The organism is Pectobacterium artocarpous, from assembly GCF_046159765.1.
Taxonomy (GTDB): Bacteria; Pseudomonadota; Gammaproteobacteria; order Enterobacterales; family Enterobacteriaceae; genus Pectobacterium.
This window is the reverse complement of the sequence record NZ_JBJXVK010000021.1, coordinates 1-56,386: the sequence shown is the minus strand read 5'-3', so window position 1 is coordinate 56,386 and position 56,386 is coordinate 1. Positions and strand designations below refer to the sequence as shown.

57 protein-coding genes, 2 tRNA genes and 3 pseudogenes (1 of these 62 cut by a window edge) are annotated in these 56,386 nt (G+C 47.8%); 26 read left to right on the top strand and 36 right to left on the bottom strand.

What is annotated here, in order from left to right:
• Together flgK and flgL are read left to right on the top strand one after the other, a co-directional pair.
• A protein-coding gene (gene flgK, locus ACKQAD_RS14465; RefSeq protein WP_409160797.1) for a flagellar hook-associated protein FlgK crosses the window boundary here: on the top strand, window positions 1-622 show its end. 1,073 nt of this gene lie to the left of the window's left edge; 622 of the gene's 1,695 nt are visible here — the last part of the coding sequence; its start codon lies beyond the left edge, outside the window; its stop codon occupies window positions 620-622.
• A 31-nt stretch (window positions 623-653) separates the two neighbouring features.
• A complete protein-coding gene (flgL, locus tag ACKQAD_RS14460) occupies window positions 654-1,607 on the top strand; it encodes a flagellar hook-associated protein FlgL (protein WP_409160796.1) in 954 nt (317 codons plus the stop codon).
• A 319-nt stretch (window positions 1,608-1,926) separates the two neighbouring features.
• Here the strand turns inward: flgL and fliR are convergent, their stop codons facing one another.
• From fliR to fliF, 13 genes are all read right to left on the bottom strand, one after another.
• On the bottom strand, window positions 1,927-2,712 hold the full coding sequence (gene fliR / locus ACKQAD_RS14455) for a flagellar biosynthetic protein FliR (protein ID WP_409160795.1): 786 nt from the start codon (window positions 2,710-2,712) through the stop codon (window positions 1,927-1,929).
• 2 nt (window positions 2,713-2,714) lie between these two features.
• Window positions 2,715-2,984 carry a flagellar biosynthesis protein FliQ gene (gene fliQ / locus ACKQAD_RS14450; protein WP_409160794.1) on the bottom strand — a complete coding sequence of 90 codons (270 nt, stop codon included), beginning with the start codon at window positions 2,982-2,984 and terminating at the stop codon, window positions 2,715-2,717.
• Window positions 2,985-3,004: 20 nt separating this feature from the next.
• Window positions 3,005-3,700 (bottom strand): flagellar type III secretion system pore protein FliP, encoded by a 696-nt coding sequence (gene fliP, locus ACKQAD_RS14445; RefSeq protein ID WP_409160826.1) that lies wholly within the window; start codon window positions 3,698-3,700, stop codon window positions 3,005-3,007.
• Window positions 3,701-3,777: 77 nt separating this feature from the next.
• The gene (fliO, locus tag ACKQAD_RS14440) at window positions 3,778-4,200 is read right to left on the bottom strand and encodes a flagellar biosynthetic protein FliO (RefSeq protein WP_409160793.1); all 423 of its coding nucleotides are present in this window, start codon (window positions 4,198-4,200) and stop codon (window positions 3,778-3,780) included.
• Window positions 4,200-4,613, bottom strand: coding sequence for a flagellar motor switch protein FliN (fliN, locus tag ACKQAD_RS14435; RefSeq protein WP_010279616.1), 414 nt, complete (start codon window positions 4,611-4,613; stop codon window positions 4,200-4,202). The genes fliO and fliN overlap by 1 nt, the downstream gene beginning before the upstream one ends.
• Window positions 4,606-5,619 (bottom strand): flagellar motor switch protein FliM, encoded by a 1,014-nt coding sequence (gene fliM / locus ACKQAD_RS14430; protein WP_409160792.1) that lies wholly within the window; start codon window positions 5,617-5,619, stop codon window positions 4,606-4,608. Before fliM ends, fliN begins: the two co-directional genes overlap by 8 nt.
• Window positions 5,620-5,624: 5 nt before the next feature.
• Window positions 5,625-6,104 (bottom strand): flagellar basal body-associated protein FliL, encoded by a 480-nt coding sequence (gene fliL, locus ACKQAD_RS14425; RefSeq protein WP_409160791.1) that lies wholly within the window; start codon window positions 6,102-6,104, stop codon window positions 5,625-5,627.
• 154 nt (window positions 6,105-6,258) lie between these two features.
• Window positions 6,259-7,533, bottom strand: a complete 1,275-nt coding sequence (locus ACKQAD_RS14420; protein ID WP_409160790.1) for a flagellar hook-length control protein FliK — start codon at window positions 7,531-7,533, stop codon at window positions 6,259-6,261.
• Window positions 7,530-7,976, bottom strand: a complete 447-nt coding sequence (fliJ, locus tag ACKQAD_RS14415) for a flagellar export protein FliJ (protein WP_409160789.1) — start codon at window positions 7,974-7,976, stop codon at window positions 7,530-7,532. Before fliJ ends, ACKQAD_RS14420 begins: the two co-directional genes overlap by 4 nt.
• An 8-nt stretch (window positions 7,977-7,984) precedes the next feature.
• The gene (gene fliI / locus ACKQAD_RS14410; protein WP_409160825.1) at window positions 7,985-9,355 is read right to left on the bottom strand and encodes a flagellar protein export ATPase FliI; all 1,371 of its coding nucleotides are present in this window, start codon (window positions 9,353-9,355) and stop codon (window positions 7,985-7,987) included.
• The gene (gene fliH, locus ACKQAD_RS14405; RefSeq protein WP_409160788.1) at window positions 9,355-10,080 is read right to left on the bottom strand and encodes a flagellar assembly protein FliH; all 726 of its coding nucleotides are present in this window, start codon (window positions 10,078-10,080) and stop codon (window positions 9,355-9,357) included. Before fliH ends, fliI begins: the two co-directional genes overlap by 1 nt.
• Entirely contained in the window at window positions 10,073-11,065 is a 993-nt protein-coding gene (gene fliG, locus ACKQAD_RS14400; protein WP_180777802.1) for a flagellar motor switch protein FliG, read from the bottom strand. The genes fliH and fliG overlap by 8 nt, the downstream gene beginning before the upstream one ends.
• On the bottom strand, window positions 11,062-12,780 hold the full coding sequence (gene fliF / locus ACKQAD_RS14395) for a flagellar basal-body MS-ring/collar protein FliF (RefSeq protein WP_409160787.1): 1,719 nt from the start codon (window positions 12,778-12,780) through the stop codon (window positions 11,062-11,064). Before fliF ends, fliG begins: the two co-directional genes overlap by 4 nt.
• Before the next feature lie 260 nt (window positions 12,781-13,040).
• Here fliF and fliE point away from each other — a divergent pair, with 260 nt between their 5' ends.
• Window positions 13,041-13,355 (top strand): flagellar hook-basal body complex protein FliE, encoded by a 315-nt coding sequence (gene fliE, locus ACKQAD_RS14390; protein ID WP_409160786.1) that lies wholly within the window; start codon window positions 13,041-13,043, stop codon window positions 13,353-13,355.
• A gap of 283 nt (window positions 13,356-13,638) precedes the next feature.
• Here the strand turns inward: fliE and fliT are convergent, their stop codons facing one another.
• The 3 genes from fliT to fliD are packed head-to-tail and all read right to left on the bottom strand — an operon-like array spanning window position 13,639 to window position 15,843.
• Window positions 13,639-14,019 carry a flagella biosynthesis regulatory protein FliT gene (gene fliT / locus ACKQAD_RS14385; protein WP_409160785.1) on the bottom strand — a complete coding sequence of 127 codons (381 nt, stop codon included), beginning with the start codon at window positions 14,017-14,019 and terminating at the stop codon, window positions 13,639-13,641.
• Window positions 14,019-14,429, bottom strand: a complete 411-nt coding sequence (gene fliS, locus ACKQAD_RS14380; RefSeq protein ID WP_409160784.1) for a flagellar export chaperone FliS — start codon at window positions 14,427-14,429, stop codon at window positions 14,019-14,021. Before fliS ends, fliT begins: the two co-directional genes overlap by 1 nt.
• 25 nt (window positions 14,430-14,454) lie before the next feature.
• A complete protein-coding gene (gene fliD / locus ACKQAD_RS14375; RefSeq protein WP_409160783.1) occupies window positions 14,455-15,843 on the bottom strand; it encodes a flagellar filament capping protein FliD in 1,389 nt (462 codons plus the stop codon).
• Window positions 15,844-16,115: 272 nt separating this feature from the next.
• Between fliD and ACKQAD_RS14370 the strand changes: the two genes are divergently transcribed.
• From ACKQAD_RS14370 to ACKQAD_RS14355, 4 genes are all read left to right on the top strand, one after another.
• On the top strand, window positions 16,116-16,991 hold the full coding sequence (locus tag ACKQAD_RS14370; protein ID WP_409160782.1) for a flagellin N-terminal helical domain-containing protein: 876 nt from the start codon (window positions 16,116-16,118) through the stop codon (window positions 16,989-16,991).
• A 167-nt stretch (window positions 16,992-17,158) separates the two neighbouring features.
• Window positions 17,159-20,842 carry a glycosyltransferase gene (locus ACKQAD_RS14365; RefSeq protein ID WP_409160781.1) on the top strand — a complete coding sequence of 1,228 codons (3,684 nt, stop codon included), beginning with the start codon at window positions 17,159-17,161 and terminating at the stop codon, window positions 20,840-20,842.
• 22 nt (window positions 20,843-20,864) lie between these two features.
• The gene (locus tag ACKQAD_RS14360) at window positions 20,865-21,260 is read left to right on the top strand and encodes a glycosyltransferase family 2 protein (protein ID WP_409160780.1); all 396 of its coding nucleotides are present in this window, start codon (window positions 20,865-20,867) and stop codon (window positions 21,258-21,260) included.
• Window positions 21,257-21,682, top strand: coding sequence for a glycosyltransferase family 2 protein (locus ACKQAD_RS14355; RefSeq protein WP_409160779.1), 426 nt, complete (start codon window positions 21,257-21,259; stop codon window positions 21,680-21,682). Before ACKQAD_RS14360 ends, ACKQAD_RS14355 begins: the two co-directional genes overlap by 4 nt.
• Window positions 21,683-22,079: 397 nt before the next feature.
• Here the strand turns inward: ACKQAD_RS14355 and ACKQAD_RS14350 are convergent, their stop codons facing one another.
• Window positions 22,080-23,135, bottom strand: coding sequence for a tetratricopeptide repeat-containing glycosyltransferase family 2 protein (locus ACKQAD_RS14350; protein WP_409160778.1), 1,056 nt, complete (start codon window positions 23,133-23,135; stop codon window positions 22,080-22,082).
• A gap of 755 nt (window positions 23,136-23,890) precedes the next feature.
• On the opposite strand from ACKQAD_RS14350, the gene ACKQAD_RS14345 reads away from it, so the two are divergent.
• From ACKQAD_RS14345 to phoH, 3 genes are all read left to right on the top strand, one after another.
• Entirely contained in the window at window positions 23,891-24,613 is a 723-nt protein-coding gene (locus ACKQAD_RS14345; RefSeq protein ID WP_409160777.1) for an RNA polymerase sigma factor FliA, read from the top strand.
• A gap of 200 nt (window positions 24,614-24,813) precedes the next feature.
• The gene (gene fliZ / locus ACKQAD_RS14340; protein ID WP_409160776.1) at window positions 24,814-25,329 is read left to right on the top strand and encodes a flagella biosynthesis regulatory protein FliZ; all 516 of its coding nucleotides are present in this window, start codon (window positions 24,814-24,816) and stop codon (window positions 25,327-25,329) included.
• Window positions 25,330-25,861: 532 nt separating this feature from the next.
• Window positions 25,862-26,650, top strand: a complete 789-nt coding sequence (gene phoH / locus ACKQAD_RS14335; protein WP_409160775.1) for a phosphate starvation-inducible protein PhoH — start codon at window positions 25,862-25,864, stop codon at window positions 26,648-26,650.
• Window positions 26,651-26,738: 88 nt separating this feature from the next.
• Here the strand turns inward: phoH and ACKQAD_RS14330 are convergent.
• The 3 genes from ACKQAD_RS14330 to ACKQAD_RS14320 form a co-directional block, all read right to left on the bottom strand.
• Window positions 26,739-26,828 (bottom strand) — tRNA-Ser (locus ACKQAD_RS14330).
• 221 nt (window positions 26,829-27,049) lie between these two features.
• Window positions 27,050-27,688, bottom strand: a complete 639-nt coding sequence (locus ACKQAD_RS14325; RefSeq protein WP_271877441.1) for an RpiB/LacA/LacB family sugar-phosphate isomerase — start codon at window positions 27,686-27,688, stop codon at window positions 27,050-27,052.
• Between the two features lie 215 nt (window positions 27,689-27,903).
• On the bottom strand, window positions 27,904-29,937 hold the full coding sequence (locus ACKQAD_RS14320; RefSeq protein ID WP_409160774.1) for a choline transporter: 2,034 nt from the start codon (window positions 29,935-29,937) through the stop codon (window positions 27,904-27,906).
• A gap of 352 nt (window positions 29,938-30,289) precedes the next feature.
• Between ACKQAD_RS14320 and betI the strand changes: the two genes are divergently transcribed.
• The 4 genes from betI to ACKQAD_RS14300 all read left to right on the top strand — a co-directional run bounded on the left by betI (window position 30,290) and on the right by ACKQAD_RS14300 (window position 34,929).
• Window positions 30,290-30,877 carry a transcriptional regulator BetI gene (betI, locus tag ACKQAD_RS14315; RefSeq protein ID WP_409160773.1) on the top strand — a complete coding sequence of 196 codons (588 nt, stop codon included), beginning with the start codon at window positions 30,290-30,292 and terminating at the stop codon, window positions 30,875-30,877.
• Window positions 30,878-30,945: 68 nt separating this feature from the next.
• Complete coding sequence (betB, locus tag ACKQAD_RS14310; RefSeq protein WP_409160772.1) at window positions 30,946-32,418, top strand: betaine-aldehyde dehydrogenase; 1,473 nt, start codon at window positions 30,946-30,948, stop codon at window positions 32,416-32,418.
• A 19-nt stretch (window positions 32,419-32,437) separates the two neighbouring features.
• A complete protein-coding gene (gene betA / locus ACKQAD_RS14305; protein WP_409160771.1) occupies window positions 32,438-34,117 on the top strand; it encodes a choline dehydrogenase in 1,680 nt (559 codons plus the stop codon).
• 158 nt (window positions 34,118-34,275) lie between these two features.
• Window positions 34,276-34,929, top strand: coding sequence for a tellurite resistance TerB family protein (locus ACKQAD_RS14300; protein WP_409160770.1), 654 nt, complete (start codon window positions 34,276-34,278; stop codon window positions 34,927-34,929).
• A gap of 93 nt (window positions 34,930-35,022) precedes the next feature.
• Here the strand turns inward: ACKQAD_RS14300 and fabA are convergent, their stop codons facing one another.
• Both fabA and ACKQAD_RS14290 read right to left on the bottom strand, forming a co-directional pair.
• Window positions 35,023-35,541 carry a bifunctional 3-hydroxydecanoyl-ACP dehydratase/trans-2-decenoyl-ACP isomerase gene (gene fabA, locus ACKQAD_RS14295; RefSeq protein ID WP_039353100.1) on the bottom strand — a complete coding sequence of 173 codons (519 nt, stop codon included), beginning with the start codon at window positions 35,539-35,541 and terminating at the stop codon, window positions 35,023-35,025.
• A 91-nt stretch (window positions 35,542-35,632) separates the two neighbouring features.
• The gene (locus ACKQAD_RS14290; RefSeq protein ID WP_409160769.1) at window positions 35,633-37,402 is read right to left on the bottom strand and encodes an AAA family ATPase; all 1,770 of its coding nucleotides are present in this window, start codon (window positions 37,400-37,402) and stop codon (window positions 35,633-35,635) included.
• Window positions 37,403-37,579: 177 nt separating this feature from the next.
• Between ACKQAD_RS14290 and matP the strand changes: the two genes are divergently transcribed.
• The gene (gene matP / locus ACKQAD_RS14285; RefSeq protein ID WP_409160768.1) at window positions 37,580-38,038 is read left to right on the top strand and encodes a macrodomain Ter protein MatP; all 459 of its coding nucleotides are present in this window, start codon (window positions 37,580-37,582) and stop codon (window positions 38,036-38,038) included.
• A 124-nt stretch (window positions 38,039-38,162) separates the two neighbouring features.
• Here the strand turns inward: matP and ompA are convergent, their stop codons facing one another.
• Together ompA and sulA are read right to left on the bottom strand one after the other, a co-directional pair.
• The gene (gene ompA, locus ACKQAD_RS14280) at window positions 38,163-39,257 is read right to left on the bottom strand and encodes a porin OmpA (RefSeq protein WP_409160767.1); all 1,095 of its coding nucleotides are present in this window, start codon (window positions 39,255-39,257) and stop codon (window positions 38,163-38,165) included.
• Window positions 39,258-39,619: 362 nt separating this feature from the next.
• Complete coding sequence (gene sulA, locus ACKQAD_RS14275) at window positions 39,620-40,126, bottom strand: SOS-induced cell division inhibitor SulA (RefSeq protein ID WP_409160766.1); 507 nt, start codon at window positions 40,124-40,126, stop codon at window positions 39,620-39,622.
• Window positions 40,127-40,350: 224 nt separating this feature from the next.
• Here sulA and ACKQAD_RS14270 point away from each other — a divergent pair, with 224 nt between their 5' ends.
• Window positions 40,351-40,971, top strand: a complete 621-nt coding sequence (locus ACKQAD_RS14270; RefSeq protein ID WP_409160765.1) for a TfoX/Sxy family DNA transformation protein — start codon at window positions 40,351-40,353, stop codon at window positions 40,969-40,971.
• Between the two features lie 16 nt (window positions 40,972-40,987).
• On the opposite strand, the gene yccS is transcribed toward ACKQAD_RS14270, so the two are convergent.
• The gene (gene yccS, locus ACKQAD_RS14265; RefSeq protein WP_409160824.1) at window positions 40,988-43,123 is read right to left on the bottom strand and encodes a YccS family putative transporter; all 2,136 of its coding nucleotides are present in this window, start codon (window positions 43,121-43,123) and stop codon (window positions 40,988-40,990) included.
• A gap of 19 nt (window positions 43,124-43,142) precedes the next feature.
• On the bottom strand, window positions 43,143-43,589 hold the full coding sequence (locus tag ACKQAD_RS14260; RefSeq protein ID WP_409160764.1) for a YccF domain-containing protein: 447 nt from the start codon (window positions 43,587-43,589) through the stop codon (window positions 43,143-43,145).
• A 198-nt stretch (window positions 43,590-43,787) separates the two neighbouring features.
• Here ACKQAD_RS14260 and helD point away from each other — a divergent pair, with 198 nt between their 5' ends.
• Window positions 43,788-45,845 carry a DNA helicase IV gene (gene helD / locus ACKQAD_RS14255; RefSeq protein WP_409160763.1) on the top strand — a complete coding sequence of 686 codons (2,058 nt, stop codon included), beginning with the start codon at window positions 43,788-43,790 and terminating at the stop codon, window positions 45,843-45,845.
• A 76-nt stretch (window positions 45,846-45,921) separates the two neighbouring features.
• Here helD and ACKQAD_RS14250 read toward each other — a convergent pair whose 3' ends face one another.
• Both ACKQAD_RS14250 and ACKQAD_RS14245 read right to left on the bottom strand, forming a co-directional pair.
• Window positions 45,922-46,380: a methylglyoxal synthase gene (locus tag ACKQAD_RS14250; protein WP_409160762.1), complete on the bottom strand. Its 459-nt coding sequence runs from the start codon at window positions 46,378-46,380 to the stop codon at window positions 45,922-45,924.
• Between the two features lie 137 nt (window positions 46,381-46,517).
• The gene (locus tag ACKQAD_RS14245) at window positions 46,518-47,042 is read right to left on the bottom strand and encodes a DUF2057 family protein (protein ID WP_409160761.1); all 525 of its coding nucleotides are present in this window, start codon (window positions 47,040-47,042) and stop codon (window positions 46,518-46,520) included.
• A 194-nt stretch (window positions 47,043-47,236) separates the two neighbouring features.
• On the opposite strand from ACKQAD_RS14245, the gene ACKQAD_RS14240 reads away from it, so the two are divergent.
• Entirely contained in the window at window positions 47,237-47,650 is a 414-nt protein-coding gene (locus tag ACKQAD_RS14240; protein ID WP_409160760.1) for a CoA-binding protein, read from the top strand.
• Between the two features lie 139 nt (window positions 47,651-47,789).
• Here ACKQAD_RS14240 and ACKQAD_RS14235 read toward each other — a convergent pair.
• The 3 genes and pseudogenes from ACKQAD_RS14235 to hspQ all read right to left on the bottom strand — a co-directional run.
• A pseudogene (locus ACKQAD_RS14235) lies at window positions 47,790-48,627 on the bottom strand (Tn3 family transposase); the annotation flags it as partial.
• Window positions 48,613-48,858 (bottom strand): annotated as a pseudogene (locus ACKQAD_RS14230) (transposase); the annotation flags it as partial. The pseudogenes ACKQAD_RS14230 and ACKQAD_RS14235, both read right to left, overlap by 15 nt.
• 272 nt (window positions 48,859-49,130) lie before the next feature.
• A complete protein-coding gene (hspQ, locus tag ACKQAD_RS14225; RefSeq protein WP_409160759.1) occupies window positions 49,131-49,439 on the bottom strand; it encodes a heat shock protein HspQ in 309 nt (102 codons plus the stop codon).
• 225 nt (window positions 49,440-49,664) lie between these two features.
• Here hspQ and yccX point away from each other — a divergent pair, with 225 nt between their 5' ends.
• Window positions 49,665-49,943: an acylphosphatase gene (gene yccX / locus ACKQAD_RS14220; RefSeq protein WP_409160758.1), complete on the top strand. Its 279-nt coding sequence runs from the start codon at window positions 49,665-49,667 to the stop codon at window positions 49,941-49,943.
• A gap of 12 nt (window positions 49,944-49,955) precedes the next feature.
• Here yccX and tusE read toward each other — a convergent pair whose 3' ends face one another.
• Both tusE and yccA read right to left on the bottom strand, forming a co-directional pair.
• Window positions 49,956-50,285, bottom strand: a complete 330-nt coding sequence (tusE, locus tag ACKQAD_RS14215) for a sulfurtransferase TusE (protein WP_409160757.1) — start codon at window positions 50,283-50,285, stop codon at window positions 49,956-49,958.
• Between the two features lie 109 nt (window positions 50,286-50,394).
• The gene (gene yccA, locus ACKQAD_RS14210) at window positions 50,395-51,054 is read right to left on the bottom strand and encodes an FtsH protease modulator YccA (protein ID WP_409160756.1); all 660 of its coding nucleotides are present in this window, start codon (window positions 51,052-51,054) and stop codon (window positions 50,395-50,397) included.
• A 287-nt stretch (window positions 51,055-51,341) separates the two neighbouring features.
• Here yccA and ACKQAD_RS14205 point away from each other — a divergent pair.
• Window positions 51,342-51,429 (top strand) — tRNA-Ser (locus ACKQAD_RS14205).
• 390 nt (window positions 51,430-51,819) lie between these two features.
• Here the strand turns inward: ACKQAD_RS14205 and ACKQAD_RS14200 are convergent.
• Window positions 51,820-52,074, bottom strand: coding sequence for a biofilm/acid-resistance regulator YmgB/AriR (locus ACKQAD_RS14200; protein ID WP_409160755.1), 255 nt, complete (start codon window positions 52,072-52,074; stop codon window positions 51,820-51,822).
• A gap of 509 nt (window positions 52,075-52,583) precedes the next feature.
• On the opposite strand from ACKQAD_RS14200, the gene ACKQAD_RS14195 reads away from it, so the two are divergent.
• The 4 genes from ACKQAD_RS14195 to ACKQAD_RS14180 all read left to right on the top strand — a co-directional run bounded on the left by ACKQAD_RS14195 (window position 52,584) and on the right by ACKQAD_RS14180 (window position 54,687).
• Window positions 52,584-53,006 carry an NUDIX hydrolase gene (locus ACKQAD_RS14195; RefSeq protein ID WP_409160754.1) on the top strand — a complete coding sequence of 141 codons (423 nt, stop codon included), beginning with the start codon at window positions 52,584-52,586 and terminating at the stop codon, window positions 53,004-53,006.
• Window positions 53,007-53,095: 89 nt separating this feature from the next.
• Window positions 53,096-53,620: an isochorismatase family protein gene (locus ACKQAD_RS14190; RefSeq protein WP_409160753.1), complete on the top strand. Its 525-nt coding sequence runs from the start codon at window positions 53,096-53,098 to the stop codon at window positions 53,618-53,620.
• 4 nt (window positions 53,621-53,624) lie between these two features.
• Window positions 53,625-54,080 (top strand): GNAT family N-acetyltransferase, encoded by a 456-nt coding sequence (locus tag ACKQAD_RS14185; protein ID WP_409160752.1) that lies wholly within the window; start codon window positions 53,625-53,627, stop codon window positions 54,078-54,080.
• A 178-nt stretch (window positions 54,081-54,258) separates the two neighbouring features.
• Window positions 54,259-54,687, top strand: a complete 429-nt coding sequence (locus ACKQAD_RS14180) for a universal stress protein (protein WP_409160751.1) — start codon at window positions 54,259-54,261, stop codon at window positions 54,685-54,687.
• A 32-nt stretch (window positions 54,688-54,719) separates the two neighbouring features.
• On the opposite strand, the pseudogene ACKQAD_RS14175 reads toward ACKQAD_RS14180, so the two are convergent.
• Together ACKQAD_RS14175 and ACKQAD_RS14170 are read right to left on the bottom strand one after the other, a co-directional pair.
• Window positions 54,720-55,075, bottom strand: a pseudogene (locus ACKQAD_RS14175) (2-thiouracil desulfurase family protein); the annotation flags it as partial.
• Between the two features lie 82 nt (window positions 55,076-55,157).
• On the bottom strand, window positions 55,158-55,343 hold the full coding sequence (locus ACKQAD_RS14170) for a GhoT/OrtT family toxin (protein WP_409160750.1): 186 nt from the start codon (window positions 55,341-55,343) through the stop codon (window positions 55,158-55,160).
• A gap of 207 nt (window positions 55,344-55,550) precedes the next feature.
• Between ACKQAD_RS14170 and ACKQAD_RS14165 the strand changes: the two genes are divergently transcribed.
• On the top strand, window positions 55,551-55,778 hold the full coding sequence (locus ACKQAD_RS14165) for a hypothetical protein (RefSeq protein WP_409160823.1): 228 nt from the start codon (window positions 55,551-55,553) through the stop codon (window positions 55,776-55,778).
• A gap of 157 nt (window positions 55,779-55,935) precedes the next feature.
• Window positions 55,936-56,217, top strand: a complete 282-nt coding sequence (locus ACKQAD_RS14160; protein WP_409160749.1) for a hypothetical protein — start codon at window positions 55,936-55,938, stop codon at window positions 56,215-56,217.
• Window positions 56,218-56,386 lie beyond the last annotated feature (169 nt).

The following is a 56,386-nucleotide window of genomic DNA, read 5'->3' as shown; positions in this document are numbered from 1 at the left end:
GGCAACTAACTATTCCATTAAATATGATGGGGCTAGCTGGCAGGTTACCCGTTTGTCTGACAATTCGAAGTTTACGGCGGCAGTCAACACTTCCGATAACAGCTTGAATTTTGATGGCATCAAAATGACCATCTCTGGTACTCCGGCAACGAACGACAGTTTTCTGCTAAAACCAGTTAATGATGTTATCACTGATATGTCAGTAGCTATCTCCGATCCTAGTAAGATCGCTGCGGCGTCAGTCAAGCTCGACGATGCTGGAAACCCTGTTGTAGATACAAGCGGTAACCCTGTATTTGGCGGTGTAGGTGATAATACTAACGCCAAGGCATTGCTTGCTCTGCAAAATGAAAAAATTGTAGGTGGTAAAGCAAGTTTTTCCGGCGCATACGCTAGTTTGGTCGGAGAAATTGGTAATCAGACAAGTACGCTGGAGATAAACAACACATCGCAACAGAATGTTGTGAAGCAGCTCACAGCGGAACAGCAGTCCGTATCTGGCGTAAATCTGGATGAGGAATACGGCGATCTGATGCGTTACCAGCAATACTATATGGCGAATGCGCAGGTCATTAAGACAGCACAATCCATATTTGACGCTCTGTTAGCTGCTCGCGGCTAGTTTGACCATTTGATTGAGAGGAATTAATACCATGCGTTTAAGCACCAGCATGATATATCAGCAAAATATGCAAGGCATTCTGAATGGTCAGACCGCGTGGCAGAAAACCGGCGAGCAGCTTTCAACTGGAAAGCGGGTTGTTAACCCCTCTGACGATCCGATCGCCGCAACGAGTGTCATCATGCTTGACCAGGCTCAGTCGGAAAATGGTCAGTACACGCTAGCGCGTACTTTTGCCAAACAAAGTATGTCTCTGGAAGAGTCCATTTTAGAAAAAAGCACGAGCACGATTAGCAGCGCAATGAGTGAGGTCATTCAAGGCGGTGGTGTTTTGAGTGATGACGATCGTAAATCGGTTGCCACCTCCCTGCGAGGCATAAAAGCTGAATTACTGAATATGGCTAACAGCACCGACGGTAACGGCAATTATATTTTCGCCGGTTATAACACGGACAAAGCGCCTTATGTTGAGGGGGCTAATGGTGTGACTTATGTGGGCGGAAATCAGGCGATTTCTCAACGCGTAGATGCAGCGCGAAATATGACGGTTAACCATATTGGTTCTGCTGTGTTCAATGGGGTAACTGGCGATGCCCAAAAAGAGCCAGATGGTAGTATTCAGTCGGATCTATTTGAAACGCTCGATATTGCAATTAATGCGCTTGAGACTCCACTCGCTGATGCTGATGCTGCAACAAAAGCCGATGTGGCTGCGGCCTTAGAAACGGCAAACCGTGGTTTAAAGAATTCATTTAATAATATCTCAGCGGTTCGAGCCGAACTGGGTATTCAACTCAATGAGATTGATAACCTTGATGCGATTGGTAAAGATCGTGATGTGGCGAATAAAACAGCGTTGTCACAATTGCAGGATACTGACTGGTATGACGCAATTTCATCCTACATCATGCAGCAATCTTCTCTGCAAGCTTCCTATACGGCTTTCCAGAGCATGCAGGGGATGTCATTATTTCAGACAAAATAGTAGGTAGAAGACATTTATCTATTCTACTTTACAGTTTGAATACGCTTAAACCGGGCGTATTTTTTAGGCGTGTCATTCTCTTGATTACATTGAATGACATGCCATTTTTTATTTTTTCGTCACCCCTTCTTCAGTCTTCTCTTTTATTGAATTCTACCGCTTCAGCACATTGATATTCGATGTATTTTCTAATGCCGAGCTTCTCTGAGGGGCAGCATTTGCCGTCATAGAAGGATAGGGCAGGCTTGAATTGAAATCAGTATGTTTCTGCACACCCGTCATGACTATCTATCACGACGAATTTACGTTTGTCAGGTATTTAAGAACTGGGAAGTTGGTTAAGAATGTCTGCGAGCAAGTCGAAGACTTCGCTAAATAAATGCTCTGCGAAAGGCGGAATTAGCGGAATTAATAAACCTAACGTCATGATGCCTACGGTGAGGGTGATCGGGAACCCTACGACGAATATTGAGAGCTGCGGCGCGACGCGGTTAAGCATGCCTAAGGCCAGGTTGATAGTTAGTAGAAGGGTTATAATAGGCAGCGCTAGCATCAATCCATTAATAAAAATCAGCCCCCCGGCACGTGCCAGAGCGAGAAAGGCATTGCTGTTAACCGGATCGGCACTGATGGGCAGAGTATAAAAGCTATCTGCTAATAACGAAATCATCCAGAGATGTCCGTCAAAGGTTAAGAACAATAAAATTGCGAGAATATTCAGGAAGCGAGCAATGACCTGCATATTTGGGCCGCCAGTGGGATCAAAGAAGGTCGCGAAGGCGAGTCCCATTTGTAAACCAATGAGTTCTCCAGCATGACGAATTGCAGCAAATGCCAACTGCATTGACAGGCCAAGTGTGATGCCGATGAGAACTTGCTGTATCAACAGCCATATGCCCGCGACAGAAAAAATAGGCGTGGTGTTTAACGGCAAATAAGGTGCGACGAGTAGGGTAATTAGTACACCTAAGCCTATTTTCACCCGATTGCCAATGGCTCTTTCGTTAAAGACTGGAGCGGTGCTGATCAAGGCAAGAATTCTGACAAAGGGCCAGAAAAACTGGCTGACCCAATTCACCATGTCCCAACTGTTAAACGTCAGCATACTTACCCAATAATATTCGGTAACTGGCCGAATAGCGTACGCATATAGTCCAGCATGAGATTTAACATCCAGGGGCCGGCGATCACCAGGGTGACGAATACGGTTAGAATTTTAGGGATAAACGACAGTGTCATTTCGTTTATCTGCGTCGCCGCTTGCAAGAGGCTAATGAGCAGCCCGCTGAGCAGAGCCGCTATTAAGGGAGGAGCAGCCAGCGCCAGTGCTACTTTCATTGCTTCATAGCCAAGCGCCATCACCGATTCTGGTGTCATCGTCGCATTCCTCTATCCGTCTAACTGTAAAAACTTTGGGCTAAGGAACCGAGTAGCAGCTGCCAGCCGTCTACTAATACGAAAAGCATGAGTTTAAACGGCAAAGAAATCGTTGCCGGAGGAACCATCATCATACCGAGTGCCATTAATACGCTGGCCACAACGAGATCGATAATCAGGAAAGGAATAAATACGGTAAAACCAATTTGGAAAGCGGTTTTCAGTTCGCTTGTCACAAAGGCAGGGAGAAGTACACGCATTGGTACTGCCTCAGGCCCCTGAATCTCTGGAATTTGTGCCAATCTGGTAAACAGCGCCAGATCGGTTTCACGGGTTTGCCGCAACATAAATTCACGCACCGGTTCCGCGCCACGCTCGATGGCGACCTCCATGCTGATTTGATCCTGGCTGAAGGGAAGGTAGGCTTCTTCATAAACACGGTTTAATACGGGTGACATGACAAAGAACGTCAGAAAAAGCGTCAATCCTAACAATACCTGATTCGGTGGCGCAGTGGGTGTACCAAGTGCGTTACGTAACAAACTCAGCACAATGATGATCCGGGTGAAACTGGTCATCATTAACAGAGCGGCAGGAAGAAACGTTAGTGACGTGAGTAAGACCAGCGTCTGAACTGACAACGTCCAGCTCTGCCCACCGTTGGGTAGCGGTTGAGTAACAATTCCAGGAAGCTGTGCCCATACCGATGGTGCCATAAATAATAGACCGATGGCTAAACCATAGCGCAGCGTGCGAAATACCGCAGTGATACGAAGATAATTAGGCAAGGCACTCATTCCGATTTTTCCGGACGCTTTAACACTTTCTTTAACAGTTGGTTAAAATCTACCGGCTTAGCATCGCCAGCAGATGAACTGTCGTTGATTGGTTGTGCTGGGAGGGTATGCAGGGGCGAAATTTGCTGAGCAGTAACACCTAACACCAGCCAGGTATTATCAACTTCAACAATAACCACACGTTCGCGTTGCCCAATTGGACAACTGGATACCACTTTTAGCAATTTGTTTTGCTTGGCCTGGGGGGTAAGGCCAAGTTTACGGGCTAGCCAGGCAACCAGCAGAATAAATAATAAAATGCCAGCAAGCACACTACCTACCTGCGTCAGTAACATGCTGCCAGTAAGTGGTGGCTCAGTAACAAGTGTCGACTGCTGACTTGTTACTGGCGTCGGGGGAGATACCGAAGCTGTTGCCATTAACGACTCAGGCGGCGCATACGTTCGGATGGTGTGATGATATCTGTAATACGAACACCGTATTTGTCAGATACAACGACGACTTCGCCCTGGGCGATCAGGTAGCCATTGATCAGAATATCCAACGGCTCTCCTGCTAAACCATCCAGTGCGACAACAGAGCCTTGGGTCAGGCGCAGAAGCTCTTTTATCGTCATTTTAGTTCTACCGAGCTCAACGGTAAGTTTGACAGGGATATCCAATATAAGATCGATATCCTGTAAGGCACCCAGCGGGTCGTGACCGTCTAGCGATTTAAAAATGCCTTCTGTTGTTGCGGCCGGTTTTTCTGCAGCCTGCTGCTCGTTAAATGCATCAGCCCACAGATCGTCCACTGATTCCTTATCGTCGGACGGTTTCTTGGTGTCACTCATGGGGCTGTTCCTCGTTATCCAGAGAATTCAATATAGGGTTAATCAACTGTTCAACACGTAGAGCATATTGCCCGTTCAAGGTGCCATATTGGCTGGTGAGCACAGGCACGCCGTCAACATGGGCAATGATTTTATCAGGTTTGTCGATTGGTAACACATCGCCAGGTTGTAACTTCAGAATCTTGGACAGTCTCAATGGAATATCAACAAAGCTTGCAACTAGTTCCAATTCTGAATGCTGAACCTGCTTGGCCAATGTGTCTCGCCAGCTCTGATCTTCCTGACGCGAGTTTTCTAATGGCGGGTTCGCGAGCAGTTCTCGTAGCGGCTCTATCATAGAAAAAGGAATACAGATATTAAATTCACCCGTTAGTGAACCGATTTCAACATGAAACGGTGTCGTCACGACGATATCATTCGGCGATGTGGTGATATTGGTAAACTTAACCTGCATTTCTGAACGCACGTATTCGATGTCAAGTTTGTAAATCGCATTCCAAGCTTCACCATAGGCTTCCAGAGCCAGTCGTAACATGCGCTTAACCACGCGCTGCTCAGTATGGGTAAATTCACGTCCTTCAACTTTCGTCGGGAAGCGTCCATCACCACCGAAAAGGTTATCTACGGCGATAAACACCAGACTTGGTGAAAAGACGAATAACGCGGTACCACGTAGCGGTTTTAAGTGAATCAAATTCAGGTTTGTCGGTACGGGAAGGTTCCTGGCAAACTCATGGTAAGGCTGTATCTTGATTCCACCTACGGTGATATCAGGGCTACGGCGTAACAGGTTAAACAACCCCATACGGAATTGACGCGCAAAGCGTTCATTAATAATTTCTAATGCCTGTAAACGCTCGCGAATAACACGCCGTTGCGTATTCGGATCGTAGGGTTTGACGCCACCATCCGTTTTTGACGATGCATTCGCGACAGCGTCGCTATCGCCGCTGTCGCCATTTAATAATGCATCAATTTCTGCTTGTGAAAGAATGCTATCGCCCATAATGGTTACCGCAATATAAAGGCCGTGAACAGAACATCAGTAACGACCTGGTTAGGTTGACCAGGAACTAATGGTGGGCTTAGCACTTGCTTAATTTGCTCTATCAGTTGCTGTTTACCTTGCTCGTTAGCGAGTGCAATCGCATCCTGACGAGAAAGCAATAATAGCAGTCTACTGCGAACCTCTGGCAGATAACTCGTAAACCGTGTGCGGGTTGCTTCATCTGGTAAGCGCAGAGTGAATCCAACATACAGAACACGGTCAGGATCATTATCTGCATTGACGAGATTAACCGTAAAGGTATCCAGTGGCATGAAAACAGGCTCTGGCGGTGGCGGTGCTTCCTGCTCAGCCGTTGCCGAGTTTTTCTGATTTAATAGCCACCAGGCAGCACCCGCAGCGCCAGTTGCAGCGAGAGCAACGATAATCAGTAGTATCATCCAGACAGACCGTTTACGTCCTGGTCGAACTTGCATATCAGACATAGCCAAAGATAGTTCCCGTTACTTATCGATATTTATCGTCGGATGAAACCAACAATAAAAAATGCGTAATGTCGATGATTATCCTGCCTATCGCTATGTTCAATACAGAGAATAGGCAGGGAAAATCGTGCTAACTTATTCGTTTACTTCAGGTTCAGGCAAAAATATCAACGCCGTTGACCGATGATGCCATTGTTCTTAACTGTTCTGGTGCGTTTAATAATTCACTTGTGCTGTCTGCTGAATGACCAAATTGCTGCTGGTAAGACGAGCCATGGTTATCGCCGTTATTATTACTCGCCATTTGCTGCTGCCAGGCAGAGGAGTCACTGCCTACACTGCTCTGACCAAGGTTAATTCCACTTTCTGCCATCGCATTACGTAGGTGTGGCAGCGCAGCTTCCAGCGCTGAGCGTACCTGGCTGCTTGCTGAAGCCAGATGAATTTGCGCATGGTTATCATCGATTTTTAGACTGATATGAAGAGCACCCAGTTCCTGTGGGTTCAAACGTAGCTCTGCGGTCTGCTGACCATTACGACTAAACATAACGATCTGCTGGCCTAATGCATCCTGCCATTGTGGTGACCCAAACGGCGCATTCAACTGCGTGCTTGTTGCCTGAGGGGCTGGGGCGGTGCTTCCCACAGCAGCAGGCTGAATGTGCATAGCCTGCGCGACTTGCGGAATTTGAGACGCGCTGTTGTTGACGGTAGAAAATGACTCCGGTGTGTTACGATCGCCTGACAAGGAATTGGGTGTTATTAGGGCAAATTTTGCAGCTTCATCAGTAGACTCGGTCGCTGTTGATGAGAATTGTTTAGTTGCATGATGAAGATCGCGTGATATACCCGCATCTTTATACGATGTTGCCGATGTATCAAGCAGTTTTGCTAGCGCACCTTTGGCATTTTCACCCGTATTGTTGCCTACGGTTGCGGGGGACTCATTCTGGCGTTTTGCGTCAATGAACTCTGGAATAGCTAAATCTGCATTTACGGCAGTCTCTGCGATACTGTCAGCGTTAGGTAGCGTAGCAGATGGTGTTGTTTGCAACATGGCAAGCAGCGCTTGCATAGCGATGGCGTCATCTGTCGTGCTGGCGTTATCTTTTTTATCCTGATTTTTAAACTTTACCAGTTCTGCAATTTCTGGGTTTTGCTTAGCCCCAGCGAGTGAACTGAAAGAAGAGAGTAGGGCATTTAAATCGTCACGACTAATGGAAGCATTATCTTTCCCTAAAGCATTGAGCAGGGCTTCTTCGTCGACTTTATCGAGCGTTTTCTTATCCGATGTATTGGCTACTTGTGATATGCGTTTGCTCAACAGATCAACAAAATCTTTTGGCAGCTCCCCCTGTGACAGCAGAGAAGCAGAAGAACTGCTTGTATCGCTGGCAGTGGTCGCTATAGGTAATGCGGACAGACTCATGATTCTGTTTTCCTCTGTGAGGCCCGTTGGGCAAATTCATCCATTTGTTTTTGTTCTATTTTATTTTCTTTGGCAAGTTGCCTTGTCGCTTCACGATCTTGCAGTTTCTCAAAAGCATTCAATCTCTGCTGTTTCTCTTGCCAGGTCTTCATTGCTAAATCTAAGCGTGATGTCCATTGCGAGAGTTGTTGTCGGTGTTGCTCTATCGCACTGTCCAACGTTTGGATGAACTGCTGATAATTTTGCCAACTATTATTCGCCATACCCGCAGACATCGTCGAATTCAATTTTTGACGGTAGTCATCCTGATAGTTTAACAGCATATTGAGCTGCTGCTCCGCCTGTTGATGTGCCTGACGCACCTGCCCCAACTGGCCCGCTGCTTTCTCAACGTCTTTCTGCGCCAGTTCGCGTAGTGTAACCAGCGGTGACTGGGTTTTCATCTGCTCTCCTACTCGTTACGAGGGAAAATAGTGTGCAACGCCTGGCAGGATTCTTCATAGTTGCTTTGTTCAAACATACCCTGCTGCAAGAAGGCTTCCAGATGTGGATAAAGCCGAATTGCTTTGTCGAGCATAGGGTCACTGCCTGCGGCGTAGGCTCCAACACTGACTAAATCACGGTTACGTTGGTAGCTGGATAATAACTGCTTAAACTGCCTTACAGAAGCATAATGGCCTTCGTCGATCAGCGCGGTCATTACACGGCTAATCGAAGCTTCAATATCAATTGCCGGATAATGGCCAGACTCAGCCAATTGACGGGACAACACAATGTGTCCGTCCAGAATAGCACGAGCGGAGTCAGCGATGGGATCCTGCTGATCGTCGCCTTCTGTCAGAACAGTATAAAAGGCGGTGACTGAACCACCTCCATGAATACCATTACCTGCGCGTTCTACCAGCGCGGGTAATTTGGCGAAGACAGAAGGAGGATAACCCTTGGTTGCCGGCGGTTCGCCAATGGCTAAAGCAATTTCACGCTGTGCCATGGCATAACGCGTAAGGGAATCCATGATGAGCAGTACGTGAAACCCGCGATCGCGAAAATCTTCAGCAATGCGCGTCGCATAGGCGGCACCTTGCATCCTTAATAATGGAGAAACATCTGCCGGTGCGGCAATAACGACCGAGCGCGCTCGTCCTTCCGTGCCTAGGATATTCTCAATAAAATCTTTTACTTCTCGGCCACGTTCACCGATAAGGCCGACCACGATGACGTCAGCTTGAGTATAGCGTGCCATCATCCCCAGCAGCACACTTTTACCTACGCCGGAACCAGCAAACAGTCCCATTCGCTGCCCACGACCTACGGTAAGCAGGGCATTAATAGCTCTAACACCTACGTCCAGAACACTCTCGATCGGTGTTCTCTGTAATGGATTGAACGGCGGCGTAATCAGTGGTGCGCGATAGCCTGTATCTGGCGCCGGTAAACCATCAAGCGGTTTTGCACTGCCATCCAGCACTCGTCCCAGTAATTCAGGACCTAACGGTAATTGTTTTCCCTGACTGCTGCTGTCCTGACCAACGCGCGCGTAAACGCGCGCTCCCGGGGTAATACCTTCAACTTCCTCCAACGGCATGAGGAAAAGTTTTTGCCCATTGAAACCGACAACTTCGCTTTCGATTTCTTCAACCTGAGAACCATTCTGCCGTTCGATGAGGCAGGTGGCACCCAGTGGCATATGTAAGCCTGTCGCTTCCAAAACCAAGCCTACAGCCCGGGTTAAGCGGCCGTAACGACGCACCGACGGTGTGTCCTCAATACGCTTCTCAAATGAATCGAGAGAAGAAAGCCAGCGTCCGAGGCGTGAAGTCATCATAAATCTCCCGGTGCGGCTAAACGACAAAGCTCATGCCAGCGGGTTGCCAGACTGGCATCCAGATCGCCTTCTTCTGCACTGACTTTACAGCCGCCAGGGTGCAGTTGACTGTCAGCCAGCAATCTCCAGCCATGAAGGCTGAGTGTCGGGCCTAAATATTGTTCAACACGTTCCAAATCTGAAGGATGAACACGCAACTGCGTTTTACCAGAAAACATGGGTTCTTGCTGGATCAACTGCTGTATCTCAGCGAGCAGCGCGTTGCCGTCGCATACAGGAGGTTGCCCCAGAATTTGCTTAGCGGCGGTTAATGCCAACTGCATCAGACGAGCGGGGATCACACTGTCGAGTGTATCCAACGACTGTTGAAATTCAGTCACCATCTGTTGCATCTGTTCGATGATCGGCTGCTGCTGCTGTAAGGCATTTTGCAAGCCTTGCTGTTGCCCTTTGGCTAAACCTTCCTGATAGCCCGCGTCATAACCTTGTTGATGCCCTTGCGCAAAGCCTGTTTCTCGTGCTTGCTGCATCGTGCTTTCACGCAAAGATGCCAGTTCGTCCTCCGCGGCTGAAAGGGCGTTTTCTTCAGTGAAACGCTCCATGTCAGGCACTTCAGGCTCATCATTTACCTGATAGGTTGGCAGGACAGGCTTCGAAACGGGTTCGGCCAAGTCGTTAAGCTTCCAAGGCTGCCAGGCCAGGTTCTTGGGGGCACTAGACATAAGCATCCTCACCGCCACCGATAATCATCTCGCCGCTGTCTGCCAGTCGACGAACGATAAGCAGGATGGCTTTCTGCTCGTTTTCGACCTGCGACATACGTACCGGGCCGCGAGTCGCGAGGTCGTCGCGAAGAATTTCTGCCGCACGTTGGGACATATTGCGCAGGAATTTCTCGCGTAGCGGTTCTTCGGCACCTTTCAATGCCAACAGCAAGGACTCGGACTCGACTTCTTGCAGAAGTCGCTGGATGCTGCGGTCGTCCACGTCGACCAGATTTTCGAACAGGAACATTTCGTCGATGATTTTCTGCGCCAGTTCACCATCGAATTCACGCACAGCATCGATAACTGCTTCTTCCTGCTGCGTTTTCATCAGGTTGATAATCTCGGCCGCAGTACGAACACCACCCATCTTGCTGCGTTTGATGTTTTGACCGTCCAGTAATCCATTCAGAACGTCTGTCAGTTCTGCCAGCGCCGAAGGCTGAACGCCACCGAAGGTCGCAATACGCAGCATGACATCATGACGAAGACGTTCGTCAAACAACGCCAAAATATCAGCAGCCTGAGCACGCTTCAGATGCACCAAAATGGTAGCAATGATCTGTGGATGCTCGTCGCGAATAAGATCTGCGGCAATTTGCGGCTCCATAAAGTTGAGTGTTTCCATACCGCTGGAGGTTTCGCGACTTTCCAGAATATCTTCCAGCAGGCTGGATGCGCGTTCTTCACCCAGTGCTTTGACAAGTACTGAGCGCAGGTAGTCGCTGGCATTTACGCTGAGCGCGGCATATTGCTCTGAGTCCGCCTCAAATTCTCTTAGGATTTCGAGCAACTGCTGTTGTGAGACCTGCTTCAGGTTCGCCATTGCCGAACTGAGATGCTGTACTTCTTTGGTTGAAAGATGCGTAAAGACTTCCGCGGCGCGGTCTTCACCAATGGTCATCAATAAGATGGCGCTTTTTTCTGTTCCTGTCAGGTTCATAGTTCAGTACTCATCCATTGACGAATTACCAGAGCGACAACGCGTGGATCGTTCTCTGCCATTTCACGTATGCGGTTACTTTGCATTTCTGCATTGACACGTTGCTGCGATTTCCGTTGCTGTTCAACTTCCGAGCTGCTCAAGTTGACCATAACATCGTCATCTGCACCTTTAGACAAGGCAGCCGCTGCCAGCGCCGCTTCTTGCTGCTGGGCTTTTCTCTGCAATTGCGGACGAACCAGCTTACGCCACAGAATCCAGGCAACGATCAGAACCAGTAGCCAACGGCCAGCTTCCATCAGGAGATCGAAGAATGCCTGTTTTTGCCAGAAGGGGAGTTCGCCAGCGCTGTCGGTGCTGTCCATAAATGGCGTATTCACGACATTCAATGTATCGCCGCGTTCAGCAGAAAAACCCATTGCTTCGCGTGCTACCGTCTCAATCTGTTTGATTTGTTCTTCTGTCAGGGCAACCGGTTTGCCATCCTCGCCAGAGGGCTGATAATTGACGATTACCGCTGCGGACAAACGCTTCACACCACCGGTGCTGTGCTTGGTATGTAAAATCGTCTTGTCGACTTCATAGTTGGTTGTGGCGTCATTGCGAATATTTGATGTTTGAACAACCGCATTGGTATTAGCGGCATTGGCTTGCGCACCTGCCGCATTGTTTTGATTCTGCTGGCCAGCCTGATTATTCGCATTGGCATTGTTTGGCTGCGTTGCGATAGGTGCCGTTGGGGCTGGAGCAGGCTGATTTGACAATGCACCAGGAACCCCACCTACGTTGGGGCCTCCTCTTTGTTCACTCTGGCTGGTTTGCTGAGAGCGAACGGCGGCTTTATCCGGCGGTTGGTTCGGTTGGTACTGTTCGTCAGTTTGTTCGCGAGCAGAGAAATCGATTTGTGCAGTGACTTGCGCATGTACGTTCCCCATACCAACCATAGGTGCAATGATGGATTCTATACGGCGCTGGTACATTGCCTCGACTTCGTTACTATACTTCAGTTGCGCGGCATTCAGATCGCGACCGCTGCCGCCCGCCTGAGTTAACAGACGACCTGTTTGATCGACGACAGTCACATTATCCGGTGGCAGGCCTGCAACGCTGCTGGAAACCACGTAAACGATAGAATTGATCTGCCCTTCATCTAACGCACGACCCGGTTGCAATGTCAGGGTGACAGAGGAAGAAGGGGATTTTTGTTCACGAACGAACAACGAAGGTTTCGGTATAGCAAGGTGAACTCGCGCGTTTTGAACGGGGCCGAGTGTTTCTATCGTTCTGGACAGTTCGCCTTCCAGCGCACGCTGGTAATTAATCTGTTCGCTAAATTGGCTGATGCCAAACTTTTCCTGATCGAGCAATTCAAAGCCAACTGCGCCGCCTTTTGGCAGCCCTAATTGGGCAAGTCTCAGTCGGGTTTCATAGACGTTTTCGGCGGGAATCATGATCGCGCCGCCGTTCTCGGCAAAACGGTAAGGGATATTCAGCTTTGTTAGTTCGCTGACAATTGCACCACCGTCTCGGTCATTTATATTGCTATAAAGAACACGATAATCTGGACCTTTAGCCCATAAAGTCAACGCAACGACAATGGCAATTGTCGCGGCTGCTGCCAGCAAGAGCGGAATCTTCGGATTGGCGCGTAACCGGTTGAGTATTTCGCCAAAGCTATTTTTACCGGTAGCAGCGCCGGTTAATGAGGCGTTCATACTCTATCTCTGCTTGGTTGTTGAACGATATACTTAACGTTGTGACGTGACAAAACAGAACTCCCTGATTGCGCAATCAATAAAAACATTTCGCCTACATTTATCGGCAGCCATTATTTTCCGTAAAAGAAAAATCGATGGGTCGATAAGGTGGCATTTTTCACGCTAATTACCCCATTTAGCCTAAGAGGGGTGTGGTAGGGTATCGCTGTCATAAATGTATATGAAAAAGCCTAATCAGCATGGCTTAGTGAGGTATTATGTCGGTTCAAGGTATTGATGGCGTTCTACAGCAAATGCAAGTCAAAGCTCTGCAAGCATCTGGTACGCCAATAGCCAGACCATCAATAGAACCTGGTTTTGCCAGTGAATTGAAAACTGCGATCGATAAGATCAGCGACACACAACAGACCGCTCGCACGCAGGCTGAGAAATTTACCCTTGGCGTGCCGGGCGTTGCATTGAATGATGTGATGGTGGATTTGCAGAAATCATCTATTTCAATGCAGATGGGCATTCAGGTACGTAATAAACTGGTATCTGCATATCAGGAAGTGATGAATATGTCTGTGTGATGCCGTTTTATGGCATTGCTATATCACTATTGATGTTTTATGGGTGATCCCACTGCTAATACTCAGGCAATGGGAACGCGCGTAGTTTTATCTATCCCTATATCCAGCCTGTTTGTCTGCTTACCGTCAAACTATTTGCTTTTCAAAGCATGGCGAATGTCTATATTCCTATGCTGCTAGCCTGAACATGTGGATCAAAAGCACGATGATTCGTTGATAAAAAAGTGCGCCCGTATCTGGCGGAGATAAGGGCGCATTGAGCTTTATAAAAAGTAGAGTAAATTTATGAGGTTGGCTCGCCTGGGGCAGGTTCGCCAGGTAGTATCCGCTGTCCTGCAAATTCACTATATGTCGAACTAATTGACTTTTGCTTCAGTGATTGTCCCATTAATGAACTTAACTCATCCATCCGCTTCTGCAAAAGTTGTTTTACTTTCGCTTCATTATCCATCACTTCCTGCAAAATTTGTCGTAGATGAAGACGCATCATACTGTCGATTTCATCAGGCATTGGCGTATTAACTAAGCCTTCAACGGACTGAACATAAACAATCTCTTGCTCAACCAACGTATCCCATTGGCCGTTGACGGCTAAATGAAGAATTTTTTGACTCAGAGACAAAAGTTGTTGGTAATCTTTTAGAAGCCGATGGGGGGAGGCCATTAACGTACTTCCTGCTCTGGTTTGTAATTAGGGCCGATTTGCCGCCAGGCATCGGCGATATTTTCCAATAATATTTCAACTTCTTCTATCGCTTTGGGATCGTTATGTAAATTGGCGATCAACAAGCGCTGAGACATGTAGTCGTACAGAGCAGACAGGTTTTCAACAAGCTCTCCGCCTGTTTCCATGTCCAACCCAGCTTTTAGTCCGTTATTAATAATGTTGATTGCTTTAGATAACGCTATGCCTTTGCCTGGTATGTCGCCTTGCTCCATGAGGATGCGTGCACGCACCATTGCACTGCGTGCACCATCAAACAGCATGACGATAAGCTGGTGTGGACTTGCGCTCATCACACTGCTTTCAAGGCCTACCTGAGCGTAGGCTTGGCTGCCTTTCATGTTGTACATCACATTACCTGCTTTTATTTATGGCTTAGAGGCTAGAGAACATGCTTGACAGGTTAGTAGCGGTGGTATTCATATCAGACATCGCTTTATCCAGCTCCGTAAATTGTTTCTGATAGCGAGCGATCGTTTCTTCAATGCTGTCACTAGTGCGCGTATATTGACTCTCCAGTGATTTTAACGTCTTGTTAATACTGTCTTCTTTCGTCTTTATTGCACCGTCTGTTGTGTTAAGAACATCTTTCAGGTAAGTGCGAGTCTGTGTGGCAAAACCGGTTTTATCATCATCGCCAACAAAAAAGGTTTGTACTTTTCCCGGCTCTTCTTTAAGCACCTTTTCGAGCTTGGTATTGTCTATTTCAAGCTTGCCAGTCTTAAAATTCTGAGTGATGCCTAAGTCGGCAAGGATGCTGAACTCACCGCTCTCCGCCTGCACACTGGTTAACTGCGCTTTTAGTTGATTCTGTATATTACGAACCGTCGAATCACCTAACAGTGCTCCATTGGTGCTGGATTGATCTTCTCCTGCTTCAACCGCGGTATATTTGGTTTGCGCAATAATGGTATCTTGCAATGCGTTGTAGGCGTCAACCCAGGCTGTGATAGTGTCTTTCATGCCGGTGATATCTTGGTCGATTGTCAGCGTTTCAGGCTTGTCGGTTTCCGTTTTCGCCTGTAACGTGAGTGTCACACCTTCGAATGCATCATCAATAGTGTTACTCTGTCGTTCGATCTCAATGCCGTTCGCTACGATAATCGCATTTTGCGCAGCGACTTTTTCTGTCGTTGTGCCCAGAATGTTACTGCTGTCTGTTAATGTAATTTCACCTTTAGTACCGCTGTCTCTGGCCGTAAGCATCAGATAAAATTCGTTGTCTTTCGCCTTAACTACGCTTGCGGTAACACCACCATTTTCTTTATTAATTGCATCACGGACGTCATTCAGGGTGGTTTCGCCGCCTTTTACGTCAACCGTGAGTGTTTTGCCGTTTGCCTGAGTGATAGTGAGCGTGGTATCTGTTGTACTTAACGCTTCTGTTGCACTGGTTTTTGCTTCGGAGGTAATAGAATGCGCCTGCGCTAATTGTTGTACTTCAATGCTATAGCTTCCTGCAACGGCTTTACTATTGGTTGTGGCGGTAAAAGCTTTATTGGTGCTGGATATTTTTGTATTCGTGATGCCGTCAATGCTACCTGTTACAATGCCAAAAGATTCTGACTTCGCCAACGCATTGTTAGCGGTATTGAGTTTGTCGAGAGCGCTTTTCAATGCGCTGACGCCGCTAAGCTGCGCTTTATAGCTGCTTTGTTGCGTTGTAATTGGTGTTAAACGCTGATTTTCTGCGGTTCTTAACTGCGTTAACAATGAATTCAAATCCAGGCCGGAGCCTACACCGAGAGAAGAAATGCTTGCCATGTTTGAATCCTTTTATTCAGAGTTCAGTGGTCTACACGACAGTTATCGGCAGAATAGAAAATAAGTTTAGCATTTAAAGAGCAGAACATCTTTAACTAGTGAACGCCCAACTGTACCAGTGCTGGCGCGAGTGTCTTTCTCGAAGTAAAAAATACATTTGGGGTAAAAAAAAATTAAAGATCCTGGAAAGCGTTCCGATAAATGTTAGCGACGGGGATGAACCCGTGGGTCTAACCCGAAACTGACACTTACCTGATTAAGGAATCGCTATTATGGCAGTAATCAACACTAACACGATGTCTCTGGTTACCCAGAACAACCTGAACAAATCTCAGTCTTCTTTGGGCACCGCTATCGAGCGTTTGTCTTCTGGTCTGCGTATCAACAGCGCTAAAGATGATGCTGCCGGTCAGGCGATTGCTAACCGTATGACTGCACAGGTAAAAGGTCTGACTCAGGCTGCGCGTAATGCTAACGACGGTATCTCCCTGACGCAAACTGCTGAAGGCAACCTGAACGAAATCAATAACAACCTGCAACGTATCCGTGAACTGGCGGTGCAGGCGGCGAATGATACCAACACCTCTACTGACCGCGGTTCAATCGCCACGGAAATGCAGCAGCGTCTGGACGAAATCAACCGTGTGGCAACCTCTGCTTCTTTCAACGGTACTAAATTGCTGGACGGTTCTGCAAGTGGCGGTATCAACATTCAGGTCGGTGCCAACACCGGTGATACCGAAGTGATTACCATTGATTCCGGTGCGTTGGTTGATGCAACCACTGGCGCAGGTCTGGCAAGCGGTGTGGCAACGGCTGTTACTGCTTTGAGCAGTGGAACCGCAGATGGAATCGGTGGTAGCGGTGGTTTGGCTCAGACTATTGTTGATGCTGTGGATACTGCGCTGAAATCTGTCGATACTGCACGTAGTAACCTGGGTGCGATTCAAAACCGCTTTGAATCTACCATCACCAACCTGAATAACACTGTCAACAACCTGTCTTCTGCACGTAGCCGTATTGAAGATGCAGATTATGCGACGGAAGTATCGAATATGAGCCGAGCGCAAATTTTGCAACAGGCTGGTACGTCAGTGCTGTCTCAGGCCAACCAGGTTCCGCAGACTGTGCTGTCTCTGCTGCGTTAATGCCAAATTTTCTGGCTTTCTTTCCCAAAACCCGGCTCTGCCGGGTTTTTTTTATCCTACAAGTTAGTCCATAGTTTGTCGTTTTATTGGACGGTTAAGACGGTGTTTTTTTAGTAAAGTAATCCTATTTCGTTGTGCGCTCCTTCCTTAGTTAAGGTTTCTGAATTATGCCATGCGTTTTTATCAGTACTCATCAACTCGCCGATTATCAGGATGAGGCTTTTGCCACTGCGGATTTGATTGGGGGGTTCCTCGATCTCGGTTGGCGCGTTGAGGTGTTTTGTCATCGCTATGATGGCGTAATGAAAACATGGATAGAACGACAGTATGGCGATAGTGATTTACTAATTACTGACGATCCCGACTACGTGTTTGCCAGTGAATACGATCTGCTCTGGTTACAGTACTCTGTGATCACTAATAGCCTGCTTGCTCGTATGCTGAACGGCGGAATGACGACACGCCTTATGTTCGACCATATGGCGCTGCAAAATAGAGAAAGTTCTCCCGCTGATGTGCGTTTAGAAAACCGATTGGCTGACACTGTTTTAATTAGTGTCCCACGCTTGAAACAATATCTGCTTGAAGCAGGTATTGAATCGCAAAAAATAGGTGTTTTCCCTCAGCCGTTATCTGATAGCTTCTATGGTTCCACTGAGCGGTCATTGCCTTCGCTAAAAAAACTGCTGATTGTGACCGATAACTCAACGTCAGGGTTACAGGCTTTACCCGCCAGACTAGCTGAATTGTCCATTTCCTGCGATCTTGTCAGCAAAAGGGAGTGGCTACAGCAGCCAACAGCCTGGACTGATTATGATGTGGCCATCGCCTCAGGACGTATTGCTCAATATATACTGTGCGCAGGTATGCCTGTTTATTTGCATGTCGATGGCAAATTTCAAGGGTATGTGAATTCTGACATCACTGAGAATAACGTATTTCGTGAAGAAACAACGGCGAAAATATTATCGATCGATGAATTGGTCGCGGAAATTACGAATGATTATTCTGTAGCCTCTCGCTATGTGAAGTATCGCGCTTCTTTCTATCAACAACACTGGCGCTGTTCAACCGCGTTAAATACGTTATTGGAAACGTTGCCTGAACCGTTGCTGAAGACAATTAACGATCAAGAATTACAGCGTTGGGCATTACACAACCAGACGCTATTGGATAAGACTAAGCCGCCATATTCGGTTGCCGAGTGGTTGGATGAGCGTAGCCTTACACCTGCGCGTAGTACACTATTACAGGCTTACATTCATAACACACCAGAGCTAGGTAATATTGCTATTGCAGTGCTGGATATTGAGGATAATACCGACAGCCACGCTGTTGCTGCATCGCTTACCAGCATTCGTGAACAAATTTTTATGCCCTGTGAGTGTTATGTTATCTCCCGTCGTGCACAAGATTGTGACGATGATGATGTGGTATGGCTGACAGAGAATAGCTTCAGGTTTGAAGCGTTCAATCAGGTTGTCAGGCAATCAATGGCCTCTTTTTTACTTGTCTTGATGGCAGGTGATAGATTATTACCACAGACGCTATTATTGCTTGCTGAATATCGTTTGCGCTTTCCTGCTGCACGTGCTTTTTATTTTGATGAGACTGAACCCACCGCCGGTGAAGCGAAAAATCCTATACTAAAACCAGCATGTAATATTGATATGCTGCGCAGCTATCCTTATATAGGACGTAATTTAGCTTTTGATGTAGCGGCGTTATATCAATTAGGTGAAATAGCTGCTGATTATCGACATTTTGGTCTGCTTGATTGTATTTACCGATTTATTGAGCAAGAAGGTCCCCAATCCGTCGCACACATTCCCGAGGTGCTGGTGTATACACAGCAGGCACTGTCCGATTGGTCGGCCAGTGAGTCGACTAGCTGCTATTATCCTCAGGTACTGGCTCTCCATCTGGCTCGATGTCATGTGAACGCAGAGGTTAATACTGGGGACAAAGCCGGCTTGTGGCGCGTGGATTATCGGCATGATACCCAACCGCTCGTTTCCATCATTATTCCTACCAGAGATCATCTGGTTTTAATTAGCCGCTGTATTGAAACGTTGATGGAAAATACGCGCTATCCTCGCTACGAATTATTGATTGTCGATCATCAGTCCACTGAGCCAGGGGCAAGACAATATTTATCGCAGCTCTCAAAGATGGGACTTTCTCAGATTAGGGTGTTGACGTGGGAAGGGGCGTTTAATTTCTCTGCGATCAATAACTTTGCTGCTGAAAGAGCGCGTGGCGATGTCCTGCTGTTTTTAAATAATGATACCGAAATTATGGATGGCGAATGGCTCGACGCGATGTTACAGCATGTGCTGCGACCTGAGGTGGGGATAGTTGGTGCGAAACTTGAGTATCAGGATGGGAGAATTCAGCACGGCGGAATGGTGCTAGGCCTGAATGATAGTGCGGGTATTGTATTTCAGGGATATGCCGCAGATGTTTCCGGTTATATGAATCGGCTATTAGTAACACACAATGTCAGTGCGGTGAGCGCCTCCTGTATGATGATGCGTCGTGAAGTGTTCATGTCGCTGGGGGGGTTTGACGCCGAAAATTTTCCTACCTATTTTGGTGACGTCGATTTGGGCCTGAAGGCGGGCCAGCAAGGTTATCTTGTCGTATGGACACCTGAAGCGCGCGTTGTGCACTTAGGTGGCGCATCCCGCCTGCTGCAACAGCATTTCCATTTTTCACCGTTACCGCAGATCAGGGACGCCGAAGCGCTTTATGAGCATTGGCTGCCGCAGTTAGCGGATGACCCCAGTTATCATCCCTCTTATGGAAAGCATGCGCCTGGTTTTTCTCTGACGCCGAAAATGGCGCGTTGTCAGCTACCCTTGCCCGGGCGGCCATTGCCGGTCGTATTAGCGAATCATGTTGATTGGCACGGCTGCGGCCACTATCGGGTGATGTTCCCATTTCAGGCGTTATCGCGTGAAATGCATATTGAAGGGGGCATAACGCATGGCATGGCCGATCTGGTTGATGTGATTCATCAGGCGCCGGATGTGATTATTGCGCAGTTGTCCTATGGACCTCAGATGGCTGAGGTTACCCAGCGTTATCATCGCTATACTGATGCGAAGGTAGTCGCCGAATTTGATGATTATGTACTAAATATTCCTATTAACAGTGGGAATCGTAAAAACTTCTCGCAGGAACGTATAAAAAATTTCCGTCGGGCGATAGAGTCTGTTGACTGGTTGGTGGTTTCTACCCCGGCCCTTGCCGAGGCCTATTCCCGTTATCATCATGATATTCGTGTCGCCTATAACCGGTTGCCTACTGATTGGTGGGGTAATTTGAGCAGTTTACGTCGGCAAGGGAAAAAGCCACGTGTAGGTTGGGCTGGTGGTAGCAGCCACAAAGGTGATCTGGCTATCCTGCGTTCTGTTGTTAAGGCACTGGAACATGAAGTTGAATGGGTCTTTATGGGCATGAAGCCGGAAGGGGTAAAATGTGAGTTTCATGCAGGCGTCCCTATTGAATATTACCCGCAAAAAACGGCCAGCCTAAACCTTGATTTGGCGTTGGTGCCGTTGGAGTATAATCAGTTTAATGAATGCAAGAGTAACTTGCGTTTATTGGAATTAGGGGCGTGTGGTATTCCGGTTATTTGTACCGATATTGAACCTTATCGCTGTGGGTTACCTGTTACGCGAGTTGGCAACCGCTTTAAAGATTGGATGGATGCGATCTGTGTGCATTTGGCGGATAGGGACGCGACGGAAAAAATGGGCGACCAGTTACGCGATGCTGTATATCAGCATTGGATGTTGGAAGGTGATGGATTAGACGACTGGCGAAAAGCTTGGTTGCCGGAATAAATATATACTTTTGAGGTAAATTATGATTGGGAATAAAAAGGTTGGAGTAGGGATAGCAACTTACAATCGACCAGAGGGATTACTAAAATTATATAACAGTTTACCTTTCGATATTATTGATGAAATCATCATTGTTAATGATGGTGAGTATCAGTCTGCATTCGACGATATCCCTCATCTGGTCGTTAATAACGAGGTTAATCTGGGAGTTGGCAAGTCGAAAAATATTGCATTGAAGTATCTTTTATCGAAAAAATGTGAACACTTTTTTCTTCTGGAAGATGATATCTATATAAAGAACCCATCTGTTTTTGAGCGTTACATCTATGTTTCAAAAATCACGGGCATTCAACATCTTAATTCAGCCAGCATGGGAATGGCAATAAAGATGAAGATAAAAAACCCAGGGTTAATTTGACGGCGACGTATAAAGAATTTGAACTTCCGCTATATGGTTTTTGTGTCGGTGCTTTCTCTTATTATACCAAGCGTTGCTTGGATAAAATTGGTTTAATGGATGAAGGATATTATAACGCAATGGAGCATGTTGACCACACTGTTTCTGCTTTTAAAGCCGGAATGCATCCACCATTTGGCTATTTCCCCGACATTCCTAACTCTTGGGAGTATATAGGAGAAGAGCAGTGGAGTGAGGCTCAGTCAACGATATGTTGCAATGATTCTTATAATGAAATAAGGAATATTGCTTTTGAGTATTTTAAGGAGAAGCATGGCTGTTTCCCGATTGATTTTATGGAAAAAGAACCAAATAAAGTCATAGATTTATTGAAGGTAATAAAAAATAAATATTCATTAAATTATTCCTTTTTTAAAAGATAAATATTTTTTGAGGTTTGTGAGAAAAGATTGATTTTTATTAGGACGGTTTTTTCTCATGGATGAGGTTTAACTATATGTTCTTTATAAGAAGAGTAATGTATATTTTCAGGCGTTTTTTGGTAGTGTTATGTATTCGAATATGATTAAACCAGTCAGTCTGCAACGAACGGGGATCGATTTTACTCAAGCCTCCTGAATAACATCTTCCTAAAGTGGTTTTTTGTTGCTCGCTGAAAATATCTTATATAAATATGCCTATCAACATATTTTTGATCTGTTGCCTTATTATCTTTCCCCTTAAATATGGCAGAGTATGTGGATAGCTATTCGTGACTCAGTATCTACAGTTATTTTCAATTAAAATTAATCTTTTATAAAATGTGACTTGGAATCGGATTCAACTGATCCGGGTTATTCCCTCAAGTGCCAACCTGTAATTCCCACATCGCTGATAATAGTCGAGTGCTTCTGCCGTCATGCCAAAGCATTCGAGTATAACGCCTATATTATAGTTCGCTTTATAAGTGCTCACACCTTTTTTACGGCCGGGTCCCATTTTTGTGCATAACTGGAATGTATTGATAGCATTCTGGAAATCAGCGTTATTCATGAGTATTAACGCTTTTAAAAAGACAAAGTCAGTAGAGGTAAAGTAATTTTCGTATTGTAAAATGTCCAATGCTTTTTCATATTGCGCAGTATTAATCAAACAATAACCATAGCATTCAATCAACACTTCGTTGTACTCCTCGTGCAAATCTTTTTGCAAGCGTAGGGATGTTTCAAAACTTCGCGCCGCGCGCTCGTAATCTTCTCCTAAATAGTGGCTTTTTCCTAATTGGTAGTGCAGATATGCATCATCATTGTTTTTGTCGATGGCATTCTGGAGTAATGCAATGTTGCGCGCGATCTTGTTTTTATTTTCTATGATTTCTTTTGTATAACCGCTGTGCGTGAATGATAGTGGGGTATCAAAACGTCCATCAGGAACTTTTCCCGTATTTTTCCTGCAAATCTGTTCATGGATAATACCGAAAAACGCATAATATTTTTTGTTGAATAATCGACTTATACGCTCTTGTACTAAATCTGTTTCTCCTGAATTGTCATCATTGATAATGCTGGCGATCTCTACGGTTCCGACCTGTGTTGGATTAGCGTTAATGAGTTCTGAAAGTAATGTGATATCAAAATTATTAATCACTTCATCGGCGTCAATAACGAGAATCCAGTCGTGTTTTGCGAATTGTAGAGAATAGTTTCTTGCGGCGGAAAAATCTGATATCCATTCAAAATCATAAACGTTGTCTGTAAAGTGACGGGCGATACTTTTTGTGTTATCGGTTGAGCCGGTATCGACAATAACGATATCTTCAAAATATTTCACAATCTCTTTCAATGTGTTGCCTAAGTGCAAGGCCTCGTCTTTCACGATCATGCAAACTGATATCATTGTACACCATATTTTAAAACTTAAGTATTAACAAGATAATATATCAAATCTCTGGGGTCATCAATCTGAAATCAACATGTTATTTATTATCATGAGTAATTTTACCGAAATGATCAACATTATTATGCATCATCTAAATATAGACATATGACGTACATTTCTCTCTGATGTTTCTTTTAGCCTTTAAAAAGATTACGGTTTAATATTAATGTCATGGCAATCATTGCTATAGAGGTGATGGTGAACGTTATAAAAATGATAATGTCAGTAAATTCAGTACAAAGCCTAATGAACGTATACATGTCTATGAAATAACAGGAGATCTGGGGGTTATCATTATTGAAATGGGGCATTGCAGCGTTGCTATCTGGAATATGTTGCCCATCCTAACATGATTACTGCCGCCGTTACCTCTTATTAGTATGTTGACTGATACTGTGGCGAGTGCTAATAAGGGTTTCCGGTGCGGGAATGTGATCACAGTAGACAAGGATTCTCCGCACCTAAAAACATCCTTCCTCCTATTAGGCGTCTACGCTAGAATCGATCCCTCCTAAAGAGATAGACATCACAAACTTGGCTTCACATTGCAGCCTATGTACCTGCCATTTGTGTTTCTCAGCACAGACTCTTTACCAAATTCTGCCATACATAGCAGGAATAACCCTTCTTTTTTGACGCTATTCAGACGATTGGCTACCCTACCTAAAAGCATAATAGTGTCGATAACATTATCATCGTAGGTATTTGTCACTGTGAGCGATTTGTATACCGCCGAAGGCACAATGGATAAAAATTCCCTTTGGAAGCGCTATGTTCCACTAGTGCGCCATGAAGCCTTGCGTTTACAGGTTCGTCTCCCCGCGAGTGTTGAGCTTGACGACCTGCTACAGGCTGGTGGTATTGGTTTGCTCAGCGCAGTCGAGCGCTATGATTCGTTGCAAGGTACGGCTTTTACTACTTATGCCGTTCAACGAATTCGCGGTTCTATGTTGGATGAATTACGCAGTCGTGATTGGGCACCACGCAGTGTACGGCGTAATGCGCGGGAAGTGGCACAAGCAATGCAACAGGCTGAACAACAGCTCGGTCGTACTCCAACGGAGCAAGAGGTTGCGCAGGCACTGAATATCACGCTTGAGGATTATCGTCAGATATTGCTGGATACGAACAACAGTCAGCTTTTTTCTTACGATGAATGGCGTGAAGAACATGGCGACAGCGCAGAGGCTCTACTGGAAGGCAATGAAGATGCTAACCCGTTGCATCAATTGATGGAAGGCAATTTACGTCATCGTGTAATGGACGCGATTGAAAGCCTGCCAGAGCGTGAGAAACTGGTATTGACGCTTTACTATCAGGAAGAGTTGAACCTGAAAGAGATCGGTGCCGTTCTTGAGGTCGGGGAGTCGAGAGTCAGTCAGTTGCATAGCCAGGCGATAAAGCGCCTGCGCGTGAAATTAATGAGCGATGTTTAATTGCGCTGCGTAGGAATACGTTATTAAATATATCTTCAGTCTCTGAAGCACAGGATCATGACAATGTTTGAATATTGAGGGGCGTTTTGCATCAGTATTTAAGTGATTAATTCTACCTGTTTTTAGCACTCCAGTTTTTCTGGCGTAATGAAGGTGCTACTGCTTCACATTGAAGTTATCTATTGTCATGGAATGGATTCATGCACTCATCAATTCGGAAGAAACAGCTGCTGAGTCGTTATCTGAAAGACTTTAAACACAGACAGACCAACTGTTCCCAGTGTGATAAAGAGCTCGACCGCGTTTCACTGGTATTTCGCAATCAGCTTATCAATAAAAAATCGATTGGCAGCATCGACAGGCTTATCGATGACGAAATATGGGCCAGTCTGCAACAGGAGTTAATCCCACTTTGCCGCTTTTGTAGCGAAATATTATGCAATACGACGGCTAGCTATTTCGATATTAAAGCTTTCACACAGTATCTGATCGAGCAGACTGAAGTCCGCCATAGCACGATGCGCGAGTACGTCATTCGCTTACGGCGGTTGGACGAACTGCTGGCTGCCAATAATTATCCCACAGAAACCTTTTCCCGTCACCGCGATGGGGTACAGCAGCGCGTGTGTGATTACCTTCCCGATATTGAGCAAAATATTTACCGTAGTGCCTTACGAAAATACGATCAATATCTGGACTGGCAACGACATTTCTGACGCACATAATGCGTCATTCTCAGGCTGGCATTGCCAAACCACGGGATACTGACTATACGTAAATGTTATGACAGTGTAAAAAACGCTTGCATTGCAGGGGCAAATTATTGCACTGTCATACTACTGAAATCATTCGGCACTAATTTTTAGGCAATAGTTAGCAGTAGTTCTACGATGCGATCAATCATTATTCAGTGGAATAGTTGTTGTCACCAGTGAGGAACGCGAATGGTAATGTCCTTTTCTGGACTTTGTAGTCGATCTCAAGATTCTACGCTGTTGACTCGCCGATGTGAGGGATATTCCACCCACTTATTTTCAACGCTGCACCATTCTCTTGTTACGCAAACTCTCCGTTTATTTTCTCTTTCTATCTATGAACGTGTTGTCCATTACTCACTCGGTTCGTGGATGAATCATGTGTATTTTCTGTCCGCTATTGGCTTAATAAGGAAGCCTAACCTCGTTAGTGAGTTAAACGTCACGCGCTGTAGACCAGTGCGGTAAGTGAAACAAACTGTAAGGTGCCACTATGGGAAGACAAAAAGCAGTGATCAAAGCTCGTCGTGAAGCAAAACGCGTTATTCGTCGTGAATCGCGTAGCCATCGTCAGCGTGAGGAAGAATCGGTCACTTCTCTGGTACAGATGGGCGGGATTGAAGCAATCGGAATGGCGCGTGAGAATCGCGATAACTCCGTTATTCAAGCCCGCACGGCTGCCCAGGAACATTACTTGTCTGCGATAGAAAACAAACAGTTGATTTTTGCCACAGGTGAAGCTGGCTGCGGTAAAACGTATCTGAGCGCTGCGAAAGCGGCGGAGGCACTAATCCATAAAGAGGTTGAGCGTATTATTGTTACGCGGCCAGTATTACAGGCCGACGAGGATCTTGGCTTTTTACCTGGAGATATTGCGGAGAAGTTTGCGCCTTATTTCCGCCCAGTTTACGACATACTTTCGCGTCGACTGGGGGCCTCTTTCATGCAGTATTGTTTGCGGCCGGAAATCGCCAAGGTTGAAATTGCGCCTTTTGCGTATATGCGTGGGCGAACTTTTGAAAATGCGGTTGTGATTCTGGATGAGGCGCAAAACGTGACGGTGAACCAAATGAAAATGTTCCTGACGCGTTTAGGCGAGAATGTCACGGTTATCGTCAATGGTGATGTGACGCAGTGCGACTTGCCTGTCGGGATGAAATCCGGCCTGCGCGACGCACTGGAACGCTTTGTTGAGGATGACATGATTGGCGTGGTCTCTTTTGGTAAAGAGGACTGTGTGCGATCGGCACTGTGCCAGCGTGCGCTCCATGCCTATGGCTAATGTCTGTGTGGTACGGCAATGAAAATTACTGTGCCATCACCATAAAAGAAAACGCCCCCGACGTGAGTCAGGGGCGTTTTCTTTTATATGGCGGTGAGGAAGGGATTCGAACCCTTGATACGTTTTCACGTATACACACTTTCCAGGCGTGCTCCTTCAGCCTCTCGGACACCTCACCGGGGGTTACCTACAAGGGGCAACGGGGCGCTACTATAGGGAGTCGCTTAGCTCCGGTCAAGCAGTATTTAGCGCGAACTGTGCGTCTGGCTAAGCATTGAACGGTAACGGATAGTCCGCGTAATAGTGTCGTTAACATATAGGTAAAATGGGTGGGGAATGGGCATAAAAAAACCACAGACCGTAATGGCCTGTGGTTTGGTTTGTCAGGAGAGAGGACGATTACGCCAGCAGCGTTTTGATGTAGCTGGTCAGTGCTTCGTCTTTGCTGTTAGCGAAGAAGTATTCCTGGAATTTAGGACCTGCAACGGCACCTTTAACCAGATCTTGATCGAGACCTTTCAGAATGGTGATCAGATCGTTGTAGGTGACTTCTTTGACGGCATCCAGAATTTTCTTGTTACGTTGTTGAGGAACAACGCGATCGCTCGGATAGCCTCTGCCGCCTTCTTCTTTGAACAGCTGGGTAAACAGGTTTTCCAGGTTCAGTTCAGCGCCCCAGCCAAAGCCTTTAGCGTAAGGAACAGATACAGCATTACCGTTGTTGATCTGAGAGAACAGGTAAGCATCAGATGGATCAACAACCAGACCGCAGATTACGCCAGGGAAGGAGTTACAAGCCAGCATCGCGCCCTGGCCTGTACCACAACCGGTCACAACGAAATCAGCCGCGCCGGAGTTCAGCAGGATTGCAGCCAGAATACCGTTCTGGATGTAGGTCAGCTGTGCAGCATCTTCAACGGCATATTGACCGTAGTTGTGTACCGTGTGGCCCAACGGTGCAACCGCTTTGGTCAGAGACTCGGCGATGATGGCGTTTTTGGCAGCCTGGCTGTTCTCGTTAATCAGTGCAATTTTCATGTTCGTTCCTTTTCTGTGACGGACAAATACATTTTTTAAAACTGTATTTCAATTTGATGTGTGCAGTATACCGTTTCAAAAATAAAGCGCAAATCGTGGAAGCAAAGAATGCGGCACAGCCCATAGATTCAGGAAAAACACGGTGAACGAAAAAGCGATAATAAAAGCATAACATATTGAAAAATGGCGCTGTATTTCAGCGCCATAGGGGAGGATTAGGCATCCGGGAAGGTGAGTGTATTGCCCGGTGCTTCTCGATTAAGATGAAGGAAATTCAGGTGGCGCTCGTACTGATCCAAAATATCGTTAATCACCTGTTCTTTACTGTAGTCCATCAGGTCATTCCCCTGACTTCCTTCCAACAGGAAAGTCTCAAGGCGGTAATAATCTGATTTCCCCGAGCGGGCGCGGTAGGTAAACGCAGGGACGCTATAGCGCTGTGGCCAGATTTGGTAACAGAAATTCTGTTCATCACCCAAATTCACCAGCAGTTCGAGATGGTTTAGACGCTCATCTTCGACAGGTGGCAATTCGCTGACTTCAACGCTGGCACCGCGCAAGCGCAGTTCACGTGCGACATCCTCCATGGCGGCTTTACAGACGTTATCCAGCATTTTCTGTGTATGCGTTGTGCCAGGGAAATTCATGACGCGTGAGATACGTTGTTTCCAGTTCAAACGATCGTCGCCTGAAATTGGCATCGGCGCCGAGGTTTGTAAGGAACTGGCTTTACGGTAATCCTCAACACGTAGTGATTTATATAACCCCGCCATAATAAAGAACATCACAAAGCTAAACGGTAATCCCATGATAACGGTGGTGTTCTGTAATGCGGACACGCCGTTTGTCATCAACATACCTAGCGTCAGCAGGCCAATCGCGACTGACCAGAAAATTCGCAGCCAGTTTGGCGCATCATTGTTGATGTCGCCGAGGCGAGAAGTGAAGTTGCCCAGCACCAGCGAACCGGAATCGGCAGAGGTGACATAAAACAGCAAGCCAGTAATGGTCGCGACAGAGGCGCTCAGGCTAAAACCAGGATATTGTGCCAGCAGGCTGTAGAAGCCGCGCTCTGGGTGCTGCATGACTTCATTGGCAAAGTCCAGATTACCGTGGATGACCTGATAAAGCGCGCTGTTGCCGAAAATGGAGAGCCACAGCAGGGTAAAGACAAACGGAATGATCAGCGTGCCGACAACGAACTGCCGAATCGTTCTGCCGCGTGAGATACGTGCCAGAAATAGCCCGACAAACGGTGCCCATGCTACCCACCATGCCCAGAAGAACAGCGTCCAGCTATTCATCCACTCGGTTGGACGATCGAACGCAAAGCTGTTGAGCGTCATGCCCGTAAAGCGGTTGATGTAGTCTCCGACGTTCAGTACCAGTGCATTCAGCAGAAATTCGGTATCACCCCAGAAGAGCAGAAAGAGAATCAAACCCAGCGCGAGTAGGACGTTAAGCTCGGAGAGGAAACGAATGCCGCGATTGACTCCGGATGTTACGGAAACGGTCGCCATGATCACGGAAAGCAGGATGAGCGAGGCCTGAACGGTGAGATTCTCTGGGATCTGGAACAGAACTTTCAGCCCATAGTTCAACTGAACGACGCCGATACCCAGCGTGGTGGCGATACCGAAGATGGTTCCGAGCACGGCCGCGATATCAACGCTATGGCCAATCAGGCCATTAATGCGTTTACCAAAGATAGGGTAAAGGGCGGAACGAATCGTCAGCGGCAGATTATACCGGTAGCTGAAGTAACCCAGCGCGATGCCCATCAGCGCGTACATTGACCAACCGGTTAACCCGTAGTGGAACAGCGTCCAGACCATCGCCTGTCGTGCGGCTTCCATCGTTTGGCCTTGTCCTTCCGGCGGCATCATATATTGCGTAATGGGTTCCGCAACGGAAAAGAACATTAAATCGATACCGATCCCCGCCGCAAACAACATTGCTGCCCAACTCATCAGGCTAAATTCAGGTTTCGACTGCTCCGGTCCGAGCTTGATCGAACCAAAGCGAGATGAGGCGACGAAGATAACGAACACGATGTAGAGCGTGGCGGCTAACAGATAGTACCACCCAAAGGTGGCAGAAACCCAGTTAAGCGCGTGGGTAATCCAGGCGTTGGCTTCTTTGTTAAACAACATAGTCATCAGCGAGAAGGTCAGGATTAATCCCGCTGATGTGTAGAACACGACAGGATTCAGTCGATCCTGCTGGGAGGGGGTTTCTGATGCTGGCATGGTTATCCCTTGCGTTACGTGAACAGATACTCTGACTCCTCTCTCCACGAAGTGTGCTTAGCGCATACCAAGAATGGGGCGCAGGACATCCGCTGAGTACGCTTTCCGTTGAAGATGGTCATCAGAACAAAAAAGAAATTATTCTTTTTAAGTTGGAGCTATTGTCTGAACTCCAACTATTTTTCGTGATAATTGATACAGATTTTTAACCTTCCAGCAATAAAAGATATTCATTTTTTATTGAACGTTCAATCAAAAAAAAGTTTAATGGGACAAATCGGATCATGAATCATCGTCTTTTACCGTGATTCATCACGCAAAAATGAAGGGAAAAAAATGAAGGGGAAGTGCCGTGCCTAAAGTCGGAATGCAGCCTATCAGACGGCAGCAACTCATCGAAGCGACGCTGGCAGCGATTAACGATGTGGGAATGCACGATGCCTCGATCGTACAGATTGCCCGACGAGCAGGGGTGTCGAATGGGATCATCAGCCATTACTTCCGCGATAAAAATGGTTTACTGGAAGCAACAATGCGCTACCTGATTAGTCATCTGGGGCTGGCGGTCAAATCAAGGCTACTGAGTCTGACAGAAAACACGCCCCGCGCACGTTTACGTGCGATTGTTGAGGGAAATTTCGATGATAGCCAGACAAATAGCGCAGCGATGAAAACCTGGCTGGCGTTTTGGGCCAGTAGCCTACATTCCCCAATGCTCTATCGGCTACAGCAAGTTAACGATCGGCGGCTTTACTCCAACCTATGTGTCGAATTTAGCCGTTGTTTATCGAAGGATAACGCGCGTATTGCGGCAAAAGGGCTGGCTGGTCTGATCGATGGGCTGTGGCTGCGTGGTGCGCTAAGTCATGATGCCTTCAACCGTGAAGAAGCGCTGAGCATTACTTACGGCTATATCGAGCAGCAGCTCATTCGCACGTAATACTTCCTTATTATTTTGCCTTTTCTGCCCGGAGCGCGTATCCGGGTGGCCATCAGACAGGAGAATTTATGTCTCTCTACGGTTTACAACAGCTTTATATCAACGGCGCGTATGTCGATAGCACGGGTGACGATACGTTTGATGCCATAAACCCCGCGAACGGCGACATCATCGCCCAGCTCCAGTCGGCTACCGCCGCAGACGTTGACCGAGCGGTCAGCGCAGCAACCGCAGGGCAGAAGATATGGGCAGCGATGACAGCAATGGAGCGCTCGCGTATTTTACGCCGTGCCGTGGATATTCTGCGTGAACGCAATGATGAGCTCGCATTGCTTGAAACCCACGACACCGGCAAGCCGCTCTCAGAAACGCGCACTGTCGATATCGTGACCGGCGCGGATGTTCTGGAATACTACGCGGGATTGATTCCCATGTTAGAAGGGCAGCAACTTCCCCTGCGTGATACCTCGTTCGTCTACACCCGCCGTGAACCACTTGGGGTGGTTGCGGGTATCGGTGCCTGGAACTATCCCATTCAGATCGCATTGTGGAAATCGGCGCCTGCACTGGCGGCGGGTAACGCGATGATCTTCAAACCGAGTGAAGTGACATCGCTTACTGCCCTGAAGCTGGCGGAAATCTACACCGAAGCTGGGTTACCGGCTGGCGTGTTCAACGTGCTAACAGGGACGGGGAAAACCGTTGGTCAGGTACTGACCACGCATCCGGGGATTGCCAAAGTCTCTTTCACCGGTGGCATCGCCAGCGGGAAAACGGTAATGGCCAATGCCGCAGGCTCGACCCTGAAAGCGGTCACGATGGAGCTGGGTGGGAAATCGCCGCTGATCATTTTTGCTGATGCCGATCTGGATAAGGCCGCGGATATCGCCATGATGGCGAACTTTTTCAGTTCAGGGCAGGTGTGTACCAATGGCACGCGCGTCTTCGTTCCGCAGGCATTGCAGGTGCAGTTTGAGGAAAAAATTCTGGCGCGTGTTCAGCGCATCCGTATCGGTGACCCGACTGACGAACAGGTGAACTTTGGTCCACTGGTTAGCTTCCCGCACAGAGAATCCGTACTGCGTTACATCGAAAGTGGAAAACGCGAAGGCGCTCGCGTGCTGGTGGGCGGCGAACCGATGACTGACGAGAAATATGCACAAGGCGCATATGTGGCTCCTACGGTGTTCACGGATTGTCGGGACGATATGACGATTGTGCGGGAAGAAATCTTTGGCCCGGTCATGAGCATTCTGACGTATCAGAATGAGGATGAAGTCATCCGTCGTGCTAATGATAGCGAGTATGGGCTGGCGGCTGGCATCGTGACCAGCGATCTGAATCGGGCACATCGGGTTATTCATCAGCTTGAAGCCGGGATTTGCTGGATCAATACCTGGGGCGAATCTCCGGCAGAGATGCCTGTGGGCGGCTACAAACATTCGGGTGTCGGGCGTGAAAACGGCATAACAACATTGGAACACTATACGCAAATTAAGTCTGTACAGGTTGAACTGGGTGAATTCCGCTCGGTATTTTAAACGAAGGGGAGAAAGCCTAATGGAATATGATTACATCATTATCGGCGCGGGTTCCGCTGGCAATGTGCTGGCAACGCGTTTAACAGAAGAAAGCGACGTGAGCGTACTGCTGCTTGAAGCGGGTGGCCCGGACTATCGGCTGGATTTTCGCACGCAAATGCCCGCGGCATTAGCTTTCCCATTACAAGGGAAGCGTTATAACTGGGCTTATGAGACTGACCCTGAACCTCATATGAATAATCGCCGTATGGAATGCGGTCGTGGCAAAGGGTTGGGGGGCTCATCGCTGATTAACGGCATGTGCTACATCCGTGGCAATGCGATGGATTTTGATAACTGGGCGACAATGCCGGGTCTGGAGGACTGGAGTTACCTTGATTGCCTGCCGTATTTCCGCAAAGCAGAAACGCGGGATGTGGGCTCGAATGACTATCATGGTGCGACGGGCCCGGTTTCGGTGACCACACCGAAGATGGGCAACAATGAGCTGTTTCACGCGATGATTGAAGCGGGTGTACAGGCCGGTTATCCGCGTACGGACGATCTTAACGGCTATCAGCAGGAAGGCTTTGGGCCGATGGACAGAACCGTCACTCCGAAGGGGCGCCGCGCCAGTACCGCCCGAGGCTATCTGGATCAGGCGAAAGGCCGTCAAAATCTGACCGTCGTGACACATGCTTTAACCGACAGAATTCTCTTTGATGGGAAGCGTGCTGTTGGCGTGGTTTACCTTAAAGGCGACAGTACGGAGACTGCTACGGCACGCCATGAAGTGTTGCTATGTGCAGGCGCGATCGCCTCGCCACAGATCCTGCAGCGTTCCGGCGTGGGGCCAAAAGATCTGCTTCAGGGGCTCGATATTCCTGTTGTGCACGATTTGCCCGGCGTCGGTGAGAATTTACAGGATCACCTGGAAATGTATTTGCAATACGCCTGCAAAGAGCCGGTATCACTGTATCCCGCACTACAATGGTTTAACCAGCCGAAAATCGGGGCGGAATGGTTGTTCAATGGCACAGGCATTGGTGCAAGCAACCAGTTTGAGGCGGGTGGCTTTATTCGCAGCAGTGATGAGTTTGCCTGGCCGAATATTCAATACCATTTTCTCCCTGTTGCGATTAACTACAACGGCAGTAACGCGGTAAAAGAGCATGGGTTCCAGGCTCATGTCGGCTCCATGCGGTCGCTTAGCCGGGGACGTGTGCAGGTGCGTTCCAAAGACGCCCACGAGCACCCTAGCATCCTGTTCAACTATATGTCGACAGAACAGGATTGGCAGGAATTTCGCGATGCGATCCGCATTACGCGCGAAATCATGGCGCAGCCAGCGCTGGATAAATACCGTGGACGAGAAATCAGCCCTGGGCTGGAGGTGCAGACCGATGAGGAACTGGACGAATTTATCCGCACCCATGCCGAAACGGCATTTCATCCTTCCTGTTCTTGTAAGATGGGAGAGGACGAGATGGCGGTGGTCGATGGTCAAGGGCGCGTTCACGGTATGGAAGGATTGCGTGTGGTGGATGCCTCCATCATGCCGCAAATTATTACCGGTAATCTGAACGCGACAACCATTATGATTGCCGAGAAAATTGCCGATCGAATTCGTCGTCGTCAGCCGCTGCCGCGCAGTAAGGCGCGCTACTATGTGGCTGGAAATACCCCCGTGAGAAATGCACCGCTGAAACCCGCCACCTAACGTTCCCCGCATAGCCAATTGGCCACTCAGATGGATCGCATAGGATGTGCGGTCCATACTTTTCATTGTTATACACAATCTGACAAACAAACGCCTTCCGCACCATTACTATGGGTGACAACACCATTAGTGATGTCACTTTTCCTTGAGGAACAAAAATGAATAATTGGCTGCAACAGATTCAGGGCTTATTAAACTCCGGTAGCAAGCAGGGGGATCATCATCAAGGCGGCAAAAACGGCAATTTGGGTGACATGCTGAAGCCTGCTGCGCTGGGAGGCTTGGCAGGTGTCTTGTTGTCGAATAAGTCCACACGGAAGATCATGGGGTCATTGGGTAAAAATGCGTTAATCATTGGCGGCAGCGCAGCGGCGGGGGTGGTGCTGTGGAACCAGTACAAGAAACGCGTTCGTGACACGCATCAGGATGATCCACAGTTTGGCACCCAGTCTTCGAGCGAGAATATTCGTGCCCGTCGCCTGATTCAGGCTCTGGTTTTTGCCGCTAAAAGTGACGGCCATATTGATGCCACGGAGAAACAGCGTATTGAAGAGAACATTCAGCAACTGCAACTGGGTAGTGAAGCACATGGCTGGGTGCAGGAAGCGATAGAGCAACCGCTTGACCCGGCTCTGCTGGTGAAAGACGTGAAGAATGAAGAAGAGGCGCTTGAGGTCTACTTCCTGAGCTGTGCGGTCATTGACGTCGATCACTTCATGGAAAAAAGCTATCTGGATGCGCTAGCGACCGAACTGAAGATACCGCAAGATGTACGTCAGTCGATCACCCAGGAGCTGAAAAGCCCGTCATGATAGGGCAGGTGGTTTACGCTGGGTGAGATAACATCAGAGAGATAAGCAGATAACGCGGGCGAAAGGTGTTTCACCCGCAGTGCTATCTGATACTTAGAAAGCGCTGGTGTCTTTGAACAGCCCCACTTTCAGTTCGTCGGCGGTATAGATTTGCTGGCCGTCAACCAGTACTTCACCATCAGCAATACCCATCACCAAACGGCGATTGATTACGCGTTTGAAGTGAATGCGGTAAGTCACTTTCTTCGCTGTCGGCAGCACTTGTCCGGTGAATTTGACTTCACCCACGCCGAGAGCGCGGCCTTTACCTTCGCCACCTAACCAGCCCAGATAGAAGCCAACGAGCTGCCACATGGCATCCAGACCGAGGCAACCTGGCATCACCGGATCGCCGATGAAATGGCAACCGAAGAACCATAGGTCAGGCGTGATATCCAATTCGGCTTCCACATAGCCTTTACCATACTTACCGCCGTCTTCTGTCATCTTAACGACACGGTCCATCATGAGCATGTTAGGGGCGGGTAACTGAGGGCCTTGCGGCCCAAACAGCTCACCACGACTGGAGGCAAGGAGGTCTTCTTTTGTATAGGATTCGCGTTTATCTACCATGGTCTCTGTAAGCCTTATTTTAATGAAGCACGCAGGTTAGCGTACACCTGTACGCTGGGCAAGTCTGTTGCGTCTGGTTGAACCAGTTGGTTTAACGGAAAAACCAAGGGAAACGTCTACGTTCCGGCGGTGCGAGTTGGCCAATTCGTTCACGAATCGCGGCCAGCAGGTTTGGCTGCTGCTCATCGTCATAGGCGAAGTTGGTCAATAATGACAACGCTTCTGGCGCAGTCTCTACCGGGAAAAGATGGAATTTCCCTTCGCGTACAGCTTCAACGACATCTTCCTGTAAACAGAGATGGCGCAGGTTAGCCGCAGGTAGAATCACGCCCTGCGTTCCCGTCAATCCACGACGCTGGCAGACCTCAAAGAAACCTTCTATTTTCTCATTCACACCGCCAATTGGCTGCACGCGACCAAACTGATCGACGGAACCTGTCACCGCGAACTGCTGATTGATTGGTCGCAAGGAGAGGGCGCTGACAAGGGCACACAACTCTGCCAGAGAGGCGCTGTCACCATCAACCTCACTATACGATTGCTCGAAGACCATAGACGCAGAGAAGGGAAGCTGTTGATCGAGCTCCAGCTCCGTAATCAGGAACGCTTGCATGATCATCATGCCTTTAGCATGTAAATTGCCAGCAAGCTCGGCTTTGCGCTCGACGTCGGTGAATTCACCGTCGCCAGCATGAACGACGCAGCTAATACGCGCTGGTTCACCAAAGGCAACCGGATAGCCAGGGAATTCGAGTACAGACAGGCCGTTAACCTGGCCGACGACTTCGCCTTCCGTTTCAATCAGGATCTGGCCTAATTCTATTTCATCCTGCATACGCTCACGCAGGTAGCCTTCACGCCATTGACGAGCGGCGACGGCATCAACCAGCGCTTGTTCCGTGATTTGACCATCTCTGGCATACAGCGAGGCGTATTTTAATTGGCTGATTAACCAGCGTGGGCATAACGGTAAATTGCCCTGATCGCCGCTGTAACGCACTGCGATATTGACTAAGGCTGGCCAGGCATCGGCACCCAGTAGCGGCAGTTGATTCTCGCTGCATAGTGCATTGATATAGGCGCACCAGCGCGCCATGTCATCCGTTTCTATCAACTGTAATTGTGCTTCAAATTCGCCGTAAATCGCGTGCTCGCCTAATTCCGGCTCCATATCATGAATATCAGCCAGGCTTTCCCGATCGCCGAGAATAATCAGGCGAATATCAAGCGGCATCGGTGGAATATCAACGGGCAGTGGCTTGCGCTCATCTGGCGATAACCAACGGTAGATACCTTCAGCCATAGTCTGCTTCAGGCGTAGCCACATCAATGGTTGAGCCAACAACGCTCTGGCTGACAGGATCAGCGTACCGCCATTAATCTGATGGATCAGACCTGGATGCAGCGTGATGTCATCGTGAAAACGGCGGACACAGCCGAAGAGCTGTTCAGGCTCGATCCATTCCTGATAGCCACAGGGCTGTTGTGCGGCAAAATTATCCGCAAGTTGTGTGGCTGGTTCGACCCGGATATGACGACCCTCAATGATATATTTACTACCATGTATCGCCCCGGAGTCTGGCCTGATTGCGCCTAGCGCACGGGCGATCAATGCCATATATTCATCGTTCTCCTGCGCTTTCAGCAGCATAAAGCGGGAAGGAGAGCGAGGGTGGCAAAAGAGCGTCAGACTGTCGGCCAGACGCGACTGAATAGCGGAGAATTCAGCAGGAGCAAGCTGAGCTACCTGAGTGAATAGCGTTTGATAAGGCGTATTATTGGGCAGTAAATGCTGCCATGAGAGTCGGTTACTGGTCAAAGTATCAATGTAATCGTCTAATGGAAAAGCGTGATTATACAAGAATAATGTCAAGTGCGCATAAGGAGAGTCATCTCTCCGTCATCTTTAACATGCTGAAGCCTGGACGGTGTTTGGCTGATTGTCTTAAAAGCTGTCAAAAAACTGCCAGAAAACGGTCAAAATCAGGGAAAACTGTTATGCTGAAAATAACGTTACGCGGTCACTGAAGAATTTAATATGAAATATCAACAACTAGAAAATCTTGAGTGCGGATGGAAATGGAAGTACCTAGTGAAAAAACACCGGGAGGGAGAGGAGATTACGCGTTTTCTGGAGCAAAGTGCTGCGGACGAGGCGGTACAGGCACTTCTTAAGATGGAAAACCAGCCGGTGAATGTGCTGGAGTGGATTGCGCAATGCATGAATCCCACTTTAGAGAATCGGATGAAGCAGACGATACGCGCACGGCGTAAACGTCATTTCAATGCGGAGCACCAACATACGCGTAAGAAATCGATCGATCTGGAGTATCTGGTCTGGCAGCGACTTGCTGCTCTGGCCCAGAGGCGTGGCATTACTCTGTCAGAAACGATTGTACAGTTAATTGAAGATGCCGAACATAAAGAGAAATACGTCAACCAGATGTCGTTGCTCAAGCAAGATCTTAAAGCCATTCTGAATAAAGATGAAAGATGAGCGGCGTATGTCATCTGTCACATGCTGACACTTTCAACGTTGCGCAGCAACGGCCCGCAAGATGATGGATAGGGATTCCCGTCATAAAAAAACCTCGCCGGAGCGAGGTTTTTTCGTTAATAACTTAAGCCTGAGGCTGAGTTACAACGTCTTTGATGCCTTTAACTTCGATCTCTACGCGACGATCCGGTGCCAGGCAGTCGATCAGCGCAGCACGAGGTTTCACGTTGTCACAGGTAGAACCGGTAACAGGTTGAGATTTGCCCAAGCCACGAGCAGAGATTTTGTTCGCAGGGATACCTTTAGAAACCAGGTAATCAACGACGCTCTGTGCACGTTTTTCAGACAAGGCTTGGTTGTATTGCTCTGAACCGATACGGTCGGTGAAGCCCAGAACAACAACGGAACCGTCTTTCGGATCCAGTGAGCTCAACTGAGTGTACAGTTGATCCAGTGATTGCTGGCCTTCTGCTTTCAGCGTTGCTTTGTTGAAGTTGAACAGGACGTCAGATTTCAGCGTGAAACGCTTGGTTTCAACAACTGGAGCCGGAGCTGGAGCTGGAGCCGTAACTGGTGCTACGCGGTCATCTTGGCCGAAACGGTAAGACAGGCCAACACTCATCAGCATGTTGTCTGGACGGGCACCAACGGTACCAGCATCACCAATGTTGCTTACCCACTGGTAGTCAACACGAGTAGCCCAGTTTTTGTCGATAGCGTATTCAACACCGATTGCAGCCAGCGGAGAAACGCCAGTGTCATCGTTGTTGATGTCAGTTCTTACTCCGGTGTTCACAGAGGTAGCTGCATGGCTGTCAGCGCGCCATACCATACCACCCAGACGGGTATAAACGTCCAGATCTGGCAGGACTGGGTAGCTCAGTTTAGCAGCCAGTTGGATGCCCTGTGCTTTGAAGCTCGCACTGTCTGCTGCATCAGCAGTAGAACCTGCATACTTCATGCGGCCCAGCCAGTCGTAGCCCAGTTCAAAACCCAAGTACGGGTTAGCTTGATAACCAACAAATGCACCAGCGCCTAACTTACTTTTGATTGGGTTGTTGTTGACACCGGTGTAACCATTTCCGTAGAAACCAGTATCGTGGAATTGAGACACACCCAGTTTACCACCGGTGTACCAGGTATTATCTTTAGGAGCTGCTTGCGCGACGGTCGCGAAGCTTGCCAGTGCCACTGCAACTGCGATAGCTGTTTTTTTCATTTTACGCCTCATTATCATCCAAATCGGTAATTAACCTGAGGGGCTAATAAACCTTTGGTTAAAATCCTTTGGTTGGAGACTTTGCCCTTATTTATGACTCACTGTCAGTCAACTGACGTTATAAAAGAGCAACTCCAGCGAGTTAAAGTCTACAACGTGATGAGAAAGTTACAAGTATGATGTGATTTGCGTCATAAGAAAACCGCACGATTCATACACACTTGCTAACAAATAGTAGATGCTTTTGACAGATCTTACGCCTTTTAGCTGTATTAAATATATCCAAAAGGCCCGCAGAATACCGCTCTGCGGCGATCCGCATAGCATATAACAAGACGGAGTTGAGAAAATTCTTAATTTACTTAATGATACAATGTCGAATGAATTTTAAGGCTGGGAAATAGTCTATAGACGCCACCGCTAGTACTTTCTGACCGCATAATAAAGCCGTATGTATTTCCTGCCTGTGCGGCGTGCCGTAGCCGAACCTTCTCTTCTTCCGTTAATTCGTGTGGTAGCCAGCATAACACCGCGCTGTAATTTCCAGTCAGCAAGGCTCTCTCCATTGCATCAACGGTAAACTGCGGATTGATGTGGTGAAGTTGCACCATTTTATCGAGCGGCAACCCAGATTGCTGTGCCCAGGGACGGCTCAATTTTTGCTGAGGAGAAAGCCATAGCAGCCAACGAGATTGCGTACCTAACTGTTGTAAAAGCGGTAATAGCAGGTGTGTGACTATGGGCTGATCGGCGTTGTAGACGATTTCGCTAATAATTCCGCCCGCGCTGCTCGAGGTTTCCGCAGTATGCTGACTTGCAGAAAACGATGACGGCTGAACGTTGTGAGAGCTGATTGATTGCGTACGCATAATGAGTTCCACCCATAGTGTTACTGTATGGGTATACAGTATATGCTGTGTGCGTGAAAATCAACCTGATTTTTTTGAAAGCGCTTCGCATATTCCTCATGTAAGAGGCAATAAAAACATTTACTGTTTGAAGCCGCATCGGGGCTGTGTTTAATTATTTGTTCCTGCTACAGATGTTTTTAATTGTTCAGGAAGAAATCATTTCAATACTAAGGATTATGGCAATGAAGCAATTATGCAAAAAAAGGATTTTGCAATCTCAGCATTCTTTTTCATCTTTGGGGGACATCACTTCACGTTCCCAATTTGGTGGCTACAGCATCGCAGCAAATAAAACGATTTTTGGACTGGTGTCGGAAGGGGAGCTTTATCTCCGCGCCAGTAAGAAGGATGAAAAGTATTTTCAGCAGCGTGATATGCCTAATCTGGTTTATACCAAGCGCGGTATGCCAGTCCCGTTGAATTATTTCCTTGTCGATGAAGCATTATGGCAAGAACCTGTGCAACTGCTGTATTTTGCCCGTTTGGCGTTGGTCGGCGCGCAGTATGACAAAGCCGTCAGAAGCACCAACGGGCGGCTAAAGGATCTTCCGAATCTTAACCACGATATTGAACGCCTGTTGTGGAAAGCCGGGATAAGAAATGCCGATGAATTACAGCACTATGGCGCGAAAAACAGCTATCTCGAGTTGCGGAAGGTTCGTGCTAATCTGAGTGTCAACGTGCTATTGGCGCTAGCCGGTGCCATTTGTGGCACACATCAGGCGGCTCTTCCCCGCGGTATCCGCAACGACCTGTTGGAATGGTATAAAAACAATACGGCCTCCAAAGGATCAAAGCACTAAGAAATACGCCTTATTTTTATTGTGTAATCATGTCATTCTTTAGCTGTACGAGTTCAGGCAGGAGACTGAGCAACAGGCTGATTTGCTGAATAATTAATGATTCTTTACTGTCTGACTCAGGTGAAAGGGATTGAATGCTGGCAGTAATAGTTTTCAATCCCTGATTGATATGAAAACTTTCCTTTTCGCTATCGTGTAGTGCGTCATCAACATGGCAAACGGCGTCATCTAGCAATTGCAGTGTTTCCGACGAGGCAATTTTCCCTCGATGTGCGCCGAGCGTTGAAATATAGCTTAACAACGTATGATTCAGGCACATGAAGCGAAATGCACTGTCCAGCTTGTTCCGTACCGCATGAGGTTCTGAAGACATATTCGACACGACGGATGCCAGTTCTGCATCGCAGTTATGCGCATCCCGGCGGGCAATACGATAAGGCAGACTATTATCTTTCCCCTGATGATATTGCACCATAATCGCGTCCAGATAACGGCAGTTAGCGTCCAACGTCTTATTGATAACGGCAGGCAGACCGCGAAAGCGCCAGTCCGGCCAGATAAAGCTTACCGCAGCCCATGCGATGGCACACCCCAATAAGGTATCGATAATACGCGGCACCGCGACTTCAAAGCCTTCTCCCAACAGGTTGAAACAGAGCAGGACAAGCAGCGTAATAAACATGGTCGCGTGTGCGTACTGTACGTTGCGAAAGGCGAAAAACAGTACGCCGCTAATGACGATTAACGTGAGCTGCCCTTCCAGCGAAGGGACGAAATGCAAGACAGGCAAACCGAGTAAAATACCGGTCAAGGTCCCAATAATCCTCAGCGTCAGCCGTCGCCGGGTGGCGTTATAGTTGGGCTGACAAACAAACAGACTGGTCAGCAGAATCCAGTAACCATGTTGCATACCCGTTACCTGAATCAACGCATAGCCGCTACAGAGTAGTACGGACATTCGGATTGCATGGCGAAACAGCGCCGACTGGGGCGTCAGGTGGCGGCTAATGCGCAAGCGGACGTCGCTCCAGCCCGTGATTTTGTCATCTGCCAGTGTGTTTTCCGGGTGATTTTCTTGCTCAATGGCCTGTTCGGATTCGATCGTCGCTAACTGGGCATCAATCGCGCGCAGGTTATTTAATAAATAAGTGAGCGCTTTGATTTGCGCAGCGTCCGCTATGTTGTTGGCCGCGATGCGCGCAATAGCGGATTCAAGATGTACGAAAGCCCGCTCAAGGTGGCCGTCATGCTGATATTTTTGCTGGAGCAGAATGGATTGAGACAACTGTTGACAGGCTTTGGCCTGCATGCTGAGCAGGCGTTGAAAGCGGAATAAGACGTCGCTATAGCGCAGTTTTTCACGCAGTTGCGGATAGTAAATATGCGACGAACTGGCCCGTTCGTGAATATCCTGAGCGACAAAATAGTAGTGCAGAGTTTGATGCGTCCCGCGCTGCCCGCGATCGCCACGCAGACGCGTTAATAGCGAGGACTTGGTCTGGTTGAGTATCGCAACCAGTTGGCTGTTTGCCATCGCGACGTCAATCAAGGGCTTGTCGGTTTCTGCTTCAATATCGGGATCGAACAGATTGGCTTTCGCATCCAGATAGCGGGCCAACTGCTGATAACACTGCGCCAGCTTGTCCTGTAACGGACGGATTGGAAATATCAGATGGCCGAACAACGTAAGTAGATTGTACCACGATGCGCCGATCAGCAGCAGGACAGGCTGCTGATACCAGTTGTCGTAAAGAGAGATTCCCAGCATGGTGTAAATCGCGATCAGCAGTGCGCCGAATGCGATAGTCGCATAACGCTGCCCTAATGCGCCGAGCAGAATAAAGCCACAGGTTGATACTGCCAGACCCATTCCGAATAGCCAGGGATAGGGGAAAAGCAGTTCGATCGAGACGGATGCGACAACAAAACAGGACAGCGTAATGAACAAATTACGCAGACGTCCGGTAAGACGATCGTCAAGGTCGGTGAGGGCGGCTGCGACGACACCAAGCGTGACGGGAATGGTCGATGTTGGCTGACCTAGCCACCAGGGAACTGCCGCCGCACCACTGAGTGCGATGAGGATACGAAGGGTGTATAGCCAACTGCTATTGTACACATAGCGGCGAATTCTTGGGGCAAAGGTGAGCAACGTCATATCCTTGATGCCGTTAGCGAAAGTGGCGGCGAGCGTTGTTTTCTCGCGCAGCTTGTGCATGTTCGACGGAAACCACACGACGCCCTACAGGCCACAGCGCGATGGCAGCGATCTTAAAATTGGCGATGCCGACAGGAATGCCAATGATCGTAATGCACTGCGTGATGCCGGTAACGATGTGTGACAGGCAAAGCCACCAGCCAAAGAAAATGAACCAGAAGATATTCAGCAGAGAACCGCCTGCATTGAGAATCGTGCTCTTTTCATCCGGACGTAGCTCATCAACATGAATGGCTTCATTGCCATAAGGCAAGAGCGACAGCTTGGTAATTTCCCAACATGAGCGTGTTAGCGGTAAGGTAAAAATCAGCAGCACGCTGACGATAGTCGCCAGAAGCCACGCTAATGTGGTGAAAAAACCACCTAATACGAAGTTAAGGATATTCAACACAGTACGCATAGTCTCTCCTGTACTTGTAAGGTAATCCGATAAAGTAACCAAACTCTCTGATGGTAAAAGAATTATTACATTAAGCATCAGGATATCCTAACCTGTTTTTAAGGCTAGAGCGTGAAGTCCGATAACGGGTAAACTAGGGAACAGGTAAACGACAAAAAATGGACGAATAACCTCTCACATAGTCATGGCGCGAACATCATGGAACTGAAATCTACCTCATTAGGTAAACATCTGGCTCAGCATCCTTACAATCGGGTGCGGTTACTGAATGCCGGTGTTGAAGTGAGTGGCGATAAGCATCAATACCTGATTCCCTTTAATCAACTGATGGGTATTCACTGTAAAAGAGGATTGGTGTGGGGAGAGCTGGAATTTGAATTGCCAGTTGGGAAAGTGGTGCGCTTGCATGGAACAGAGTGGCAGGAAACGCAGGCTTTTTATCGCCATCTTCTTAAATCCTGGCTTGACTGGAGCGAGGAGATGAGTCTGGTTAGCGCTGAGGTTTTGCAGCGTCAAACAGACAGTATTCAAACACTGACGCAGCAGGATAAATGGTTTAGCCGTCAGGCGCTGTCAACGTTGCAGAATGCCATCCGCGATTCTCTGGGAGCACTTCCCCTGCCTGTTTCTCGCCTTGAAACCTTTGATAACTGCCGTGATAACTACCGGGATTGCTTGCGCTGGCTTGAGCAGGGCGATGAAATGCGCACTGCGGCGAATCAGGCATGGATGGAGCGCACACTGGCGGCAGAACAGCCTTTCTTTGAAAAGGTGGAGAGTTCGCCATTAAATGTGTCGCAGAGTAAAGCTGTGATGAATGGCGAAGAGGGCGTTCTGGTATTGGCGGGCGCAGGTAGCGGCAAGACTTCCGTGCTGGTGGCCCGAGCGGCGTGGTTGATGCACCGGCAGGAAGCCTCGCCCGATCAGATTTTGTTACTGGCGTTTGGTCGTAAAGCGGCAGAAGAGATGAACGAACGTATTCAGGAACGGCTCCACACGGACGACATTCAGGCCAAGACGTTCCATGCGCTGGCATTGCACATCATTCAGCAGGCTAGCCGTAAGGCACCGATGATAAGCCAGTTGGAAAGCGATGCGAAGCAGCGTAGGGAACTGCTGATTTCTCACTGGCAGCAGCAGTGTGCCGAGAAAAAAACGCAGGCTAACGGGTGGCGGCGCTGGTTAACAGAAGAGCTGGAGTGGGATGTGCCAGAAGGCGATTTCTGGAACGATCCGAAGCTGGCGGGGCGGTTGGCTGGTCGACTGGAACGCTGGCTAGGGCTAATGCGTATGCACGGCGGCAGCCAGAGCGAAATGGTCGAGCTGGCACCAGAATCCATTCGGGCAGCGTTTCAGCAACGTGTTCGCCTGATGGCACCGCTGTTGAAAGCGTGGAAAAAGGCGCTTAAGGATGAAAACGCAGTCGATTTCTCCGGTCTCATCCATCAGGCGGTAAACCTGCTGGATAAAGGGCGTTTTGTTAGCCCCTGGAAGCACATCCTGGTGGATGAATTTCAGGACGTTTCGCCACAGCGAGCGAGCCTGCTGGCAGCACTGCGTCGACAAAATAGTCGTACCTGTTTGTTTGCCGTAGGGGATGATTGGCAGGCCATTTACCGTTTTAGCGGTGCTGAATTGACATTGACGACGGCATTTGAACAGTATTTCGGCGTCGGCGATCAGTGCGCTCTGGATACTACCTATCGTTTTAATGAACGTATTGGTGAAATAGCCAACACGTTCATACAGCAAAATCCGTATCAGCTGAAAAAACCGCTTAATAGCTTGAGTAAAGGGGATAAAAAAGCGGTGACAATCCTACCTCAGGATCAGCTTACCCCTCTTCTGGATAAACTGAGCGGCTTTGTGAAAGCGGATGAGCGCATTCTCTTGCTTGCCCGTTACCACCATCTACGCCCTGTCATTTTGGATAAGGCCGCGACCAAATGGCCGAATTTGCACATTGATTTCATGACGGTGCATGCCAGTAAAGGGCAACAGGCGGAATATGTCATTATCGTGGGTATGCATGAAGGGAAAGATGGCTTCCCGGCACCAGCAAGGGAGTCCGTGATTGAGACTGTGCTGTTACCTGAACCTGAGGATTTTCCTGATGCGGAAGAACGTCGCTTACTGTATGTGGCATTGACGAGAGCGAAACACCGCATCTGGTTGCTACAGGATGTGGCGAATCCCTCGGTGTTTATTGAACATCTCCATCGTTTAGGCGTACCAACGCTGCGTAAGCCGGGATAACGAAAGCAGAAAAGTGAGGCAGCAGAGACCAGCGTCGACGGTGTGATACGCCGCTGGTCCACGGTGGTTGCGGCTACTATTTCAGGCGGTCTTGCAGATAACGCTGATAATCAGGGATAGCGATCTCTACAGGCTCTTTAAATAGCGCCGAGTTGACCAGAAAATCCGCCGTTGCACGGTTGGTGGCCACGGGAATGTTCCAAACTGTAGCCAGCCTCAGCAGCGCCTTCACATCGGGATCGTGTGGTACGGCGTTAAGAGGATCCCAAAAGAAGATCATTAAATCGATTTTTCCTTCGGAGATGAGTGCGCCAACTTGTTGATCCCCTCCCATTGGCCCGCTCAGCATGCTTTTTACGGGCAGTCCCGTATTCAACTGAATCAGGTTTCCGGTGGTTCCGGTGGCATAAAGCGTGTGCGCTTTGAGCGGTTCTTTATTCGTACCAACCCAATCCAACAGGGATTGTTTACAGTGGTCGTGTGCTACCAGCGCAATATGTTTTTGCGCGGCGATGGTACGGGTGGTGAACTCCATGGTTACGTCCTTCAATCTGGTGTAGTAAAGCTGACGCTAGGGGACAGACAGATTACGGAAACGCTGTTTCAGTGCAAAGCGATAAAAGCAGGAAAAAGCGAACGGGTATCAAAAATCTGATGTGACTGCGCGTAAAATCACCAGGTTACGGATTCATTCAGTGCGCTGGCAAAACTCGCGACGGAAGCCCCTTTTGCCGCCGCGTTGTACTCCGACATTTTCCGCTCTATATCGAGCAGGTCATTGTCAGCGATGACAAGCGCATCGGTACGCACGAGGATAGCCCGATTTTTTTCATCAAGTAGTTGGTATTGAGGCTGCTCAGAGAAATTTTTTCGCTCTTCAAGGGTTTGCAACGGTGGGAGTTTAAATGACACCGATGCCACTTTCTCTGTGTTAAACGTCGCAATAAACGTGGAAGGAAAATAGGTGACCGGCGCACCAGTTTGGGCATCAATGGTATCGACAACTTTGAACAAAATCTGATGTTGCCCACTGCCAAGTTCGAGGCTATCGGCACCTTTCAGCAACGAGCCTGACATTTTTTGCCCGTCAACCATCAGGAGATCGATTTTCTGATCTAATTTCAACGTTGTTGCCGCAATTACTGAGGAACTGAAACCTGCAATAAAGAGGCAAACAGTGATGAAGCCAAATTTCATAATTTTCCCAAATGGCACGTAGTCCAGATATTGTTGAGGAATTGTCTGAGTGTGTCAAAGGTTTCAATTTGAAACAGACTGTTATGGCATTTTTCGTTCAATAGAGGGGCAGATGGCGGGTTTTTAAGCCATTTCCTGCTATTGGTAGAATGTGCGATACACTGTAATAAATCACTCAAGAGAGGCGGAATAGCATGAATGACAGTGATATTGAATCTGTGCTGAAAACGGTGAAAACCATTGCACTCATGGGTGCCAGCGATAATCCGTCTCGCCCGAGTTATGGTGTGATGGCGTATTTGCTTGAGCAGGGATACGACGTGATTCCCGTTAGCCCCAAACTGGCTGGGCAGACGCTCCTGGGTCAAAAAGCCTATGCCAGCTTAGCGGATGTTCCTAAACCGGTTGATATGGTCGATGTCTTTCGCCAGCCGGAAGCGGCTTATGAGGTCGCCAAAGAGGCTATCGCTATTGGCGCTAGTGTTTTATGGCTACAGATCGGCGTCATCAATGAGCAAGCGGCAATTTTGGCTCACGATGCCGGGCTGAAAGTCGTGATGGATCGCTGTCCGAAAATTGAAATCCCACGGCTGGGTCTGGGTAAATAAGCGTTTGGGAAATAAGTCACAGATGCTGGCGATGTTGCGTGTCACGACATCGCCGATGTCTGCATTCGATAAAGGGGGTTGACGGTCAATGATGTAAAAAACCACGTTAAAGCGATAATTCATTGTTTAAATTAAGGTTCATAATCTCGACCGGATTCAGCCCTGCCTGCTGCTCCAGAAGCCCTTCCAGCACAAAAATGGAGTCACGCAATGTGCCAGGAATGACAATACCGTGGAACCCGGAATACTGGTCTGAAATGAAGTTGTACCAGGTGATGCCACGTCCTGAACCAAAATGTTTTCTGTTAGGCCCGGCGTTGAGCGTTTTTACTGGTGTGACAAAGCGCATGCCATCAGCAGAGGCCACCTCGCCACCGCCCCAGCAAGCTCCAGCGTGGACTGAAAATCAACCAGCCGGGCATTGGTGCTGACCAGCGTTTCTGCCCGGAGGTAATTCTGTTTCACCCAACTGAGCCGGTGGCGGGTCAGCGCCGCTATATTGTGTTTTATCAGTGGCTCATGCCCGATATTACAGGCCTCGGCAAGCAAAACAGCACACAGACTGACGTGAAGATCCTTTGCTCTGGCTTCTGATTCACTGACGTGCGTAAACTCACGGGTAAAACCGGTTCTGGCATCGATTTCAAGCAGCAGTTCGGTTAAATCCACGGGAGGGAGAAGCTGTTTCACCCGGCTGCTCAGTTGTGTCAGCGCTGGCGGCTCATCGAGTTTTCGAAGCTGCTGACGGTCAGGGAAGGATACTTACCGTCATTACAGATACTCACAGCATCATTACTGTCAAAGCGACGCGATACCGTTTTCCAGATCTCATCCAGTTGAGTCGCCAACTGCCGTACGGCTTTTCTGCCGTCAGTAGGATGTCCAAGCGCACGACAGATGGCCACACGCTGAGCCTGCCATTCATTGCCCTTAAGCAGCTTCTGGCGCGGATCGCCCCAGCGGTCGCTGTTTTCCAGCCGTTGGCGCTTAAGGCGGGCATTTTCTGCGGCCAGTTCACTTTCGCGCTCTGAAGATGTTATTTGCTGCTGCTGTTTACTGCGCCATGCATAAAGTTGTGATTCATACAGGCTGAGTTCGCGAGCAGCGGCAGCGACGCCGATACGCTCAGCCAATTTCAGGGCTTCATGGCGAAACGCCGGTGAATGCTGTTTACGGGGCTTCTTGCTGATTGGTGCGGATTTTGTCATGTGAGTCACCTCTGGTAGAGAGTTTACTCACTTAGTCGCGTGTCCACTATTGGCGGGTAGGATCAGTACCTGGTGCAGACCATTTTGGAATACTTAATGATCTTGCAGATCCTGAAGGCAGGCAAGTAAAAGAATTTATGAGTTTGCTCAGATTTTAGAAAAGCTCAGGGAGTATAACCGCACCCTTATTTTTATAAATAATAATATAAAAGTCAGTAAGATAAATTCTTAACGTGGTTTTTTACATCATTGGCCGTCAAACCCCGTAAACGCTAATGGCGCAGCTGTGGTGCACGGCGCTGAATAACTTCGGCCAATTCGTTGAGCGAAGGATATTCGTGTTCAGAAAGCTCTTCCTTGATTAACTGCGCTTCTGCCAGATAAGTATGTATCGGTTGGCCTTCATCATCTTCCATCACAACGTGATACCACGGTTCGGAACGCGGCGTGTCATTGCCGCTAATTTCTTCCCAGGTGGGTTTTTCTAATGAGTATTCGGGATCAATATCAATAACAACCCCCGGAAATCCCAGCAGCTTATGACGAATTTGTTGTCCAATGCCGAATTTACAGATGATCATATCATCCCCTTGGAAATAGATTACACTTTCTACTCGTTGCGGATGACGTGGAGGAGGACAACCGCATCTGATAATGCCTTTTAGCGTACAGCGTTTTTCAAGCGATGTGTTCGTTGATGAATCACTGGCTGAACACATTATTAATAGTATGGTGTAAATTTTTAGAAGATACATCCCTGCTAATGAAATGTTGTTTAGCCTATCGGGGTGAAAAGGGGAAAGAAGATGGTAAAGATAGCAACTGTCGCTTATGTCTATGGCATGGTTCAGGGCGTCGGGTTTCGCTACAGCACGCAGCATCAGGCTAGGCTACTTGGGCTCAATGGGTATGTGCGCAATTGTGATGATGGCAGCGTGGAAGTGGTAGCAAATGGCGAACCTCATGCGGTAGAGGTGTTGATTGAGTGGCTGAAGCAAGGTGGCCCACGAAGTGCCAGAGTGGAAAGGGTGCTTATTGAGCCACATGGCAAGACAGACTATGAGAGTTTTACGATCCGCTATTGAAAGCGGATGACGCTAGATGCATTTTACTGGTTTGGGTAAGCCAGCAATTTTCGTTGCCTGCTTCGCTGGTCCTTTCGGGAACAGTTTATACAGATAGCGGCTGTTTCCTTTCTCTTCGCCATACTTTTGCGCCATCGCTTTAACCAACATGCGTATCGCGGGTGACGTATTAAATTCCTGATAAAAATTTCGTACAAACCGGACAACTTCCCAATGCGGTTCAGTTAGCGTGATGCCTTCTTGTTCTGCTAACGCGCGCGCCAACGCTTCACTCCACGCGGTGCTATCCATTAGATAACCTTGCGCGTCTGTTGCGATTGTGCGTCCTTCAAACTCCAACATCTTCTCTCCACCTGCGATAGATCAGCCCGCAGTTTAACAAATTTTTCTGTCTGTAGCGGAATAAAAAAGCCCCGACAAGGGGCTTTCTCGGTATGGCGCTAAACGAGACTTAGTCGTTACGCATGATGCCCAGAATGCTCAACAGGCTAACGAAGATATTGTATATCGCGACATATAGGCTAACCGTTGCCCGGATGTAGTTGGTTTCGCCGCCGTGAATGATGTTACTGGTTTCCCACAGAATGGCACCCGCAGAGAACAGAATAAACAGCGCGCTGATCGCCAGGTGCAAGGCCGGAATCTGCAAGAACAGATTGGCGATGACGGCAACAACCAGAACCACGAATCCTGCCATCATCATACCTGACAGGAAGGACATATCCTTACGTGTCGTTAAGACGTAGGCTGAACAGCAGAAGAACACCAGAGCGGTACCACCTAGCGCCAGCATGACAATGTCGCCTGCGCCGGAGGAAATCAGTGAGCTTAACATCGGCCCCAGCGTATAACCCATAAATCCGGTCAGTGCGAACGCTGCCAAAATACCTGCAGGGCTGTTTGCCAACTTGTGCGTCAGGAACATCAGGCCATAAAACCCAACCAACATCAGAATTAAGCCAGGTGCGGGCAGATTAAGTACGGTACTTGCTGTTGCAGTAACGGCGGAAAATCCCAGCGTCAGCGACAGCAGGAAATAGGTGTTACGTAACACTTTGTGTGTGCTGAGTAGCGAGCTTTCACGAGTAGAAGAAACAACAATACGATCCATATCAGCGACTCTCTCTTTAGGGTGCTATTATCCAATGTCAAAGAGTAAATAGTTTCAGAACGTGATTAAAGGTGGTTTACCCTTCTTTACGCTGCAAATTGTTCATCCTTCGAGACTGTGCTCGCGTTTTGTTCTGTGATTTTTAGGGCGCGGGAAAAAAGTTGCGCTATTTTTCTACTGTGTGACGGTTTTGCGTTCAAACGCACTGCGATAGGTTGTTTTTCGGGCAATTGAGCGCGGTGATGCTTTACAAGATCTCATTCACTGTTTATAGTTCGCGTCATTGCGGAGGAGTGGCCGAGTGGTTGAAGGCACCGGTCTTGAAAACCGGCGACGCGAAAGTGTTCTAGAGTTCGAATCTCTACTCCTCCGCCAAAAAAATTCAACGGGTTAGCTTAGGCTAGCCCGTTTTCGTTTCTGCTATTCAATCCGACAACATGTCCACCTTGTATCGCTAATGACGCTGTTGTCCGTAACGGCGTTCGAACCGAGCTGCTGTAAACGTCTAGCGATGCTGCGATACGAATTTTTCCGCTTGCCTATTCATTCAGAAATGAATATTAACGATTAGTAAAATAAATCGGTGCCGCACTCTTCGTCATTCATTAATAAATCAATAGTTGCTGTTCAGGAATAATAACAACATAAATATCTATGCTATTTATCGTGGACATATCCATCGACGGTTGTAGATATGAAATAAAAATCTGGCCGATAAAGCATAAACGTTATCGGGAAGCGATAGAATAGCACTTTGACCTTACATTAAATCAGGAAGTCGTCCTGAGTTTTATAAACAACCAGTTCCAGCAATGCTCGATATTTCTCCTGAAAAACGGCATTGGCCTCGGTTTCAATCTTGTGAACTAATTTAGCGATGATGGCCTTGTTACTGACTGAATGACCGGATTGAATGATTTCGTCCACAATGTTACCGAGCATTTCCATGTCGCTGACTCGAGAGTCAAGGCCGAGAGCGTCAGATATCGGGAGCTCATTTTGGGGCACCTCTGAATACATTGCTTTTCCTCCCTTGCCTTGTGCGTTTTCTGACGTGATTAATGCACGTCTTGACAGACAGTACGAATGCGCTGTCCGCCAGACATGAAGAAATAGTTAATTAATTTTAGTCGATCATACGCATAAAACCAGTCGACACGCTAAATAAACACGGCGTGACCCGGCGGTGCTTCTGAACGCGGAAGGATGACGCCGATCAATGGTCAGGCGGATAAATATGAATTTATCGTTTCCCACTCATATTATGTCTGAAATAATTATGTGAAATGCATGACTTCAATAAGTTAAACATGACGGGATGAGAGGAGGCAGGAAAAAACATTCACTGAACATTAAAGACTATTAATGCATTTTGATTAAGCGCTATAAGATTTTTATCTGTACAAAAAGATGGCATTTTTCTGTGCTACATGCCTTTTATCAATCCATGTCATTTTGTCAAAAAATGTACGTTTACCAGAAAATGTCTTTTTATCAAAAGAGTGCCGTAGTTTACCTGGAGCGTTAGCATGCAAAAGATCAGAACAAAAGCCGTTTGTCTTTTCCGAAACAATGGCAGGATTCTGTTAGCAGAAGGGTATGACCCTATAAAAGATGAGCATTACGTGTTGCCGCTCGGTGGTGGCGTTGATTTTGGCGAATTGTCGCAGGCAGCAGCGGAGAGGGAAGTTCAGGAGGAAATTAGCGCAGCGACCAAGGATTTTTCGCTGTTAGGCGTTTCAGAAAATATTTTCTCCTACAATGGCAAACCTGGGCATGAGATTGTCTTTGTTTATGAGGCTCGCTTTCAGGATGAGTCACTTTACCAGCAGGATATTATCCATGGCATAGAGACAAACGGCGTGCCGATCGTCACCCGCTGGTTTGATATTGAGTTACTGCGTTCAGGAGAAATCAAGTTTTACCCTCATGGTATAGTGGACATGATCTAGTCTGGGTCAGCCTGACTGGCGTGATGGCAGGTTGTTACCTTCGTGATGATGATGAGTGCTGATGTTACGTGCCAACATAAGGAAAAAAGATGCAGGTTTTGATGGTTATTGATATGCAAAATGCGGTGTTTGCAACGCCAAGAGCGCGACAGGCGCAGACGGTCGCATTGATAAACCAGCTTTCAGGCGCAGCAGATCGGACGATTTTCATCCAGCATGAAGAAGAAGGTATGTTGTCAGGCAGCGCGGGGTGGCAATTATTGCCTGAACTAAACCAGCCAGAGGGCTGTTTGTCCATAACGAAAACGGCGTGCGATGCGTTTTATCGTACGCCGTTAGCCGATGTGTTGGCGGAACTGGGGATTGACCATCTTACGATTTGCGGATGTGCGACGGATTATTGTGTTGATGCAACCATTAAAAATGCGGCCAGCCGAGGCTACGCGTTGACGATCGCCGCTGATGCACACACGACGGCCAATCGCGGTGAACTGAAAGCAGAACAAATAATCACACATTACAACGACGTATGGCGGAATTTTATTATTCCAGGCAATACGATTACGGTAGAAACAACGGAGCACATCGTGGCTTCATGGGAGATGAGTCGCTAATCCTATGGTGAATATTATTTCTGTCAGACATCACCCTGAATATAAAGAACGGGCGATTCATTATTTCCAACGCCACTGGGCATCCGATGAGACGTTGATGCTTTACGAAGACTGTATCAACCACTGTATTGGTGCCGAAAACCCATTACCTGATTGGTATTTGCTGGAAAAGGATGGGCATATTACTGGTGGTGCAGGATTAATTACCAATGATTTCATCAGTCGTATGGATCTTTATCCCTGGCTGTGCGCGCTTTACGTTGAAGAGGATCATCGTGGCAATGGGTATGCGGGACAGTTGATAGAACACCTTGCGCTGGAAGCCCGTCGTGCGGGGTTTTCTAATTTGCATTTATGCACTGAGCTGCTCGGTTTTTATGAACGTTATGACTTCCACTTTATCGGAATGGGCTATCACCCTTGGGGTGAAGCGTCGCGAATTTATTCGCGGTCGCTTTAAAGGAAAGTCACGATCGCTTTAAAGAAACGCTGGAGGTGAGTTAATGGGCACCTGACTAGCTAAAAATAGCGGGCAACATGTGTAAAAGTGAACGGGATCATATTCTGCTGACGATAGGCGAACTACGCTTCTTACATGCTGAGAGGTAATCAGTTATCCACGCAGGGGAGAGGTGATTATGTACACGAGCATTCTGGTGCCAGTAGATATAGAAGAAGATGAACTTACCAAACACGCGATTACGCATGCAGTCAGGTTGGCCAAAATGTCAGGTGCCGCAATACACCTCTTTCATTCCCTCCCGGATGCGTCGGCGTTTTTATCTGCGTATTCTTTTGGCATAAAAGAGTTTGAGAATGAGGCGGTGGTGAAAGCGAATGACAAGCTCAAGTCGCTGATGAAAACGATCGATCTGCCGACATCGCGTTTGTCATACAGCGTCAGTTTTGGGTCGGCCAGAGACGAAGTGTTAGCGCTGGCGGAGGAAATGAATGCGGATTTGATCGTAATCGGTTCGCGACGGCCAGATGTAAAAACCTATTTGCTTGGCTCCAATGCCGCTGCTATTGTTCGCCATGCGAAAATATCCGTATTGGTTGTCCGTTAGTTTTTTGGCATAGCGCAACTGCCGCATTGGATGTGGCGACGCAGCAGTTCTGCGATAACGCTGCTTCCCACCGTTTGTGAACCATCAAATCGTCCACTGTATATCATGCGGCTGCCACAAGATGGACTCCCTTCCGTGAGGAGCGCGAAGCGGCAGTTATACTGTTGCGCTATTTGCAGCGTCAGCCAGACACTCAAAATATAACGTTCGGTCACATCGCCGCCGATGGCCTGGGGATTAGGAAACCTGCCGCCTGTTCCGGGCAAAACGTCATGAGTCTCGTCTGTTGACGCCACTGGGCAAGATAGTCGCCAACCGATTTCATTTCGGTGCCGTTATAGCGAACGGAGAAGCCAGATAGACAGGCGCTGATCAGAATGTTACTCATTGTGGGGCATACTCTCTAAAAGGTACGAATAGACGCTACCGTGCTGATTATCATGCAGGTTATCTGTAAGAGAAGCGGCGCTTCAAAAAAGGGAGAACAACAGGACAACAGGAAAGCTCAGTGGCCAGGTTAGGCCGATAATTAACGAGGCAAAGAATCGCATGAACAGAGACTTATCTTTACTCAACAAGAAAGTCACGGTCAGGGCGATGATAAAACCGATCGTGTAGGTAAGTTTAATGAGTTCCCATAGGGAGTGATGTGGCACGTTTGTTTCCTTTTATCCTCGGAGCGCCTGCATTTTATGTTGTTAATATTTTATGATCAATTTTTTAACCCATAATGGGGAGTCGGAAGATCGTGCTTTACGGTGCGTATTTGTACTACAGGTATTATCCTTTGGTCCTCGTTATGAAAATGACGCTTGCTGTTGCAATGGTGTGCTGTGGCCCTGCTTTCTTTTTCTACGCCTAGTATGGCGAAAACCACCCGGATTTCTGATGAACAGATCAAAGAACGGATCATTCAGGAATCAATTTCTTCTTATTTCGCTCATTGTCCTTATAATTCAGCACGTAATGGCCGCAAGTGCGGCAAACGTAGCGCATGGAGCCGGGTAGGGGGATATTCACCGATCTGTTACAAAGATGAAGTGACCCGAAAAATGATTGATGACTGGAGAATGAGAAACGGAAATACATAACATTCGGCAGGGAAATAAAATAGTGAAATAATAATCTCTTTGCTAAGAAATTAATTGTGCTATTTTTGTGACGATTATATTAAATTTTTATTTCAGTATGGACATTATAGGCTGTCTGTCATAGCTTACTATTTTACCCTATGAGAAAGGTAATAAAATGAGTGAGATATCTAGCCTGTCCCTGAAGATTTCCCCAGAGCTGAAAGAAAAAATCAAAGCTGCTGCCTTGGAAAACGAAGTATCTATCAGTGCAGAAGTCAGTGCTCGGTTACTGAGGAGTTTTGATGAAAGCCATCAGACCTCTGAACTGTCTCCTGAACTGGTAGACAGTCAGGGCACAGAAGAAGTCGGTGCAGAAGCGCCGTTGACGCAGAAAGAGCTAAAGAAAATCCGGGAATTGCTGAAAGGTAAATCCAAAGCAACTTCCAAGAAAAAGTAATGCTGGAATGTGGCTCCTGAGTCCCTGATTGATTCAAAAAATAAATAGCAAAATTAAATCACCCAGACGCGTTGATGAAAATACGTCTGGGTGAGTTTTTTTCGCTCAACGGCACAGACCCTGTAAATAATTCTGTGTAATTGCCATCCGATTAAAGGTGGTCGCTCAG

Coding starts and splice junctions, on each gene's coding strand:
- fliR (WP_409160795.1), bottom strand. CDS start 2,712: ATGCTGACGTTTAACAGTTGGGACATGGTGAATTGGGTCAGCCAGTTT.
- ACKQAD_RS14260 (WP_409160764.1), bottom strand. CDS start 43,589: ATGCGTACTGTGTTGAATATCCTTAACTTCGTATTAGGTGGTTTTTTC.
- matP (WP_409160768.1), top strand. CDS start 37,580: ATGAAATATCAACAACTAGAAAATCTTGAGTGCGGATGGAAATGGAAG.
- fliE (WP_409160786.1), top strand. CDS start 13,041: ATGTCGGTTCAAGGTATTGATGGCGTTCTACAGCAAATGCAAGTCAAA.
- betA (WP_409160771.1), top strand. CDS start 32,438: ATGGAATATGATTACATCATTATCGGCGCGGGTTCCGCTGGCAATGTG.
- betB (WP_409160772.1), top strand. CDS start 30,946: ATGTCTCTCTACGGTTTACAACAGCTTTATATCAACGGCGCGTATGTC.
- ACKQAD_RS14325 (WP_271877441.1), bottom strand. CDS start 27,688: ATGAAAATTGCACTGATTAACGAGAACAGCCAGGCTGCCAAAAACGCC.
- ompA (WP_409160767.1), bottom strand. CDS start 39,257: ATGAAAAAAACAGCTATCGCAGTTGCAGTGGCACTGGCAAGCTTCGCG.
- yccA (WP_409160756.1), bottom strand. CDS start 51,054: ATGGATCGTATTGTTGTTTCTTCTACTCGTGAAAGCTCGCTACTCAGC.
- yccX (WP_409160758.1), top strand. CDS start 49,665: ATGGTAAAGATAGCAACTGTCGCTTATGTCTATGGCATGGTTCAGGGC.
- helD (WP_409160763.1), top strand. CDS start 43,788: ATGGAACTGAAATCTACCTCATTAGGTAAACATCTGGCTCAGCATCCT.
- ACKQAD_RS14365 (WP_409160781.1), top strand. CDS start 17,159: ATGCCATGCGTTTTTATCAGTACTCATCAACTCGCCGATTATCAGGAT.
- fliL (WP_409160791.1), bottom strand. CDS start 6,104: ATGTCTGATATGCAAGTTCGACCAGGACGTAAACGGTCTGTCTGGATG.
- ACKQAD_RS14190 (WP_409160753.1), top strand. CDS start 53,096: ATGCAGGTTTTGATGGTTATTGATATGCAAAATGCGGTGTTTGCAACG.
- fabA (WP_039353100.1), bottom strand. CDS start 35,541: ATGGTAGATAAACGCGAATCCTATACAAAAGAAGACCTCCTTGCCTCC.
- fliI (WP_409160825.1), bottom strand. CDS start 9,355: ATGACTTCACGCCTCGGACGCTGGCTTTCTTCTCTCGATTCATTTGAG.
- ACKQAD_RS14300 (WP_409160770.1), top strand. CDS start 34,276: ATGAATAATTGGCTGCAACAGATTCAGGGCTTATTAAACTCCGGTAGC.
- fliN (WP_010279616.1), bottom strand. CDS start 4,613: ATGAGTGACACCAAGAAACCGTCCGACGATAAGGAATCAGTGGACGAT.
- hspQ (WP_409160759.1), bottom strand. CDS start 49,439: ATGATCATCTGTAAATTCGGCATTGGACAACAAATTCGTCATAAGCTG.
- tusE (WP_409160757.1), bottom strand. CDS start 50,285: ATGTTGGAGTTTGAAGGACGCACAATCGCAACAGACGCGCAAGGTTAT.
- ACKQAD_RS14420 (WP_409160790.1), bottom strand. CDS start 7,533: ATGAGTCTGTCCGCATTACCTATAGCGACCACTGCCAGCGATACAAGC.
- fliG (WP_180777802.1), bottom strand. CDS start 11,065: ATGAACCTGACAGGAACAGAAAAAAGCGCCATCTTATTGATGACCATT.
- ACKQAD_RS14240 (WP_409160760.1), top strand. CDS start 47,237: ATGAATGACAGTGATATTGAATCTGTGCTGAAAACGGTGAAAACCATT.
- phoH (WP_409160775.1), top strand. CDS start 25,862: ATGGGAAGACAAAAAGCAGTGATCAAAGCTCGTCGTGAAGCAAAACGC.
- ACKQAD_RS14160 (WP_409160749.1), top strand. CDS start 55,936: ATGAGTGAGATATCTAGCCTGTCCCTGAAGATTTCCCCAGAGCTGAAA.
- ACKQAD_RS14195 (WP_409160754.1), top strand. CDS start 52,584: ATGCAAAAGATCAGAACAAAAGCCGTTTGTCTTTTCCGAAACAATGGC.
- ACKQAD_RS14350 (WP_409160778.1), bottom strand. CDS start 23,135: ATGATATCAGTTTGCATGATCGTGAAAGACGAGGCCTTGCACTTAGGC.
- fliH (WP_409160788.1), bottom strand. CDS start 10,080: ATGTCTAGTGCCCCCAAGAACCTGGCCTGGCAGCCTTGGAAGCTTAAC.
- ACKQAD_RS14200 (WP_409160755.1), bottom strand. CDS start 52,074: ATGTATTCAGAGGTGCCCCAAAATGAGCTCCCGATATCTGACGCTCTC.
- fliJ (WP_409160789.1), bottom strand. CDS start 7,976: ATGAAAACCCAGTCACCGCTGGTTACACTACGCGAACTGGCGCAGAAA.
- fliO (WP_409160793.1), bottom strand. CDS start 4,200: ATGGCAACAGCTTCGGTATCTCCCCCGACGCCAGTAACAAGTCAGCAG.
- ACKQAD_RS14270 (WP_409160765.1), top strand. CDS start 40,351: ATGAAGCAATTATGCAAAAAAAGGATTTTGCAATCTCAGCATTCTTTT.
- ACKQAD_RS14185 (WP_409160752.1), top strand. CDS start 53,625: ATGGTGAATATTATTTCTGTCAGACATCACCCTGAATATAAAGAACGG.
- ACKQAD_RS14250 (WP_409160762.1), bottom strand. CDS start 46,380: ATGGAGTTCACCACCCGTACCATCGCCGCGCAAAAACATATTGCGCTG.
- flgL (WP_409160796.1), top strand. CDS start 654: ATGCGTTTAAGCACCAGCATGATATATCAGCAAAATATGCAAGGCATT.
- fliZ (WP_409160776.1), top strand. CDS start 24,814: ATGCACTCATCAATTCGGAAGAAACAGCTGCTGAGTCGTTATCTGAAA.
- ACKQAD_RS14180 (WP_409160751.1), top strand. CDS start 54,259: ATGTACACGAGCATTCTGGTGCCAGTAGATATAGAAGAAGATGAACTT.
- fliQ (WP_409160794.1), bottom strand. CDS start 2,984: ATGACACCAGAATCGGTGATGGCGCTTGGCTATGAAGCAATGAAAGTA.
- ACKQAD_RS14165 (WP_409160823.1), top strand. CDS start 55,551: ATGGCGAAAACCACCCGGATTTCTGATGAACAGATCAAAGAACGGATC.
- fliP (WP_409160826.1), bottom strand. CDS start 3,700: ATGGCACCATCGGTATGGGCACAGCTTCCTGGAATTGTTACTCAACCG.
- ACKQAD_RS14320 (WP_409160774.1), bottom strand. CDS start 29,937: ATGCCAGCATCAGAAACCCCCTCCCAGCAGGATCGACTGAATCCTGTC.
- fliD (WP_409160783.1), bottom strand. CDS start 15,843: ATGGCAAGCATTTCTTCTCTCGGTGTAGGCTCCGGCCTGGATTTGAAT.
- sulA (WP_409160766.1), bottom strand. CDS start 40,126: ATGCGTACGCAATCAATCAGCTCTCACAACGTTCAGCCGTCATCGTTT.
- fliF (WP_409160787.1), bottom strand. CDS start 12,780: ATGAACGCCTCATTAACCGGCGCTGCTACCGGTAAAAATAGCTTTGGC.
- fliT (WP_409160785.1), bottom strand. CDS start 14,019: ATGGCCTCCCCCCATCGGCTTCTAAAAGATTACCAACAACTTTTGTCT.
- fliM (WP_409160792.1), bottom strand. CDS start 5,619: ATGGGCGATAGCATTCTTTCACAAGCAGAAATTGATGCATTATTAAAT.
- ACKQAD_RS14370 (WP_409160782.1), top strand. CDS start 16,116: ATGGCAGTAATCAACACTAACACGATGTCTCTGGTTACCCAGAACAAC.
- fliS (WP_409160784.1), bottom strand. CDS start 14,429: ATGTACAACATGAAAGGCAGCCAAGCCTACGCTCAGGTAGGCCTTGAA.
- ACKQAD_RS14360 (WP_409160780.1), top strand. CDS start 20,865: ATGATTGGGAATAAAAAGGTTGGAGTAGGGATAGCAACTTACAATCGA.
- ACKQAD_RS14245 (WP_409160761.1), bottom strand. CDS start 47,042: ATGAAATTTGGCTTCATCACTGTTTGCCTCTTTATTGCAGGTTTCAGT.